This window comes from Microcystis sp. 0824 (genome assembly GCF_003112475.1).
GTDB lineage: Bacteria > Cyanobacteriota > Cyanobacteriia > Cyanobacteriales > Microcystaceae > Microcystis > Microcystis aeruginosa_C.
Genome location: NZ_BDSM01000030.1, coordinates 1 through 47,149, shown reverse-complemented (window position 1 = coordinate 47,149; position 47,149 = coordinate 1). Strand labels below are relative to the sequence as shown.

The window sequence follows — 47,149 nt, the reverse complement described above, 5'->3', positions numbered from 1 at the left end:
TTATGAATTATGAAGTGGGGAGATGGGGGGAGGAAATTATGAATTATGAATTATGAATTATGAAGTGGGGAGATGGGGGAATGGGGTGATGGGGGAATTTGACTAATACCCCAAAACCCTAACACCCTAACACCCCAAAACCCCAAAACCCAAGGGCCAAAATTAGTATTCTGGTACAGTGGAGAGGGAATTATGAATTATGAAGTGGGGAGATGGGGGGAGGAAATTATGAATTATGAATTATGAATTATGAAGTGGGGAGATGGGGGAATGGGGTGATGGGGGAATTTGACTAATACCCTAAAACCCAAAACCCCAAAACCCAAGGGCTAAAATTAGTATTCTGGTACGGTGGAATCGACTTCGCGACTCCAGGCACTGATGCCACCTTTGACGTTAATTCCTTCGATACCTGCCTCTTTGAGGATAGCGAGGGCTTTAGCGGAACGTCCCCCCATCTTACAATGGGCGATAAGACGATAACCGTTGACTAATTCCTTAATTTTGGGAATTGCCGCACCATTTTCGATATCGGGTAGGGGAATTAATACCGAGTTGGGAATCTTAGCGATTTGGTACTCGTTGGGATTACGCACATCGATGAGAATGTAATCATTGGCATTGCTGTCAAGTAGTGCTTTTAACTCTACTACGGTCATTTCTGTCATTTTTTGCTGTTCTGCCGCTTCTTGTGCTTTCGCTTGCGGGATACCGCAGAATTGTTCGTAATCAATTAGTTTTTCAATGACGGGACGGATGGGATTCGGGCGCAATTTTAACTCGCGGAATTTCATTTCCCAAGCATTGTAAAGCAGTAAACGACCACTGAGGGTATCCGGTGCGCCGAGGATAATTTTAATGGCTTCTGTGGCTTGAATTGTGCCGATTACTCCGGGTAAAACCCCTAAAACGCCGCCTTCGGCACAGGAGGGAACCATCCCCGGTGGTGGCGGTTCGGGATAGAGATCGCGGTAGTTGGGACCGCCTTGGTAGTTAAAAACGGTTGCCTGTCCTTCAAAGCGGAAAATTGAGCCATAGACGTTGGGTTTGTCGAGAAGAACACAAGCATCATTAGTCAGATAACGGGTGGGGAAATTATCGGTCCCGTCGATAACTACATCATAGGGGGCTAAAATGTCAAGGGCATTTTCGGAACTTATGCGGGTTTCGTACAAATCCACCTGACAATGGGGGTTAATTTCTAGAATTCTGTCCTTAGCGGAAACAATTTTCGGTTTGCCTACCCAAGAAGTGCCGTGAATAATTTGACGTTGCAGATTGGAACTATCGACGATATCGAAGTCAACAATACCGATTCTACCGATGCCAGCCGCCGCTAGATAGAGTAAAAGCGGGGAACCGAGTCCCCCGGTGCCGATGCAGAGAACACTGGCGGCTTTTAGTTTTTTTTGACCTTCTAAGCCCACTTCGGGCAGAATAATGTGTCGAGAGTAGCGTTGAATCTCCTCTTGGGAAAGTTCGATCGCTGCGAGATTAGGATTTAGCATAGATTGGGTAAATAGTGAAACCTCACTCGATTCGGGCAAGAATTTCGTCTCAGCACGATTTAGAGACAAAAATCAGGAAGACTCGATCGCTTCCTGGATTTTCAATTCTTTCTATGCCTATGATAGTGTGAGGGTCTGGCTCCCTGTTGTTAATATTAGTTAACTTTCCCCTGCCACTTGGGCGCGGTATTCACTAGCGGAGAGGGTATCAGCCAAGGCAGTATCGGGATTTTCTACCCGCACTTTTAATAACCAACCCTCCCCGTGGGGATCATCGGCAATTAATTCGGGGGAGTCAATCATCGCTTGATTGCGATCGACTACGGTTCCCGAGACGGGAGGATAAAGATCTTCTACCGCTTTTACCGATTCGATCGTGCCGAAACTACTACCCACTTTCAGCGCCTCTCCCAATTCGGGCAATTCTAGAAACACGATATCACCCAATTGATCGACGGCAAAAGCACTAATTCCCAAGGTAGCGATTTCACCTTCGAGTCTGACGTATTCGTGGGTTTCTAGGTATCTCAAATCCTCGGGATATTCCAGTTCCATCGTCTGTCTCTAAATATTTACAGCATCAGTTAGTTTACTAGATTTCTTGGGGAAAATGTTCATCGCCTAGGGCTGTTTTATTGCCGATCGCTGCCTAGACAAAATTAATTACACCGATCGAACCCTGATTAAACAGCTAGAATTGGTCTAGGTCGATCGGGGAACGCTGGAATACCGGAACACTGGAACAGTAAGGGTTAGCTGCTTTTTTAGCTCACTTATGTTAAATCCCATCTTAGATCCTCGTGGTGGCGAACATCAAACCATAAGAGCCTTTTTTGAGCCAAAAACCATTGCTGTGGTGGGATTTAATCGCCAAAATCCCCAACTTGATCGCACTCTTTTAAATAATCTCTATGATAATCCCGGTCAGCACCGTCTTTATCTAGTTAATCCTCAACCCGAAAACTGGCTCGATCTTCCCAGCTATACCAGTTTACCAGATATCCAGGCGGCGATCGATCTGGTAATTATCACCGCCACCGCTCCCGAAATTCCCGCTATTATCGCCCAATCTGTCGAAAAAAAGGTTAAATGCGCCCTGATTCTCTCCACGGGTTTTCGGGAAACTGGACAGATGGGGGAAAATTTACTCAGGGAAATTAAAGCGATCGCTGGTCAAAAATTACGCATTATCGGTCCCCATAGCTCAGGAATCTGCAATCTCAGTCAAAATCTTAACGCTACCTTTTCCCCAATCCTGCCGAAACCTGGTTCAATTGCCCTGATTAGTCAAAGTGGGGCGATCGCTGCTGCCGTGCTTGATTGGAGTTTAAGCGAAAATGTCGGTTTTAGTCACTTTATCTCCCTCGGAGTCCTTTTAGATGTGGATTGGGGCGAATTACTCTATTATTTGGGAGACGATCCCCAAACCAAAAGCATCGTTATCTACCTGGAATCCCTGAATAATGCCCGCTCTTTTCTGTCCTCAGCCCGAGAAGTTGCCCTAAATAAACCAATTATCGCCATTAGTCGCCACAGTACCGACTTTGACCCCACTTCTCTTTCCCATGCTGGCAAATTGACCAGCGATCAGCTAACTCTCTCCGCTGCCTTTGCTCGTTGTGGCATCGTGGAAGTACAAAGACTGGCCGATCTCTTGAATATCACGCAAGTTTTAGCGAAAATTCCCCGATTTCCCCGGGGAAAACGCTTGACAATCATCAGCAATGGTGTTGCTCCCGCTCTTTTAGCGGCCTCGGCTTTACTGGCGGAAGATGGACAACTGGCAACCCTTACCCCCGCAACGATCGAAAAATTAGCGCCTCTTGTTCCCGCAGATATTGTCCCCCAAAATCCCATCGATCTGCGTCGCGGCAGCGATCCCCATAGCTACGCTCGCGCCCTAGAGATCGCTTTAGCGGATGCACATACCGACGCGGTGTTGATGATTCTCTCGCCTCGCTTTAACACCGATCTGCGAGAAATTGCCCTTAATATCGCTTTAATTGCTCAAAATAGCACAAAACCCATTTTAGCAAGTTTGATGGGGGGAGAGGGCATTGCAGAGGCAGTAGCGTTATTAAATCAGCAGGGTATCCCCACCTATCGCTATCCCGATTCGGCAGCCCGGGTGTTTAATTTGCTCTGGAAATATGAAGAGAATCTGCGCGGTCTTTATCAAACGCCAATTTTAACCAATTCTCAGGAAAATGGCTCCGATCGAGTTTTAGTGAGCCAGATTATCGAGCAAGCAGGGGATAGAACAATTCTCAGTGAGCCAGAGTCTTTGGATATACTGAAAGCTTATAGAATCCCTGTTATTGTCACTAGAATTGCTGAAAGTGCCGCAGAAGCAGTTAATCTCGCTGAATCTCTCGGTTATCCCGTGGTGATGAAACTGCATTCCCAGACGATTATCCATAAAAGCGCGGTGGGTGGGGTACAATTGCCGCTTTTTTCCCCTAGGGCAGTCGCACAAGCATATCAGGCGATCGAAGCTAATGTTAGCGCACAAGTGGGTCGGGAGCATTTTCTCGGGGTGAGTATTCAACCGATGTTAGAGATCGATCGAGGATATGAGTTAATTATCGGCTCTAATTACGATGATCAGTGTGGACCGGTGATAATTTTCGGTACTGGTGGTCGTTTAGTCGATATTTTTCAAGATTACGCCACCGCTCTACCTCCTTTAAATACTAATCTCGCTCGCCGACTTTTAGAAAAAACCAAGATTTATCGGGCTTTTCAGGGACTAAATGGGCTTAAATCGCTTAATTTAGCGAATTTGGAGCAAATAATCGTTAGATTTAGTCACCTGGTTAGTGAACAACCTCGCATTAAAACTATCGATATTAATCCCTTTTTTGCCGATTCAGAGCAATTGATCGCTCTTTCCGCTTCTATCCTTCTTCATCCTCCAACTACTCCCCCAGAAAAGTTATCTCATCCGGCGATTCGTCCCTATCCCGAAGATTATATAGAACCTTGGAGGACGAAAAGAGGCTTAAAAGTGCTAATTCGTCCAATTCGGGCAGCGGATGAGCCTTTAGTGCGACAATTTCACCATTATCTCTCGGAAGAAACCATTTATTATCGTTATTTTCATCTTGTCAATCTCGATCGCCAAACCGCTTATGATCGTCTTACGCGCATTTGTTTTATCGACTACGATCGAGTAATGACTTTAGTGGTAGAGATTAATAACTATCAGACGGAAGAGCGAGAAATTATCGCTATAGGACGCTTAAATAAACTGCACGGCGTTAATGTGGCGGAATTTGACCTATTAGTTAGGGATGACTATCAAGGTCAGGGTATTGGTACTGAATTACTACAGCGTTTAGTCACTATTGGCAAAAAGGAAGGATTAGACGGAATTGAAGGGGAAATTTTAAGTGATAACCGCGCTATGCAGATGATAGCCGCTAAAGTGGGGTTTTCTCTTCATAAAACTGCCGATTTTGTCAAAGCGGAACTTGAATTATGAAGCCTTTTTGACGAGCTTATCACTAATTTTCTGGCTGAATTGTTTGGGCTAATCCTTGCTCTAAAGTAAAGGGAGGTTGCCAATCCAGAGTTTTTTGAATATAGCTAGAGTCAACGGCAAGAGAACCAAGCAAGCGATCGATATTATAGGTGTTAAAAGGGAGATTTTTCCCTGTTATAGATTCTCCCCTATCACCCAGATAACCTAAGAATCTAAGTAAGGTAGTGGGGACGGGTAGCAATCGACAGGGTTGTTGAATTTGTTGAGCAATGAGTCGAATTAATTGGGGAGTAGAAACAGCTTGGTTATCGCTAATTAAAAAAATCTGATTAGCGGCCTTAGGATGGTCTAAACAGGTAATAATGGCAGCAACTAAGTTACCCACAAAGACAAAACTACGACGATTTTTTACCGCACCAAAAGGTAAAGGTAATCCCCGTTTAATTAGTTTCATCAAGCGATCCATATTAGCACGATTGCCTAGTCCGTAAACTAGAGTAGGACGAAGGATCGTCCAAGTCATGTCACTATCTTTTGCTAGTTGAATTAAAGCTTGTTCTGCTTGCAGTTTACTACGACCATAGGGACTATCAGGATGACAGGGAGAATTTTCGTTCAGAATATTATCACTTTCGGCAGCCATAGCATGAATAGAACTGACAAAAATAAAGTGCTTAACTCCCGCTTTTAGCGACTGCTTCACTAGGTTAATAGTCCCCTTAGTGTTAACTTTTATAAATGCTGCTTCTGGATTGGATATAGTCTCATGAAGGATATGAGCGCGTCCTGCTAGATGAATAACGGTATCAATGCCTAGCAATGCTTCTTGCCAATCGGTCATATCATCAATTTCACCCACCTGAACGGTCTTAATTGACAGGGCTGCGGGAAACTCAAATTTCTGGCGAATTGCAGCTGTTATTTGGTAGTCATGTTGGTGCAAAGTTGGCAGTAAGTGGCTGCCAATAAAGCCGGTAGAACCTGTAACTAAAACGTTTTTCATTATTGATTATTCAATTAAGTTTAGTAAAGTTTCCAGCCATGTTTATTGAAAAAATACACAGCAGATTGAGCAAAAACTATTGCCAGTTTAGTCGAGTTGTGCGCTCCTCTTGCCCAATGATGATAAATATTCACATGGGGATAAAGTATGGTTTTGTATTTTTTAGACATTCTCATGGTCAAATCATAATCTTCAAAATACATGAACATATTTTTATCAAAGTAGCCAATATCATCTAAATATTTTCTGTTAAATAGCATAAAACAACCACTAATAATCGGTACTTCTATTATCTGGTTATAGCTAATATCTCTCATTTCATACCAGTCCAATCTCTTTTTGAAAAGAAATTGCATTTTTTTTGGTATAAAACGTCTAATAAATAAGGTCAAAACTGTGGGTTGACGCTTACAAAGGTATTGGATGTCCCCATTAGGGTAAGATATTTTTGGAGTAATCAATCCCACATCTTGATGTTTATCGAGGTAGTGAATAAGTTCAGTTATCACATTATTATCAAAATAAACATCTGGATTAACAACTAAATGATAATCATATTTTTTAGCTCTAGTAATAGCTAGGTTATGTGCTTGACCAAAACCAACGTTATTACCATTATTGAAGTAATAATCTATATCGTATTCCTGAAAATTATCGAATATTGTTTTGAGTTCATCGCTGGGAGAGTTATCTACTACGGATAAATTAATTTTTATGGGTGTGCTGAACAGAGATTTAATTGCTTGAATAACTATCTCTGGGTCATTTTTGTAAAGGACAAGGGAGGCCGTAAGTTGCATAATTCTGAAGGAATACAGTGGTTTTACCGAACTTACCATGGGAGAAATTGCTGAAAGTCTTTCTATGACTAGATCATAGCAAAAGTTGCTCAAATGATCCTTTAGATGTCTCAATCCTTTGCCCAACAAACACTTCAGGGATTTTATTGTTTACATCTTTCCCCGCAAGTTCGGAAGAGCCAATAAAGTTAAACATTAGGGATAATATATTTACTTCTTGTACCTGTGCCAAGGTTTAACAATCCCTTGAGGAAAAACCTTACGGAGCTTATTACGAATAGCTATATCAGCTTGTAGCCACAAGTCTCGAAGTTTTTGTTCGGGTCTCCCTCGAAAAGAGGTGACATGAAAATAATCTTCACTTTCGGGTGATACGGGAGAGAAATAATAGTTGGATACACAACATCTCGAACCATCATATATAACTGGATTGACAGAATGATATGAACTTTTGTCCGTCTTCATAATTACTAGCCTGTTAAATTTGCTCCAAATTGTCCTCTGAGGAGATTTTAATCCATTGTCCCACAGTTCTAAATTGCCTCCATAACCCTCTTGCCAATCTGGTGTTACATAATACAGTAAATTGAGAACTCTGTAATTCTTTCTGTCTTTATCATGGGAATTATCTATGTGAGGATTGAGGAAGCAACCTCGAGCCATCAAGCTAATTCCACCAGCATACAAATATTCATCAGGTAATAATTGAGGGATTCCAGTAATTTCACTCAACAGAGATAAAATTTTAGTATCTTGAAAAGCATAAATAATTTCTTCAAGCAGAGGATTATATAGATTCATTTGAGCCGCCACATACTTAAGCTCTCTGATACTATTTCTTTGACTCATTTCTTCTTTTTGAGGAAAGGCTTCATAAATGAATTGAACTATTTGCTCATCTAATAAATTGTCAATAACACAGCTACTTATCTGGTCAGACATTGCAAATTCTTTTGCCAAAGATTCCCGATTGTCTTCTAGCTTTTGAATAATTAGTTGGGCTAATTGTTTTCTATTCATAAACATTAGTTTGCTCCTCTGGAATAAAAAAATACTTGCTTAACAATACTCAACTCTTCAGTTGCTTAAGTATGGATTAACCAACGTTACTTTACTTCTTGAAGACTTAACATCTTGCCGTATGGTATGATCAAGAACATGCAAAATGTAAATATGATCTAGCCAAGAGGCATTTTTAAAAATCCTTTTTGTTTTCAAGAATTTATAGGGCGATATTTTTCTGGTTTCATTTTCACTATTAAACTCTTGAATTGCCAGGAGTTCTCCGCACCAATCATTATGATAGTCTTCATGTATATCATCAAAATATAAGAAGGTGATAGGAAGATAGTTGCTGGAGTCATAACTCAAGGAGATTAATGCTTCTTTGGCAGAAGAATAGTAATCAACATCAATCACGACATATCCGACTGGAGATTCGGGATTAAGCTTTTTCATAAAACTAGGTATAGTTTCACTTAATTCCCCGATGATAAGTTCTGCATTTTTTGGCAAAAGTTTAACAAGTTGATCCCTATTCATCGGAAAATCGCCTTGCTGATATAGTTCAGGATGCTCTTTATAATCTTGGGGAGGTGGCATTCCCAGTCCTGTATCGAAACCATAAATATTAAAATCGATGCCTGTAATCGATGAAACTTTTTCAGCTATTTTGCACATATTTATTAGCCCTGCACCCGCCGCTACACCAAACTCGATGAGCGTCACAGATTGTAAACCAAGTTTCCTAGCTTCATCAGCCGCTCTTAAAATTCCGTAGGCATTGTGCTGTCGCAATATTAAATCAAAATCAATTTTTGCTCTGTATGAACCAAACAGAGACACCAAGATTGAGAATAGATTCAAGTGAATCGGCTCTGTCACTCTTTCATACAGTATTCTTTTCCATACATAGGAGTGTTTTAACTTAGTCCAAAACATAATTTCTGTTCCTGTTTTTTTGCTCTGTATTACAACTTACTTTACCATGTCAAAACTTCAAATGTCAAATAGAGGGGACAGAGGTGATTAATAAATTATTTAGAATTACTATATCTGGGTTTCAGTGATTTTGGGCTTCTCGAAGTAAATCCCAAGCAGGGATTGGGATTTAGGTTTTTATCGATTTGCTCGATTTGTTTTTTGTCTAAGTCACACTATTCATCAACATTAGTTGTCTCCTGTAAATACAAGGCTCTTCTAGGTTCTGTGTGATCGGTTTAACTTACATAGGATCGATCTTTGTGTCCTCTGTGTCTCTGTGGTTCGTTCCACTCCCTCGCTAGGAGAAATGTATCTTAGAATACATTTTACCCACCAAACCTGGGAGAGCCAATACAATTAGTTAGGATACTATTAATTCAACAAAAAAAGCTCTAACTTCTGTTTAAAAAACAAGTGTAATTTCGGAAATAAAATTGACAAAACCGCTTTGAGAGAAGTATATTGAACATAAAAAATCATTGTTGATAAATCAATTTTCTTGTTTAGCCATAAATACCAATAATTTTTGATGCCTCCAATTCTCATTGCCAATTTATTACTACTAAGTCCGCTAGAATATTTTACGATATGAGTCGTACAAACATTTAGTCTATACATACTATACTCGCTCTGGTTGTCAAGGTAAATTTCCATCCACAAAAAATGATCTTCTGCATATCTTATCTGAGGTGCAAATCTGTTACTTATATTTCGTTTTAACATAACAGAGGATGTGTCAAATGGATTGAAAGTTAAAACTTCTTGCTTACCAATTAAATCAAACCTTAGTTGTGTTAATTGATCTAGGTGATTATATTGAGGTAAGACTAAGTAACTACCATGTCCAGATAAACAAACTTGAGGATTAGCAATCATCCAAGAGTATTGAATAGCAATTTTTTCAGGATGCCATGATTCATCAGCATCTAAAAAAGCAATAAAATCCTGAGATGCTAAATTCCAACCAGTATTACGTGCAATAGACGGACCAGAGTTAGACTCTAAAGCAACAACCTTAATCCACTCTTTACCATACTGCTGCTGTAGTTCTTTCAACTTCTCCAATGTACCATCACCGCTGCCATCTTCAACCAGAATAACCTCGGCGGGACGGAGGGTTTGTTTGGCTACAGAATCGACTGCTCTCTCAATTGTATTTGAGCAACGATAGCAGGGAATAATTACACTAACGGATGCTTCCATGTCTCTTAGCCTCAATTAAATACCATAGTCCTAAATATTCTAAAGCTTTATGACCTGTAATTGTTAGGCAAGAGCGTAGGAAAATAATGATAGCAACTAACTTGGGCAGGTAACGCAGACGAACTATTAATTCTTCTTTTGCGGTCATATAATAGTTACTTGAAATTCCAGGATTCATCATAATAGCAATCGTTTTATTGATATAAATGAATTCTACAGACTGAGCAAAACAACGACAGAAAAACTCGTAATCACTAGCTATTTTAAATAAAGAAGTTTCAAAAGCTCCGTATTTCCTATAGATTTCAAGAGAAACAAAAGTAGATGGATGAGGTAAAGTTTTATAGGGCAATGGCCCTAGATTACCAGCCCGAATATACCAATTAGAATTATCTCTCAACAAACATTTGCAATCCCCTATAAATAGTCCCGCAGATGTTTTTTTAAGGTATGCTTCGACTACATCAACAATAGCTTCTAAAGTATAATTATCACCAGCATGAATTATGCCTACAAGTCTTCCCATACATAAACTTATTCCTTTATTAATTGCATGGTATAAACCACCATCAGGCTCACTTACCCAATAATCAATTTGGTTTTCATACTTACGAATAATATCAACTGTCCCATCCGTAGAACCACCATCTATAACAATATACTCAACATTATCGTATGTCTGATTAATCACACTCTGAATCGTTGACTCTAAATACTTCTCGCCGTTGAAAACTACAGTAATGATGGTAACTAAAGGAAGCGGTGAATTGTCAGACAAACCACTCGCTTCATCGTAAGACCGTTTGAAATATCCCTTTGTTCTTAATCCCCCTTCTCCCTTGCGTTCTGGATTTGGGGGAGATAATATTGGATATTGTAGGGGATCAGAAGTGAGCTTGCGAGTCGTGGAAAAGTTATGATTAAGATTAATTATTTTCATGATTGTTTGGAAGCGCGTAATTTTTAAGCAATCATCCAGAAAGAACCGGGTAATCGATCTTCATGATAAGCATTGATACTCTCAAGAAACACAGAATTCTTATAATAAGATACCATAGATAAGGATGCCAAAACTTCAAACTTTTTGTTAAATTGCAGAAAGGTCTCTAAAAAGTATTGCTCGTTCCAGTATCGTGATTCTTTGAGATTCCATTCGATGGGATAATCATAGGGAAAAAATATATCGTGAATATGAACTAAGACTCCTGTTTGTAAACGGGGATAAACTTGAAGAAATTCAAACTCCACATCACTACCAGACTTAAATACATGACTGGAATCAACGAACAGAATATCATTGGTTTGCAGGGATTCAAAAACAGACAAATCTACGGCTTCTACTTTCTGGGTAAGCAAACTAAATTCTAGAAAATCTTTACTAACATTAGCAAAGTCTTTTAAAAAATCTTGAGGATAAGGCTCGATCGAGATCAGTTGTGATTTTTGGGAATTTTCTATAAAATTCATTTTTAAAGCTGCGGCGATAATTTTAGTGCTACCACCCGACCCAATTTCAATTACCTGAGAGGGGTTTTTTTCTCTGACCATAGCATAGAGGACTTCCGCATCGCCACTAATGAGACCAGAACTATCTTCGGAATAACCAAATGCTGAAAAAATTTCTTTATTGTTAAATTCTAAAGCATATTTTTCTAGTAAATACTTAACCAGTTCAGTTTGCTTGTCTAGATGCCATTCAATTGAGCTAAGAGGCCTTTCTTTGCCCGCGTATGTCATAATTTCCTGACGGTTGGGTATCGGCTGATAAAAATGGTCAGTAATTAGGGTGTAGCCAATATTTCTTAAGAGGGGATTGAATATTTGTCTGGCTAGAGCAAATTTAATATTTTTTCTACCCTGTTCGGTTTGCATACGGTTAAGTAATTTTTTCAACATTGTCAACCTTTACACTACTAATATTTACTGTCATGTTTTGTCGTCAAAGCCAACTGGGAACTGGTATCCTCGATCAAAATATTACTAGCTGGTTGCCTCCTATTAAATCTTGATAAAATACTTCTAGGGCAGGGTATCAATCATAATGGGCAATTTAATTAACCGACCAGTTCAAGACCGGATTCAATGGGCATAATTTGCTAGATTATACCTGATGATCAACTTTTTGTAAAGAAAATTTTTAATCAGCTAAACTGGAAAGCGAACAAGAGTTCTCTAAGGTTATTGGTTGTCTATGCTTGATGCTCCTATCCTATTAGCTTTCTGGAGAGTCATTGTACTTTGGCCGGTCAATATCTAGATTTATTCTGGCAAATCTCCAAAACGCTCTCGATAGCGTTGGAGCAATGCTTCTAAATCCTCAGCCCGCATTCTTTCCTGTTGGGCCCGCATTCTTTCCTGTTGGGCCCGCATTTTTTCCTGTTGGGCCCGCATTCTTTCCTGTTCAGTTAGCTCTGACTCCGTGGGCAGTAAATCGCCGGCAAAAGTCGCCCAACGCAGCCAAACTGCCTCAACTCCCTTATACTCTCCTTGCCAGCGGACCAAAGTTAACCCTAGCCTTTGACTGAAAAATCTTTCTCCCTCCTCTAGAGATAATGGCTCGTAGTTGCCGTCTCTGAGGATAAAACCCGCCCAGTCTTCGGGATTGAAGGGATCGTACCAGAAATATTCTGGCACTCGCAAACGGTCTTGATAGATGGCTTTCTTTTCAGTTTTATCCTGTTGAGCGGTACTTTCAGAAAGGAGTTCGATAACCACATCGGGAGCTTTCCCCTCTTGCCAAACCACCCAACTTTTTCTTTCCGCTTTAGGAACCCCCAGGACAGCAAAGAAATCGGGACCGCGAAATTCCTCGCTTTTTAACTGTGCGGCACTGAAATAAACGAACATATTGCCGCCTACATAGCCATCTTCCCTAGCAGCTAACCAGGGGAACAAGGCATCTATGAGTATATCCATCTGGAGTTTATGTCGTTGGGTTTCCATAGGAACGCCGTCATCGCAGGGCAATTCATCTTGGGTAGGCAGTGAAAGTCGAGAAGGAGCAATAGTTGAAGTCATCGGAGTCACGCTGGTGATCAGACTTAAGGAGCTTTTTCCTCTAGCATTGGGGAAAATATCTAGGGGCTAGAATTGAGATGGGGGCAAAATGTTATGGTAATTATAGCCTTCTTCTAGGAAATTAGTTTTTTAAGCACATATTGTAGGCTTGAGCTGCCTTGAATTTTTGGTACAGCAAAGGACTCTTTTCTCTACAAGACTGTTGTAGTTCCTGAAACTCGGCTTCACCCTTTTTCAGATAGGCATCGACAAGCTCTCGATTGGCCAGATAGAAGGCGATCGCGCCATAAACCTGTTCGAGGGAAAGGAGTGGGAAATTTTGGGCAATGCTTTCGGGCGATTCTCCGTTCAAGAAAGAATAGACAACTGAATCAAGAGAGATACGAGTTCCTTCGAGCCAATATTCTTCGTCTCGTTGCTCGATGTACTGCTTTGTTGGGATAGAGGCTAATGTCATAGGGGCAATGTTGCTGTTTAGCTAAAAGGATAAGAAATCCCATTACCAAGTAGGAATACCATTGCTAGGACTGGGGTATAGATTTTTGGAGATGTCTATTTATTATGATGATATTAGCGTCGAGAACGATGAATTTGAGTCTCACTTGTCCAAATCCTTTCTCTGATTGGCTCTATCCGCTTCACACATCTGACGAAACTCACGAACAATATCGTCCTCGGAAATTCCCTTTTGACTTAACAGGTACTCAAATTGAGCGGCCACCGCTTGTAAGGCAGCGATATCGGCGCTTTTACTCCCCTGTTTAACGGGGAAATAGAACCCAACAGTATGACCGTGACGTAGTACCTCAACGGGAGTCTGACCGTATAGGTATTTAGGGAGTTCGCTCCGAAATTCTCGCACCCCAATTTTCTCAATGTCATACTTAATCCATAGTCTCTCTCGTTGTGTACGCATTGTGTACACAGTGTAGCACTATTTGAGAAAGGACATCAACAAATAACTTTACTCATGTTTTACCAGATGAAATTTTTAATCTGGTTTAAAGAAAATGCCATCCATCTGCAACATCCTCCCAGTTTTTTCGGCAGTAAACCCTGGTTCAATACCGTACAGTTCGTAACCTAATTTTTCTACGATATCAATCATTTCTTTAAACAGGACTTGACCTTCGTAGAGAGGGACTAAAGATAATTCCAGCTTAATGCCTTTAACCAAAGGCAAAACTGCAGTTGCTCCTTCTAGCACTTGTTTTTCCAATCCTTGCACGTCTATTTTGAGAAAAATGGATTTAGTTTCGCTTTTGATATAGTCCTTGGCAATGGTATCTAGCCTGCTCAATTTTACTGTTTCTGAGCCAGAGTAAGCTGATTTAGGTGCAGATTCTAAGTGAGCATCCAGCATTGGCAAGGCTGAACTACTCTGACTATTACCAGCAATATTGATGGTAATTTCACCTTCTTGGTTGCCGATGGCAGTTTGGGGAGCAATTTCCCACAGAGGGTCTTTTTCACTAACAGCTTTTAACTGAGAGTAAGCACTTGACAGTGGTTCAAAGGAAACAATCCTCCCCGAATAGCCTAATTCTCGCAGCAATTTAGCATACTGCCCAATGTTAGCGCCAACATCGAATACTAAGTCAATATTGTGATAGGCTAACAAGCGCTGCATTTTCGCCGCTTCAGATGTTTGGATATTGTATCTTTTTAGATCAATTCCTAAACTTCTGGAGAGTTTCTTAATCGTTTTGTTGAGCATGGCTAAGACTGTTAAAGTTTACTCGGAAGATTCCAAGATATCATTATACAGCTTTAAATATTTAGATGCTTGAATCTCAAGAGTAAATTCCTGCTCTATTTTATCACGAGCGCAATCGCACAATTTCTGGTATCTCTCTTCGTCCTCCAATACCCAGGAAATTCCCTTTGCTAATTCCTCCACATCGAAAGGTTGAGCGAGATAACCATTTTGTTGATGTTCGATCATATCAGGCATTCCACCAATTTTAAAGGCAACAGAGGGAGTTGCACAAGCGAGAGCTTCCATGACTGTATTGGGAAGATTATCCTCAATTGAGGGAGCGACAAAAATATCGGCGGCGGCATAGACTAAAGCTAGGGAAATATCATCATTTAATCTGCCTAAATAATGGGTTTTCAGTCCAAAATCAGGCGGATTAACCGGTTCAGAAGCACCGAAGACCACTAACTCTAATTTATGCTGCCATATTTCCCACTGGCTGAGTTTTTTTAGGACAGGCAGCAGCAGATGAAATCCTTTCCGGCGATCGCTTGTTGCCGTCATAGCACCAAAGAGGATCAGCTGTTTATCTTGGGGTAATCCTAAGAGATGGCGAGCAATCTTTTTCTCGATTGGTTTATACCTTTGAATATCTAAGCCATTGGCAATTACTTCTATCCGTAAATCCTGAAATAGAGAACTATTTCTAGCACAATCTGCTAACCATTGACTGGGGGTAACAATAGTCAGATTTAGATTTTTCCAAGCTTGAGATTTTCGCCACCAAACCCAACGAGAAATATCCCCATCTTGCTGACTTTTTAATTGAGGACAATGACCACAGGATTGGGTATAGCGATCACATTCTCCACTATAGTGACAACCACCAGTAAAAGGCCACATATCGTGAGCCGTCCAAACAAGAGGTTGCTTAAATTTGGCTAGGGTTTCAATTTGTAAAAACCCGGCATTAATCCAGTGTAAGTTAATAATATCTGGACTAATTTGGGCTACTCTAGAAACAAGGCGATCGGGAAGCCATTGGATAGAATAAGGTGTTCTCTCTCTTTGGTTATATAATGACAAGGGCAATTTCTCAAAAGTAGGTATTAGTTTTGTCCATCCCTTCATTAATTTACTTGCTGGCGATAAAACAGTATAGTCATCAGTCGTTTTATCATTAACTAGCATAGTCGCTGCTACACTGATCCGATGTAACCCTTTATGCAGACGATGAGCGGCTATAAAAGCCCCTCCTTGACTATCAGAATTACTTAGTAAACAGACTTTCATCACTCTCAAGAATATTTGATCAATTTGCAATAGTCTTCCACGGTTAGCACCCAGATCGAAAAGTCTATATGTTGATATTCCAATAACCTTTCCATCAGAGCCACTTGGGAAGTATTAAGATTATATCTCTTGACTTAAAATCCCAGTTTTCTGAAGAGTTTTTTAATGTTTTTTTCATGATTCAACTAAGTAGACATATTTTCATCGCTTCAAAAAAGTGGTTTACTCGCTGACCAGCATAAATTAGCTGGACTTCTATAGCAATTCCCATAGTTGTGAGGTACAGAGTCTTAGGTTTTGAGGAGTCAGGAGTCAGGAGTCAGGAGTCAGGAGTCAGGATTCGGGATTCAGGATTCAGGAGTCAGGATTCGGGATTCAGGAGTTAAGATTTTGGTGTACCTCATGAGATTGGGAAACGCTATATACTTATCTTTTGCTAGAAAATCAAGGAGCAAACCGAGTATATTGATCAAGCCTACTATAGGTGAGAGAAGTAGTGCTTTTTTTGCCGAGAATCCTTGAGAAACGCCGTCTTTTCTAGGAGTCAGCATCCAATCCATTGTAATCAGCAGTGCTGTTGCTGAATAGACCGAGCCACTGCCTTCAATTTTGATGTCTGTATAACCAGCACCTCCAAGTAACTGCCTTAATCCCAGATCTGTATAGCGGCGGAAATCATTTGGCTCTAAGTGGACAGGACTGATGTGCGGGACTGAACCAATCAATTTCCCACCTGGCTTGAGAATACGGTAAATTTCAGCAACGGATTTCAAAGGATCATGGACGTGTTCAAGACACTGATTAAACAATACAATATCAGCCATAGCATTTTCAAGAGGAATTGCCTCAGCGAAGCCATAAATCTGCTCAATAGAGCGATTTTCGTTTTTAGTAAGACTTTCCTTCATATCTACAGCAACATATCTAGACGTAACTGGAGAGAAGATATCATAATATGGGCTTGCTCCTGCTCCAACATCAACTAATACACATTCGGCTTTGGAACAAATTGTCTCTCTCTCCTTCTTTAGGTATTTGATAATATGGCGAACATTGTGAAAGTTAAATGATAAAACCGTATTATAGGGATGCCTTCCTAAAATAAGTGTATATACTTTCATCAACAAAGATTTGAATTTACCTTTAGTTGCGATCGACATAAATAATAATCTAATTATCCTTCTAGATTTTTAATAAATAAACTAACTGCATTTGAAAATTTTAAAGTTTGGGGACAAACAAAATATTTTAAATCCTGTCCATCACCATTTAAAATATCACCAAACCGAGAAACTAGAAATTCAGCGGTAATTAAATCCAAACTCATATATGGTACGTTGTGTTTTTCTGCTAATGATTTGACCTTGCCTTTTCCTAGAGTGTAATCAATAGCTATAGATGGGACTCCAGCAGCCAAAGCAAACACTAGAGAATGAAATCTCATTGTCAAAGCCATAGAAGCTGATTGAAAAGCTTTTAAAGCATCCAAAGGTTTTTGTTCTGCTCCCAAGTAGCTTAAATCTAATCTGTTCTGTATATCTTGACAACCCCTAAACAATCTTCGATAAAACCACCTATCGTCGTCGCCAATATGATTGGTACACATCGGGAAAGGAATAATTGAAAGTTCAGAATATTTGTTGAGTATGTGAGTCAGTGCTGTAATCATTTCTGTTTCAAACTTGTTTTTTAGCTTTTCCGCTTCCAATACAGTTAGATGAGGTGCATATTCACGATAAGGCCAATCTCTTAATCCTAATAATAGCACTGGAGATTTTTGAGGATTTTCTATTGGTTTTAGGGATGCCAAAGAACTTTTAACCCAAGTGAGAGCAGGATCTTCAGCAACCAAATCTTCTGAAGTACAAATACCTAAAGATTCAGCCAAAGTTCGAGAGTTTTCATCTCTATAAATTCGATAGGAAGATAAGTGTAGAAGATTTTTAATTGCTTGATTATAATCAAAATTTTCCAAAGGTCCTACACCACACCCGGCAATCAATGTCGGAACCTTAGCTTCTACTGCTCTTTGAAATATAGCAATCATTTCAGCTAGGTTAGGGATAGCCATTAAAGGACCACCACCAAAAACGACTAAATCCATCGTACCAGCAACTTTAATCGCATCCGTAATAGGATGTAAATAACATCCCTCTAATTCAGGCATTTGCTGAATCGTCATCTCCGAAATATATAATTCAAGGGAAGCAAGATGAAGTTCCAAGTTTCCTAGAGCAGATTGGAGCGAATTCACTACTCCACCTAAAATTGCTTTATCTCCCAACGTCTCTGTGCCATACCAACCACAGATAAGTACCCGATATTTTTCTGAATTATGACGAGAAAAACCTTGAGCAGGTTGAGAGTTATTAATTTTAGCTAAATCTACACCATAACCAATCATTCTTTTTTGAAAGCTAATCTTCTTTTTGATTTCTTTAACTGGTTTAATAAGTGGTGATTTTTTCAGTTCTTGGGGATTTATGCCCAATTTTAATAATCCCTTATTAAGATAATTATTCAGTAAAGTACGAGTGGGGGGAAGACCAACATAATCGTGAACACAGGTATCACATTTGGTTTTAACAATTGCTGCTAAATGATCTTGATTGGCAAAGTATAAATGCTCGGAATTTTCAGAAATAGATGAACCTAATGTTTTACTTTCAACGGCGCAGTACAAAAGTTCTCCTCTGGCTGAGAGAGTAACACCCCTATGCTGCCAATCACACCCAGCAGCACGAGGTTTTCCGTACATTATTTGACCAATTAAAGATTTATAAAAAAACTTCTGCTGTTCCGATGTTTCATAAAACCTGATAATATTTTCCAGAAAAACACTTAGATGATATTTTTCTGCAAAGGTTAGGTCAAATGGTTCGGAGACATCTTGAGAATATAAACGCTGATGAGGAAGTCCCAGTCTATACTTAATGTAAATATCTTTACTCAAAGCAAATTCTAATAGATCATGCAATCCATAAACGTTTTCTTTAATAATTGTACAGCCCAATCTCCGACTAGAAACCAGATCGCAATTTTGGATAAAATCAATCACTTTAATGGCATTTTCAAAATTTCCTTTTCTCCCCCTAACTCGATCATGTACTTCTCCAACCCCGTCCAGAGATACCATTACATCTAAATGACCAGAGTGTGATTTAATTACCTGTCCAATTTCACCAATTCGCTCAATTACTTGGCTACTATTCAAAGAGTTGGTAATAAGAGCTATGGCTGATAGTTTCGGCAAGTTAGTGAATAAAACATCAACAATTTCTGCTAAATCTTTGCGAAGTGTTGGTTCTCCTCCATTAATTCCCACACCTCTTACTTCAGAAAAAAGTGGATTATTGACTGCTATGGCTAGTTCTTGCGGACTGATTTGATAGTCAAATTTCTGTTGCCAGATATTGCACATTTGACATTTAGCATTACACACATCGTTAACTGGAAACTGAATTACTCTTGGCTTTTGAGGATGCCATGGTTTAGGCTGGGTTGTGAGGTAAAGGTCTTGTATTGTATTATAAACAGATGCCAGAAATTTCATGATATAAATGTCCATTTTGTAGTTTTTTTTTGTTTGAATGAGTTTACGTTGCCTTTTTGGTAGCATAAATACATAAACCAGAGGACATTTGTAGGCGATTAAGCATTTTCCTGAAAGGAAAAATTATTAAGCAAACTACCTCTAATAACAAAGACATAATTTTGAAATCAGTTAGTTTTTCGATAAGTATATAAATAGTATTGTTAGGAATATTTGGCCAGTACACCGAGTCTCCTAAACAGTAGTGTATAGTTTTCACGGTTTCAAAGGAGTCGTTGATTAACAGTTGAGATAAATTATCAGCACGAAAACCAAACAGATGACGCAGTAGATCAACTGCTAAAGGTAGCTTTAGCAATAAATCAATCGGAGATGATCCCTCGTATTTTTTGCTATATAGTGATTGATAAAATCTCATTGTTTTGGGATGTAGTAATATTTCTGCTCCAGCATTATTATCGGTTTCTATTGTTAATACTCCGCCCTCTGACAGCAGGGAATAAACAGTGTCTAGTAGATTGTCAGGATTTTTGAAATGTTCAATGTTATGTCTAAGAAATATCCAATCAGACGATATTTCAGAAAACTCTTGAATACTTGCTTGGTAAACTTCGGGTAACTCTTGATGCTTGTTGGAAAATTCAATTGATATAGGATCAATATCGACTAAAATGGCTTTCAAACCTTTGGTTAAAGCTTCCTTCGCATAATAGCCTAGAACACCTCCTAAGTCTAAAAAGTCTTGACGAAGCCACTTTTTAAGCCTTTTTAATTCCTCTATATATCCATCTAGAGATGTATTAGCCCATTTTTGCTTTTGTAAATCAAATTCCAGAGACTCTTTTCTGCATAAACCATTGTAATATTCTTGAATAGCCTGTTCCGACGGCATGGGATTAACAAAGGTCAATCGACAATGGGGGCAACGCATAATATCCCCATTGTCATTTTTAGATCGCATTACCAGTCTGGGATTGATTTCTTGATTGCAAACAATGCAAAAATGCTGTTGTTGTTTTGACATAAATTAATTATAGCAGTTATCTTAATGGTGAGGCACGAAGTTTTCGTTCTGGGGAGTCGTTCGTCGGTTGTCAACACCGAATTAGGTTACACTTCATTTTTAGGAGAAACGCTGTAATTCCTCAAAATAGTTGTGAAAATCTAGATTGCACTTTAAGCCATAAACTCTTTTGTGGTCTATAGATATTTTCCCAAGTGAACCTGTCCGCCTCAAAATGACGAGTGATGAAGGGTGGATGTTGGAGAGGAAAAGACATTTCCCTCACTGGGTTATTGACAACAGATTGAATGGCTCTACTGGTATGGGTAGCATCCGCACCAAAACCAATATTACTAACCAAATTACAATTGGGAAGAATTGCCAAACCACTCTGAACAAGACAGGAAAAACACCAACGATAATCCCAAGTGTTAATCTTTCCTTCGTAAGTATTTTGAAAAATTTTATAACGATATTTTACTTCTTGATAATCTCTAAAAATGTACTCAAGAAACTTACTAGAGCCTATTTCTGGCCACAGTTTCATTGTCTCATCATAAAAGTGCCAAGCTCGCCGCCAAGTCGCCCAGCCCCAACAATGGGGATAAACTGAAAAGTAATAACTGTAGTCTGTGCGTTTTTTGCCAAACTGAAAATTATTTCCCGATATCACCATAATTCGCTGGTCATGTTTATAGTATTCTAATAGTTCCTCGCAAAACCGAAAAAAGGTAGGGTCGGGTACACAATCATCCTCAAGTATAATAGCTTCTTCTACTGTGTCAAAAACCCAATTTAATCCACTAGATACTCGATTCTTGCATCCCAAGTTAATATCAGAATAGTTCTTCAATACCTCACAATCCCAATCCACACCCTCGATAATAGCACGAGCCGCCTTACACTTTTCAATATCATCGGCTCTATCTGGACGGGGACCGTCGGCAACCACTAATAACTTAGGTGGTTTCGCCTGACGAATGGCTTCAAACACCCTCGCCGTCGTGTCTGGTCGATTGAAAATCAGGAAGGCGACAGGAGTGGTCAGTTGGAAATCAGCCATAGACGAATTTACTGTTAACTCGTAGAATCCTAACCCACCCTGACCAAATTGTCAACTCTAGGCTAGTGGGACTACCAAAATCCACCCAGAGAAATTCAGAGACTTTCGGGATTAATCCCCAATTCCCTGAGTTTAGCCGCCAATCGTTCGGCTTTTTCTTCGGCTTCCTCAGCTTTCTGTTGTGCTTCCTCAGCTTGCTGTTGTGCTGCCTCAGCTTTCTGTTGTGCTTCCTCAGCCAACTCTCGCGGGGTTGGCAACAACATTCCATCTAAAGTTGCCCAGCGAATCCAGACGGTTGTTACCCCTCTATATTCTCCCTGCCAACGAACTAAAGCTAATCCCAAACGACCACTGATTAGCCATCCTTTCTCGTTGGGTTGCCGTGGTTCATATAGGCCATCAACTAAGACAAATTCGGCGAAATCTTCAGGATTAAAAGGATCGTACCAGAAATATTCAGGCACTCGTAACTTATCTTGATAAATCTTTTTTTTCTCGGTTTTGTCTATTTGGGCAGTACTTTCTGAGAGTAGTTCAATCACTACATCGGGGGCTTTTCCCTCCTCCCAAGTAACCCAACTTTTTCGCTCCCCTTTTGGTACGTCTAAGACGGCAAAAAAATCAGGTCCTTTGAAGTCTTGATTTTTCAGTTGTGCTGTACTGAAATAGACAAACATATTGCCACTGGCATAACCATCTTCTCGTTGGTCTAGCCAAGGGGATATAGTGTCTATTAACAGATCCATCTGCCATTTATGCCTTTGAGTTTCCATGGGTACTCCATCATCGCAGGGAAGTTCATCTTGCGTGGGTAATGCAGTTAACTGCATCGGTTGACTAAGCGTCAGAGTTTCCATATTTCTGTCCTATATTTTGGGTTTAGTTATTTAGATTTCCTAGATTTTTTGCCCTCTTTCATGCAAATGTTACTTTAATTGACTGGCTATAGCAATTCTTAATGAGTCGTGAACAGGCAGGGGGCTTAATTCCATTGTTCAGCTACCTGTTGTCAAGGGTTTAGGGGATTACTATATGTTATATCACAATTCTAGGCTAGGACTCATTTAAGTAGAAATCATCATCCAAGAGCTGCTCAATTGAAAAAGGACAGGTGATTGGATAATCATTTTCTAATGGTATGCGAACGCCAAATTTAGCTTTTTTTCCATCTCTAATTGCCAGCTGGCGAGCGTCTGGATAGACTGAGGAAACTGCTGTGGACAGATAGGGATTGAGAGATGGAGTATCTCGTAAGCTTTTTTGAACTCGCTGCCGGTGTTCGTTGATTGAATCATACCAACTGCCTGTCATAGTCTCAGGCGCATCGCCTTGTATCTTGAGCTTGAGTAAATGAGCCAACAAAACCATTAAGTTACTTTCTAAGGCTCTTTTTTCTGACTTGCCCAAGTCTTGTAATTCCTCAATTAAGTGTTCAACGTCTAGTTGTTCAAATTGACGATCTTTTAATTGTTGAATTGTCTGCTCAATCCACAAGTCAAAATCAGAATCATATAAAATACTGGACATTTCTCGCAGTTTTATTAATGATATAACTTACCCAAGCCCTGTTATAACAAATATTGTCAGTTTTGTCAAGTAGCGATTACCTGATAATTTTTTTGTACTATTTATCTTCCTTAACCTTCCTTTTATGAACTGAATTCTACATCTCTTGTAGAACTATAAACTTCTATTCCTAAATTTTTAGCTATTTGCTGCGCTTTGAAATCTAGCATCAGTGAAATAACTATCTTGCCGTTGTATTCTTGTTGGTATCGCTGCTGATAAAATTGGACTTTTACTTATAGAGGATTGGATTTCGCCAATTATCAACAGTCCATTTTTGATTAACAAATCCAATTCTATCTGGTCTGGTCTGCCAAAGACTTCGCCTTCGTCATCATATTCAGTAATATTAATCACCTGCACTCCGAAAGACTCTTCTAACATTGCTTTCAGAGCATTGCGGAAAGATTCCTGCGAGTGTAGTCTCCATATCGATGCCAAAGCACCAACACTACTGTGGTAATCGTCCCGCATTTCCCTATATTGGAGAATTTCGGACATTTCTTGGCGGATAATCCCTTTAATATCTTCTTGTGTCATGGCTTTTAGAGCGCAGGCCACCTCTTTAATTCTATTATATCAAAGGCGATCGCGGCTGTGTCCAACTTCATTTATCTTCACTTTGTTTGATCGCAAATAATGGTAGGATTAAAATCTGGAAGCTAAAACTTTAGGATGATTGAGTAAACACTTTTTTAGGACAGCAATCAACTAATGATACAGCAGAGAAGTTATTTGTGTATGTTTAACGAAATATTTCTATTTGTACGTCGTTGGTAAAGCTTTCGTAAGCTAATTTTATGTACTCCAATATAGAATTTTCAAATGGTTGACCGTTAAGATAATATAATTCTCCCTTTCCTTGATTATAAAGAAAATAGAAAAACCTGAGAAATACAGCAATAAGGCTAATGGCAATAAAAATATTTTTTAGATATGGAATTTTCCATTTTTTATCGAGAAGTTGGTAGTAGAAAATTCCAGAAAAACCAAGCAACAATAAACCAATTCTTAAACTAAAATATCCACCAATATCACTTGTTATCAGACATAAGAAAAATAAAGATGTAAAGATTATAGACATAATCATATCTCTATTTTTATCTCTAGGAGATTGCTGATTTTTTTTTAACATGAAGCTATTGATCAAAAAAATAGTTAAAAATTCAACTATTTTTGTAAGACTAATTCCTAAGCCAGTATCTTGTTTTTCAGCAGCCCAGTAACGAGATTTTGCATATAAAGCTTCAGTTTCTTTAAGCATATCAAAAAACTTCAATAAAGTACCGTATCGAACACCGATAGCGAAAGCTGATACAAGTAAAAACAAAACTAGAATTTTAAAAACTAGACTATTCGTAAATATAGAAAATAATTTGCGTATCCAATTAGTTCCTTTTATTCCCCATATAATAATGGGCAAATACATAATACTAGTAGTATGAGTAAAAAAACTTGTCGCATAAAATCCCCAGGTAGTTATCTCACTCTCTAGATTAACTAGAGCGAGTAGTACAAAAATGCTGGCAATAAATTGCCTCATTAAAAATATTTGTAGAAAGAAAGCTGGATTTGCTATTGTATAAAATAAGATCAAAGCAAAATTTTCTCTTGATAATTTAATAGCTATATAGATGGTCGCTAAATTAATAAATAAAGACCAACAGAATAAAAAAGAGTATTTAGAACCATTCGAAATGATATAAATAGGATAGCTCAATAAAGGGAGTATAAATTCAACACCTTTGCCATACGCTAATTCAAATGGGCTATATTGCCCTAAGTCTCCATACCTTGTCACATAAGCTGCAGTATCAGAAATAATGTTCTGGGATGACGTAAAAATCGCAGTTGTTACAGCAATTAATATTAAAATTGATAAGTTTAGGACACTTATTTTATTTTTCTTGCTATTCAAGTTAAAATGGATGAAAAGAAGAAGTGGAAAAATGCCAATTATCGGTATTATAATCCATACAATTAAGCCGAGAAATAGTAATACATATTTCAAGGAGCTATTATGGTAGGATGGCTCCTTGGCAAGATTAAGCGTTGGAATATTAGTCATATAATAATCTCATATTTGTTTTGGATATTGTTTTAACGAAAAATAATTGTTAGTCTCAGTCCAGTCTATAGATTTAATCTATAGTTTTTATGTACAGCAACTATATTTTGATAGGCAAATATTTCACAAAAGATGGGACTATATGTATCTAATGGCAATAGATGACTTGGCAACATCCTAAAAATTTTATAATCTTCTAATAGGTCGTAAAAATCTTTAAAGAAAGTCCTACTAAAAATATTCATTTCATTAAACTCAAAGTGGATAATCTCAATCATACCTTTTTTAAGAGATTCCTTCAAGCCCTCAAGGACACTGTATTCATTCCCCTCAACGTCAATTTTCAGCAATTTTACTTTTTGTATATTCTGCTCAGACAAAAAGCTATCTAAATCAATAACATCCACTAAATGTGCAACTGAATCACACTGGCGAATCTCATTGATAGCACCTCTATACAGAGAAGCATGAGATGAGCCATCTTGATTTTTATAATCATATAGTTCCAATTTCGATTTACTTTTACCGCAACCTAAATTCAAAGCCTTATACTTATTTTTAATGGCATTCTCTTGAAGTATTTTAAAAGTCTTCGGATGCGGCTAAAACGCATAAATCATAACTCCTGAGTTAAGTTGTTTGATTAAGTTAGAATAATTGCCAACATTTGCTCCGATGTCAAGTACGACTGAACCTGGTTGAAAATTTTTTGTCAGTTTGGTAATAAAAGAATACTCGCCACTTATTTTATCATTCTTCCAATTCAAAATTCCTAGAAAATTTAGCACCAACAAATATAGCCTGACATTGAAGCTATAAAAAAAAGGTCTTGCTAAAATCCATACTAAAAAGTTTTTGATTGTTTGTTTCATGGCATTAGTTGTTTTAATTTCAAGACTATATTAGAGTTCGCTTTATTTTATTAAAATAATTTAGATTTTGCTCAAAACGAAATGGTATAAACAAAGCTTTAGTTAACATCAGGCTATGTTTGAACATAGGAGGATAAAGTAAACAACTAATGTAACAAGCTACCGCCTGCGATAACATAGTTGCTATCGCCGCTCCCACACCGCTGTAGGGGGGAATAAGCAAGAAATTCAACCAGACATTGACAATCGCTCCTAATGAAGTCGTCAAAAAACTAAACCGGGTGAAATTTTCAGCCATTAACCAGTTACTGCGAGCCACCCCCAAAAAGACGAAAGGACCGGCCCAGATGTGCCATGCTAGAATTTGACCAGCTTCAGCATAGTCCTTACCGAGCAAATTTGTCAACAAAGGAACTGAAGCAAAAGTCATGGGAACTGCAATGGCCAGTGCCATCCAAGCCATGAGATCGTACAATTGTTGTAGTCTAGCATAATATTCCTCTCTACTCCTCTGCTTCGCCCGCAGGATTGCCGGAAAGACAGAAGAACAAACTGCCATAGGAATAAAATACCAAATTTCTGAGAACCTGACCGCCGCCGCATAGTTTCCCACTGCTTGAGCATTTGCCATATTACCGAGCATTATTTGGTCAATCTTCATGTAAATCGTGATCATGACACCCGATAGGATCAGCGGCCATGAATCTCGCAGCATTTCTAACCCTTTCGACCAATTGACTCTCCATTGCCATATAGATTGGTGATGCTTAAAATAAACCCAGAGCATTCCGAGCACCTTCACAACCTGCTCTGCCAGAATTAACCAGACAAAAGCCATTAACGGCAACTTGAAGGCAATAAATGAAAGTTTGATCAGGGAACTCAAAATTAACTGGACGCTTCTCAGAATAGCCAAGACTCCTGAAAGTACCTGTGATTGAAACCAAAACTCGATCGCGTCAAAAGCACTGAACATTAAGCTAAAGGAAATTATTAAGGTCATCCAGCGAACCTTAGGATCGGTCTCAAACGTCCAGATGGCCATACCAATTATAATAATTGTCAATAAACTAGCTATTAACTTTAGCACAAAAGCAGTACCCAAAATCTCTGGAGCCGCTTTTTCCTCTTGGACGATATTGCGGATGACGATGGCATTCAACCCCAATTGAGCGATCGCACTAAAAAGAGTAACGAAGCTAGTAGTATAACTCAGTTTTCCAAAATTTTCCGAACCGAGATACCTAATCACCAAGATTCCGACGAAAAAGGCTAGTATCATGGTCAGGATGCGCTCGACAAACAGCCAGCCGACGTTACCGAGAATTTTACGCAATCCTGGACTCAGTTTCTGAGTGATCCCCGTCAGTTTATCGAACATTCCACCTCGACTTCATAGACATTGACACTATACCACCGATACCCTTAACTTGACCATTTTCTAGATTATTCATTCAGCCTCCAAGTCAATTCCTATGGCCTTCAGCTGTGCCGCCAATCTGTCTGCCCTAGCTTTTTCTCCCTCAGCCCGCCGTTCAGCTTGTTCGGCTCTTTCCCGCTCCTGTTCAATCCGTTCACTACCCCACAATAGTAAATTACCTGATTGATCCCACCATCGCAACCAATGAGCCGTTACTGCTGCTTTTTTCCCCTGCCATACTCCTAGAAATAAACCGATTTCTGCCAGCCAGTAACGATGATTCTCATCCGCTTTCTGTAACTCATACTTCCCTGCTACTAAGCGATAAACTTCTAATTCTCCGGTTTGTGGTTGAAAAATAATATAGAGAGGTACTTGTAAGATTCGCTCGTAGAAATACCACTTGCCATAGGGATAGTGGGGATTGATAGAATACTCCCCTCCCTCTGTTTCTGAGATGAATTCCATGACAATTGCTGGCACTTCCCCTTCTGCATGAGGCGTGTAGCTGCGGCGAATTTCTCCTTCTCGGATAGGTGCTACTGCGGGTACATAAACCCAATCGGGAGCTTTTACTACTGTCTTACCGCTAACGGTGGCGCAAATGCCAAAATTAGAAGCAATAAGACTCGCTTCCACAATTAAACTGGCTAATTCTAAAGATTCTCGCAAAGCCGCCGCGAGCAGGGGTTGTAGGGTGCTTTCCACTGGTTCATCAGGGAGGACAAAATCCGCTGGCAATTTCTCCCAGGTAATGGGGGGTAAAGTATCAGAGATGCGAGGTGCTAATGGGATTGTCATTTAGGCTCTCGTGTGATGGTGGTTATGGCGGTTTAGCTTGTGGCAGGATAGCACACAATTTGTAACCGTTCAGGGGGGGTATGTCAAGCAGCCAGTGGCATTGACTAGGTTAAACGCACCTTATTTGGTAATTACTGGAAAAACTAGGGTTATCATTGTAGCACGGTGTTATGATTAAGCGGTGATTGATCGAGCCAGATTGCTACCGCAAAATCTTTTAATAGAGTTATCCCTTGACTATTTGATTAATGATGAACAACCAACAAAACGGGGCGATGAACAACCGACAAAACGGGGCTTTGGGTTTTCAAAGCCCAGAAAATCTGCCAGTTTTTGCTCAACCGGCTTTTATCCCCTCCCTGACGCAGGAAGAAGAGGAAGTTAACCTGCGTCAAATCCTTTCCGTCATCAAGCATCGCTGGTGGTTAATCGCTGGCATCACCCTAGGGGTGACGGGTGCGATTGCTGTTTATACTTTCTTAAAAACCCCTATCTATCAAGGTAAATTCCTGCTGCTTATCGGTCAACCCATCGAGGAAAATAAAAATTCTCTCAGGTTGGCAACCCAAGATATCCTACCTCAGTTGGGGGGTGAAGACATCGATTATGATACCCAAATCGCCGTTTTAACCAGTCCTCAACTCCTTAACCCCATCCTTAGTAAAATAACTCCTAAGTATCCCGATTTTACCTACAGTGATTTAATTAATAAAACTGGCAAATCTGATCTCGAAATTAGTCAGTTAAAAGATACGAAAGTTTTAGAAATTTCCTATCAAGATGAGGAACCGGAAAAAATTAAGCTGGTTTTAGATAATTTAGCCCGTCATTACCTCAAATATAGTTCTCAGGAACGGAAGACCGAAATTAATCAAGGCTTAGACTTTGTTAACGCTCAATTGCCCGTGCTGCGGGAACGAGTTAATTCTCTACAAAAACAAATGCAGCAATTCCGGCAGCAATACAATTTCCTCGATCCTGATAAAGAAGCAACTCGTTTATCGCAACAGTTAACCAGTATCGAGCAGGAGTACAGAGTCGCCCAAGTCGCCCTTAACGAAATTAACTCTCGTTATCAAGCTTTACAGCAACAGGTGGGATTAGCCCCCGATCAAGCAATTATCGCTACTTATCTCAGTGAATCTCCCGGTTATCAAGATTTGCTCAAGCAGCTGCAGGAAGTAGAAGTGGAACTGGCCAAACAATCGGCAGTTTTTGCCAAGGATAGCCCGATAATCGCCACCCTAGAGGAAAAACGGGCTAATTTACTGCCCCTACTGCAAAACGAAGCCCAGAGAACCCTAGGAGAAAAACTGCCCCAGACAGTGGGTAATTCCCCAGCTTTGGTGTCACAGAGCGCTTTGCGGGTACAATTAACCCAACAATTGGTGGAAGCCGCTAACAGTCGCCAAACCCTAGAAATTAAGGTAAAATCCCTTGCCCGGGCCCTCGAACAACAGAAAGGCTCGGTCAAAAATCTGGCGGTTTTAGCCCGTCGTTATACGGATTTGCAGCGAGAATTGGAAATTGCCACCACCAGTCTCGGCCGTTTTCTGGAGGAACAACAAAAACTCCAACTCAAGGTGGCACAACAAGTGGTGCCTTGGCAACTAATTTCCCCTCCAGAAGTAGGGGAAGAGTTCGTTTCCCCTAAACCCACGCGAAATCTGGCTTTAGGGGTTATTGGTGGCCTGTTACTAGGTATAGGGGCGGCCTTTTTAGCCGAAAGATTAGACCCCGTTCATCATAGTGCAGATGAACTAAAAGAAGATACCAAACTACCCCTTTTAGGTGCAATTCCCTGGCAAAAAGACCTCGGTACGATCGACAAAGTGACCGCCGCCCTACCCCAGTTAACAGTCGGCGATCGCAAAGTTGCTATCTCTAATACCACTCTAAAATCGGCCGACGAAAACCCCTCCTACTATAATTTCTCCCCCTTCTCGGAAGCTTTCCGCACTCTTAATACCAATATTCGCCTCCTCGGTTCCGATTCCCCCCTCAAGTCCCTCGTGATTAGTTCTGTATCACCGGGAGATGGTAAAACCACCATGGCAATAAATATCGCTAAAGCGGCCGCTCGTATGGGACAAAGAGTCTTACTGGTGGATGCCGACCTGCGGCGTCCCCAGATTCACCTGCGACTTAATCTCGATAACGACCACGGACTCAGTAATGTCCTCGCCGAGGGTCTCGATTGGAACGAGGCAATTCAATCCCTACCCCGCTACGAGAATTTATCGATTCTTACCGCCGGTTCAATTCCCCCAGATCCAACCCGCTTGCTTTCTTCCCAGAGAATGGAGGAGATGATCTCGCAATTACAGCAAGACCACGCCTTCGATCTAATTATCTACGATGTACCACCGCTCGCCGCTTTTGCCGATGCCAAAATTCTCGCCGCCATGGCCACCGGACTGATTCTCGTCACCAAACTGGGCAAAACTGATCGCTTTGTGCTTAAAAATCTGCTCGAAGATCTGAGATTATCCCACATTTCCGTGTTAGGCTTAGTGGCTAATAATGTTAGTCGGAAAGACCACAATTATCGTTACTATGGCCATTACTACGGGAAGAGATAATTACAATAAAGATAGATTTTGGCTTCGATCCCCCCTTAATCCCCCCTTAATAAGGGGGGTGCCGATCCCCCCTTAATCCCCCCTTAATAAGGGGGGTGTCTGATGGTTTTTAACACCTAACTACTTAAATGCGGGTTTTAATCTGGTATCGTAATGATCTGCGAGTTCACGATCACGAGGCAATTTATCGAGCCATTCAAGAACAATTAGAGATAATTCCCTTCTATTGTTTTGATGAGCGTCAATTTGGTCTTACTTCCTACGGGTTTCCAAAAACTGGCAAGTTCCGAGCTAAATTTTTATTAGAAAGCGTAGCAGATTTACGACAATCTCTGGAAGGTTTAGGCGGTAATTTAATTATCCGACGGGGAAAACCAGAAGAAATTATACCGCAATTAGTTCAACAATTACAGATAGCCAAGGTTTATTATCATCAAGAGGTAACAGCAGAGGAATTAGCGGTAGAAAAAGCGGTAAATCAGGCTTTATCTGGGTTTCCCGTGCAGATAAAAACTTTTTGGACAGCCACTTTATGTCATCCTGATGATTTACCTTTTACCCTTAATCAACTGCCGGAATTATTTACTAATTTTCGTAAACAAGTAGAACGTCATTGGGAAATAAGAACAACTTATCCCAGTCCGAAAAAGTTGACAAAATTACCTAAAATAGAGTTGGGAAACCTTCCTAGTTTAAACGATTTAGGCTTAACAGAACTAATTCTAGACCGGGGAGGTGTTTTGTCGTTTCAAGGGGGTGAAATGGCAGGAAAATCACGGGTTAAGGAATATATTTGGGATAGTGATTCCTTAAAAACCTATAAAGAAACCCGCAATGAAATGTTAGGGACTAATTATTCCTCAAAATTCTCAGCTTGGTTAAGTTTTGGCTGTCTTTCCCCCCGTTATATCTATGAGGAAGTACAAAAATATGAGCAAACAAGAGTAAAAAATGACTCTACCTATTGGCTGATTTTTGAATTATTATGGCGAGATTTTTTCCGATTTATTTGCAGTAAACACGGGAATAAAATCTTCTATAAATATGGTTTGCAAGAACTTAATTTACCTTGGCTAGAAGATTGGGAAAGATTTAATCTTTGGTGTGAGGGAAAAACCGGTTATCCCCTTGTAGATGCTAATATGAGAGAGTTAGCCGCTACAGGATTTATGTCGAATCGTGGCCGGCAAAATGTCGCTAGTTTTCTGACCAAAAATCTCGGTATTGATTGGCGACTAGGAGCAGAATGGTTCGAGTCATTATTAATTGATTACGATGTTTGTAGTAATTGGGGTAATTGGAATTACACTGCTGGTGTCGGTAATGACGCGCGAGGATTTCGTTATTTTAATATCCCTAAACAGTCGAGAGATTATGATCCAAAAGGTGATTATTTACGTCACTGGTTGCCCGAATTAGCCCTAATAAAAGGCGATAAAGTTCACGAACCTTATAAATTATCTCCAGAGGAACAAAAGCGTTATGGGGTGATTTTAGGGGTTAATTATCCCCGTCCCATTGTCGATTTTTTTCAATCGATCAAACACAATGAAAAAATTTATCTTCAGCATTTCAGTGAACAGTAATCAGTAATCAGTTGACCTCGAATTAATATCATCTCAAGACTAAAATTTTGTCTAGACAAGCAACTTACCCAAATAAAAATGATTTTAATGTCCACAGATTTTTTCAGTTAAATTGAATTAGCAATAATAGATATACATTTTAGCATCGAACTAATTATTAGTACAGATTATCAAAGCAAGCTCTGATTGAGTTATAATTTTTGGATATGTCTCATGAACTGATAACTGATAACCGATAACTGATTAAGACATTTCTAACATTCTTTGAATCGGCAACAGTGCCTTAACTCTTAAATCTTCAGAAATAGTAATTTCTGGAGTTTTATCTCGCATACAGAGATACAATTTTTCGAGAGTGTTCAGTCTCATGTAGGGACACTCATTACAAGCACAGTTATTCAAAGCTGGTGCGGGGATAAATACTTTCTCTGGGGCTGATTTTTGCATCTGGTGAATAATCCCCGGTTCTGTGACGACAATAAAGGTTTTTTCAGAACTTTTTAGAGAATAATTTAATAGTGCCGTCGTAGAACCAATATAATCGGCATGGCGTAAAACCGATGGTTCACACTCAGGATGGGCGATAATTTTTGCTTGGGGATGGGCGACTTTTAATTCTATTATCTTGCGTTCGGAAAAAGTTTCATGGACAAGACAACTACCCTGCCAGAGAACTAAATCTCTACCAGTTTGCTGACTGACGTAACGGCCCAAATTGCGATCAGGAGCGAAGATAATCGGTTGATTGACAGGGATTTGATTAACTATTTTGACTGCATTGGAACTGGTGCAAATAATATCACTCATGGCTTTAATTTCTGCACTGCAATTAATATAGGAAATCACGATATGATCGGGATATTGGGCTTTAAAACGAGCAAAATCTTGAGGATGACAACTATCAGCTAAAGAACATCCTGCATCTAAATCCGGCAGCAATACCAACTTATCCGGATTTAAGATTTTAGCTGTCTCTCCCATGAAGTGAACCCCCGCAAATACGATCACGTCTGCTGGGGTTTGGGCAGCCTGCTGGGATAAACCTAGAGAATCACCAATATAATCAGCTATATCCTGTATGTCAGAATTTTGATAGTAGTGAGCCAGAATAACAGCGTTTAATTCCCGTTTAAGCTCTTTAATTGCTGTAAATAGGTCATCAGGTAAGCTCGATCGATTTGCGGGTTGAACAGTTGTGAACACGGTGGCACTTATGGTTATTTTTACCAAATACTAAAGAAGTCCCTATATCATAGCAAATTTTTCCGAGAAGAGACCACCAGTAGCAATAGACAAAAAGCTGTCAGTAGCGTCGGTTTGATCGTTTTTGATTTCCTTTTGAGTCTCTCTTTTCACTCTAGGCAATGGCTTTAATAAAAACAAATATTCTTTGTTTTTAAATCCATAAATTCCCTTTATGCAAAGCTGGGAAGCCCCCTCGCCGTTCCATCACTTTTATTTATTAAAACGACAATTAAGAATATTTGCTTTTATGCTTGTCCCCTACCTAAGATGATAGTGTCTGGCCAAAATCCTGATCAAGGAGAGTGTGGTCAGCAATCTCACCCTCGATCGCAAGCTCAAGAACTTGACCTTAAATTTATACCGACAAAAAAATAGTCAAGAATCCTAGCAGGAAATACCAAGACGCATCTACAACGTCATAAAAGTAAAAATATAATTATATGTCCCCTCAAATTCTCGATATAGCTGAAAATCTCTCTCTAACCACTTGCGGCACTATTCTCACCCTGGCAGTCTTAGAAACTATTCTATCGGCCGATAATGCCGTCGCCCTGGCCGCTTTAGTGCGAGAACTTCCCGACCCCAGACAACAACGCCAAGCTTTAAACTGGGGATTAGCGGCGGCATTTGTGTTAAGAGTTGCCATGTTAGTGAGTGCCAGTTGGACAGTTAAATTCTGGCAGGTGGAGGTACTGGGTGCTATTTATCTGCTCTGGTTAGCGGGTAAGCATTTTTGCCAGAAATTTTTAGATGTAGAAATAGAAGACCAAAATTTTGCCACTAATCTCGCAATAGAGTCTTTTGGCCGTGTTATTGTTCTGATTGCTTTTACGGATCTGGCTTTTTCCCTCGATAGTGTCACCACAGCGATCGCCCTAACCGATCGATTCTGGATTCTCCTGACTGGTGGTATTTTGGGAATGTTAGCCCTACGATTTTTGACCGGTTTATTTGTCAGGTGGTTGGCTGAGTTTGTTTACCTACAAGATGCGGCCTATCTGACGGTTTTAGCGGTAGGGGGAAGACTGTTATTAAAAGCTTGTCAACCCACCTATTTACCGCCAGAGTGGATGGTATTGATGATGGTGGCGATCTCGTTAAGTTGGGGCTTTTCTAAGCGTGTTGTGGTGGAATAGTTCTGGCAGCAAGGGATTTTCTCAATTTTTTAGGAGCGTGTCAATCGTTATACTCCGGGAGGATGGGCGACTGTGACATAATTTGGGACTAGGTACGGTAAGAGTCGCTAGTGAACCCCGTTAGCCTTGGAGACTTCCTTGCTAGACACCATTTCCACCCTATCCCCAAAACTAACAGCGATCGAAACCACGGGAAATCCTCTCCCGAAAGTTGCCAGTTGTTCCTCCACCTGTCGTTACTGTCGGTTTTATAAGTTTCAGGGGAGAGGAAACGGCTATTGTCAACGCTTGGGAGTCCCTGTCCACAGTCATTGGCGCGCCTGTCCTTTAATTTGTCCACCTTTTGCCCCTTCTTGGGAAAGGTCGGAAAATGGGTAATTCTAAGTAGTTATCTGGATTTTACCGCCTGTATCGAGCAATTTTCTCCCCATCCCGCTCCGTGCGAGGATGGGGTTTTAACCGAAACCGATGCTTTCCACTCCACCGCTATCGGGACTGGTGGCGACAAAATAGAGAATTCCCGATCCTAGACAGGCGATCGCTATACTAAAGCAAATAATCCAGACTTGAGCGGGTTCGTAGCTATTATTATCGATCGCTCGCCGGATGAGAAAATACCGGCGCGTGGCGATGACAACGGTTAATAATCCCACCATAGCGAAGACAAAACCCAACAACCAACCTAGTCCTAGAGATGACGAAGATGCTGTTCGTAAACGCAAAATCACCAGACCAAAACCCATCAAAGCGATGGAAGCGCGCATCCAAGACAGATAGGTGCGTTCGTTGGCCGAATGATCTCGCCAGTAATCAGGGTTAAATTTCTGCTTTGTCTTTCGGGATTTAAACAGCATAGAGGAGTTCCTCGCAGTCAAGTTCAATAAAATCAAGTATTCTTTCTTCTGGTTTTAATAAATTGTTTTTATCATCTAGTTTTTCGCTTATCTTTAACCAATTCAAGGGACTTGAGCAGATTATCATCCATAAATAAAGGGAGTTTGCCGTCCCATCTTTCGATCGCTTTGTTCTGTAAAACTTCTGGACTTAAGGAATCTTGGAGAATGCGATGAGCTGCCGCCTCTCCCTTAGCCAGATTGATTTTTACTTCCGATTCTTTCAGAGCTTTCAGCACCATAAAACCGGCTTTTTTGGCCTCCTGTTCGGCAATTTGTTTGGCTTCCACTGCATCGGTAAAGCGATCAGAAAAGTTGACATGAACCAAAGAAATATCATCGACACCGATATGATAATTTTTCAGTCTTTCGCTCAAACGAATATCTACTTCCCCTTTCACCTCCTCCCGTTTAGTAATTAATTCTTCGGCGGTATATTTAGCCATAACTGCCTTGAGAATTTCCTCCACTGCTGGATCGATCACTCGTTCGATGACAGCCGTTTCATCGCCAATTTGTTGAAAAATAGTATTAACTTCTGATGCTAAAATATGCCAATTCAGGGCCACATCTGTAAATACTTCCTGTAGGTCTTTGGAGGAAGCTTCGGCCGCTATCTGTTGTTTTTGGATTCTCACACTTAGTTTTTTTACCGTGTTAACAACGGGAATAATCCCATGAATGCCCTCATTAAGTATTTTCTCCTGTACTTGACCAAAGACCATTAAAACCCCTCTTTCTCCCGCATTGACAATCACGAAAGGATTAAAAATAATCGCCAAAATTAATAGCAAAAAAAAGATATTACTTGGTCTAGCTAAAAGACGATTTTTAGGCATTCTTGGTTAAGACATTAGAAATAAACGATAGGATTTACTGTCAATTAAGATATAAATACCTAGAACAATATAGATAAAAGGACTAATTTTATGTCCGTAGTTTGTCACCACTTTAGCTATCCTGGGATGGGTAATCAAAAAATAGGCTAGGACGCACCAAATTCCCATCATGAGATAAAAAATTATCATGATAATTAAGACGTGCATCGGGGAATTATTGGCAAAAAGAGAGGTATAAATACCAATATTATCACCACCATTAGCCACAGTCACGGCAGCAACGTAATAGGTTTGGGAGGGAAAACGAGGAAAAAAGGAGCGATTTTTAGAATAATTAACATCTTCTCTTACTTCTTGAATGTAATCTTCATTTTCCCTTGACAAAAGTTGTTTAATGCCGATAATCAAAGGAATAAATCCTAATAGACCAATCCATTCTTTAGAAACCAGTAACCCAAATAGTAAACCGAGGGAACTAGCTAGAAGAATCAGGGTAAAACCGAGGTATTGACCAACAATCAGGTGTCGAGGTCGAAAATTAGCATTAAGTCGCGAGAAAAACAACATTAGCACCATCAGATCATCAAGATTTGTGGCCACAAAACTCGTCACGCTAGTAATTAAAAGGGCTACTAACCAATTCATAGATTGAAAAAAGAGATAATCCTTCCCATTCTAAATCTCATAGTGCCAGATTTCCTCCTCTCGTAAAAGAAGACGATGGACGGGAAGACGTTCCACAGCCCCCTGTTGTTCAAGATGATTAAGTGCGCGGGTAATTGTGACTCTAGTAGTTCCTAATAAGTCAGCGATATCCTGATGAGTTAGACGCACATCAATTAATTGTCCGTTACCAGTTTGTTTGCCAAATTGATTGCCTAACCATGACAGTAATTTCAAGACCATAACATCAGTACGTTTGTAGCTACGAATAATACTTAGTTCTTGTGCTTGCTGAAGATGAGACAGCAGAATTTCTGCCATTTGATAACTCTCAACTGCGGAAAAGGAAACTGCTTCCACAGGACTAATGCACTCAACTTGATAGGGATTGACTCTCTCTAGGGTTTTGCCAACAAAACTGCCGGGTCCCCACAATCCCAAGACGATTAGGGTTCCATCTTCTAACCAGGTGGAGGTTTTCACGACTCCACTCTCGATTTTCCAGAAATTAGGATTTCTGAGGGGCAAAATTGCCCGATTATCAAAGTGCCAGCGATGGGGGGTTGGTGGTTGGTAGGTAAGCGTCATGATTGGTAATTAATTTTGATTAGGTACTTAGCTAGTCAAAAGCACGAGGCCGTCGAGAAAGGGGTTTTTTAGACGAGTTAAGGCTTTTGGGGAATTTTGGGGTAAAAACGATAATTACCCCAAAAAAGACCGATTTTATGCCTTTACAAGCCCTATTTATTTCGGGGTGCTAGTCTTCTCCAGTTCCGTTGTGGCCGAGGAGATCAGTTCTTGCCAAGCTCGATCGCTTTCCTGTAGAGTCTGTTTAACCGCGTCGATGGTCTTTTCTACGCGAGTTTTCAGGAAAGGGGAAGCATTGTCTTTGAGTCGTTCGGTGTCGTCGGCTAAGATATCGATCGTCTCGGAGGTATTAACGAGGCTATTTTCTAGGGTAATAAGGTTGTTTTGCAGGGTTTCACTGAGTTTAGCCCCAGATTCGGTCAATTTTTTGCCTAATTTGCTCACTTTTTCCCCTAGATTGTCAATATTATCTGCTAAGTCCTCTAGGTTGTCCTGTTGAGCTTCGATAATATTCTTGTCGAGAGAAGGGGCGGCTAGTTGAGCATTTAGGTCATCAATAGCCGATTTTGTCGCTTGGATGGCTTTTTCATAGGCAATTTGGGCATCTTCGAGAATTTTTGGCCTAGAAACCTCATTTTTTTTCTTGACTGGTTCCACCACGGTGCCACCGGTTGCCGTTGCACGGTCGATGACGGCCAACTGTTCGGGGAGTAGTGACAAGGCGATCGCATTTCCTCTTCCCCCGAGGAGCAAAGTGATAGTTAAGAGGAAAATCAGCAGCCGGAAAACTTGATTTTTGATGCTTTGAAAGCTCTTATTTCGGTTGATCATGATTTAATTTTCTCCTGTTTAGAAAAATTAGTTACTTTATCTAAATGTTATCATAAAAAATACTTGTGTATTATTTATATATAGAAAATTTTATAAAAAATTCATTATATTTTTAACCGATAAATTCTAGACAAAATATAAACTTTTTAATTCAAAAGTCATTATAAAGAAGCTTTTACTCTCTTAATAAAAAAATAATTTTTATCGCTTTTTTTATTAATGAGATGCTGAACTATCCGATGAGTCTATTTCTTGATTGATCGGAGATATTTTCTTCCGACCCTTAATATATTTGGCTAAAGGTTGTTTTTTCTTCAGTCGTTTAATGCCACTGAGGGTGCAGAGAGTGAAAAAAGTTCCCACGAGAACCATCTGCCATAAACCGCAACCAGAAGCGGCCCCTAATCCTGCCGCTAACCAGATAGTCGCCGCCGAAGTCAAGCCTTTTACTTGTATCTTATTTAGTTCCCGATGGGATTGTTGTAGGATGATTCCCGCCCCTAAAAAACCGACACCAGAAGCGACCCCTTGAATAGTACGACTGAGAGCATTAGAAGACGCATAACCCACATCTCCCTCCGCTTGTAGGGGAATCATCACGAACATGGCAGCCCCGAGACTAACGATGATAAAAGTTCTCAATCCGGCGGGACGACCGCCTCGCTGTCGGTTATAACCAATCAGACAGCCGACGGCCATAGCCATACTCAGCCGAAAAATAATCGTTTGCCAATCTTCCGAGTCAAAAAACATTGCTTAACCCATCAAATGAGATAAAAACTTCGCCTAATCTCGATCCCGATCGATAATCGTAGTAAAGCCGGTGTTATAGGTGGAAGTGGAATAAATGGGAACCGTTACCGCCCCATGGCTAGAGTCTGGTTCTTGCCCCCCATGAATTGCCCTCGTTGCAAATTCCATCGATTTATTGTCCTATTAGTCGATATCTTCGAGGTCTTTAAACAGGGCCGTGCTGAGGTAACGTTCCCCAAAACTAGGCTGAATCATGACGATTAATTTATCTTCGTTTTCGGGTCTTTTGCCCACCTGAATCGCCGCCCATAAAGCCGCCCCGGCCGAGATGCCCGATAGTAGTCCCTCCTGACGAGCTAACCGTCGCGCGTAGGTGAAAGCCTCTGTATCATCGACGATAATCACCTCATCGATTAATTCCGGTCGGAAAATGGCTGGGATAAAACCGGCCCCGATGCCTTGGATTTTGTGCGGTCCGGGTGGTCCTCCCGATAAGACGGGACTATTAGAGGGTTCAACTGCGATCGCTTGAAATTGGAGACGACGGGGTTTAATGGTTTCGGCAATACCGGTAATGGTTCCCCCGGTTCCCACACCACCGATAACGATATCTACCAGACCATCGGTATCGGTCCAGATTTCTTCGGCAGTGGTTTCTCGGTGAATTTTCGGGTTAGCCGGGTTGCGGAACTGTTGCAAACTATAGGCGTTGGGGGTGTTTTCGACTATTTCCTCGGCCCGGGCGATCGCTCCTTTCATGCCCTGGCTACCCGGGGTTAATTCTAATTGCGCTCCGTAGGCTTTTAACATTGCCCGTCGTTCTAAACTCATGGTTTCGGGCATAGTCAGGACTAAGCGATAGCCTTTGGCAGCGGCTACCATGGCCAGGGCGATGCCGGTATTGCCGGAAGTGGGTTCCACCAGAATTGTTTTATCGGGGTGAATTAGTCCGGCGGCTTCCGCGTCCTCCACCATACTGACCCCGATGCGATCTTTAACCGAGGCGGCGGGGTTCATACTTTCCAGTTTGACGACGATGCGGGCTTTTACTCCCTCTGCTACTGGGATTCGATTCAGTTGGACTAGGGGAGTCCTTCCTACCAATTGGGTGATGTCTCTTGCGATCGGCATAATCCCACTTGCTTTATACTTGTTGGCTATTTTTGATTATATATGTATTTAAGATGTTTTACAATACTTTTTAAGTCGGAGTACACTGCGAAATGCTGGTGTTGGCACCTCTGACAACGTCGGCGGGGATTATCCCTGTCGATTTTTTTGCCTTGCCACTTTTTTTGTATATCGAAGCACAATCGGCAAAGTTGTCTTGGGAAATTTCTCTTAATTTAGTGAACTATTATTAGTATATAAAAGCACATTTCTTTAAACAACTTAAACGAATTATTAGAGAGATGAAAAGAGCGATACTTTTTCTTAGTATAGGTTTACACATTTAAGAAAGTTTTCTGAGATTTATCCTAAAAAATTATTTTTTTGCTGCTTTTTTAGGAAACAATTTTTAATAAATAAAGGTGTAAATATGGTCTATAAAATAATTCATGGCAAAAACGAAGTATGTCTGGAAGCGCCTATCAACGCTAAATTCAATTAACAAGAATTGTTCCTCGATATACAAAAAAATCTGGCCAAGGGAGAGTAAAACTTTTTTCAAGGACGATAGTATAGTCCCAAGAAAAAAACTCCTAGATACTTTATCGGAAAAAATAAAGAAAAGCCAGAGAAATCAACCTCGATATTTTGCCGAAACCAATCATCATTATAGGAGATGAAAACTATGGTGTTAGATGCCTTTGCCAAAGTCGTTTCTCAGGCCGATACCCGGGGGGAATACCTGAGCGAGAATCAAGTCAATGCCCTAATTGCCTTCGTCAAAGATGGTAATAAACGGGTCGATGTGGTCAATCGTCTTTCCAGTAATTCTTCTGCGATCGTTACCGATGCCGCGCGTAGTTTGTTTTCAGAACAGCCCGTTTTAGTTGCCCCCGGTGGCAACGCCTATACAAACCGTCGTGCCGCCGCCTGCTTGCGGGATTTGGAAATTATCCTGCGCTACGTTACCTATGCCACCTTCACCGGCGATGCCAGCATCCTTGATGATCGCGCCTTGAACGGTCTCCGGGAAACCTACGTCGCCCTAGGAGTTCCGGGAGCTTCTGTTGCGGCCGGAATTCTCAAGCTCAAAGACGCTTCCCTTGCCCTAGCGGCCGATCCCAACGGGATCACTCGCGGGGATTGCAGTTCTTTACTAGCAGAAGTCGCTTCTTACTTCGATCGAGCGGCGGCGGCAGTTTCCTGATGCTGTGACTTTCTTCTCTAAATCCGATTAAACTTTTGTAGGAGCAATTCCATCGATGACCAAGACACCTTTAACCGAAGCTGTGGCTACTGCCGATTCCCAAGGCCGTTTTCTCAGCAGTGCTGAATTACAAGTGGCGTTCGGTCGTTTCCGTCAGGCCGCCATCACCCTAGAAGGGGTAAAAATCCTCGCCCAAAAGGCCCCCAGTTTAGCCCAAGAAGCAGCCAACGCTGTCTATCAAAAATTTCCCTACACCACCCAACTCCAGGGGCCGAACTATGCCTACGATGAGCGGGGGAAATCCAAGTGCGTTCGCGATATCGGCTACTATATCCGAATTATCACCTATGCCCTCGTGGTAGGCGGTACGGGCCCGATCGATGAATATCTAGTCGCCGGTTTGAGTGAAATTAATAGTGCCTTTGAACTATCTCCTAGCTGGTATATCGAAGCCTTAAAATACATCAAAACCAATCACGGATTAAGTGGGGATGCTGCTGTAGAAGCTAATTCCTACATTGATTATGTGATCAACGCCCTTAGCTAATTTACGTCAACTTCACGTCAACACAAGCTCAAATCTCCTAAATTCACCTCGGGATGAGCGCCGAGGTTTTTTTGCGTCCGTCTAACTTGGTCGTCCTCGGGAACCTACCCTAACAAAAAAACCATCTTGGGCAAGATGGTTAAACACAACGAGCTTGACACTCCCCGCCGTAAAATATACAATTTTTAGAAATGCAGTCTAAAAAGGTTGGTTATCAATCATGAGTTTAAGGCTACTGACCAGTACATTTGCGACTTTTTTAGGGATTTTGGCAGTAGTTCCATTTTCTCTTCAGTCGTCCACACTAACAGATAACTTATTCCCTGTTTATTCTCAAGCCAAAAAAATTAGCGAAACGATTAACTGGGAGAAAAGTAATTTTGAAACGGAACAACAATATAGAAATCGCTTGATTTCAATAAACCACAATCTTGGTGAATATCAAATAGTTGTTAAGCCAAGCAAGAAATATGAATACGATATAAACTCCAAAACAATAAAAGTTAATTTAGATTACAGTTACGGATTTAGGAACGAAAAATTCTTGTTTGACAAGCATATAGTTTACAAGGAAGTTGTTAAAAGTAAAAATCGAGGTAATATAGTTTGTCAGAATGGATTTGGTGCGACATTCAACTATACTGTTCAGTATGCTAATAGTGATCGATATATTTTAATGCTTTCCGAAGATCAAAGTTACGCTTTAACCTATCAATTTGCTCTCTCTCCAGAAGAAGCCAAAAAATATGTTGAAGCGGATGAAAAATCACTTAATGATAAGTTAAGGTTTATTGTTAAATTTAAACCTGTCGTTCCGTATTATAAAAAAGAGAGGGAAATTTTCGGCCGTCCATGCCCTCAAGATGAATTGTCTAGAATATTAGCACAAGCAACAGGTTCTACTTTTGTAAGTGATATCATGGCTCATCAATTATTTATAAGAATCAGTTCCGTTCAACTTGTAGATACATCTACAGGACAAGTGATTTTACAAAAGCAGTATTAACTATTGAAAATAAAAAAAAAATTGAAAAATCTTTTACCTGTATTTCTTTTATTTTATGTTATGTAGGCGAAAGATTTTTCCTTACAAGAGAATAAAAACTAAAAAGCTTTTTATTGACAGAATGTCCAATCTCGGCATAACGCAGCTACATTGTCAAAGACAGAATAGCCTTGATCGGCTATATTCACCGCTTTCGGTAAATGACCAGTGATATATTCCAAAGGATTAATCCGCACATCGAGAATTTTTAACTTCGGATCGTTGAGATTTTGTGCTACCCAAACCGGCGATACAAAGTCTATCTTAGTCTCAGATTTAGACGTGGCCATCAGGGGCGATGACGGGGCTAAGGTAAAGGTTAAAATGCAGAGGAGAACTAAAGTGAAAAAAGCAAGGGGACGGCTGTGAAACCGTCCCAGGGATAGACCCTTCCCTTGACGCAGTTTTGGTTTCATGATTCAGTGTCAGCGACGAATATCAAACGATAATTAATATAGGGCTTTGATTAGCTTTCTCCAAAAATTTAGGTATAACGTGATATTTTTTTTGCAGCAAGTAGGCCGATTAATTAGGGTTTGCTAAAAAAGTTTGTTGGTGGGGTGAGGAGCCAGTAGTCAGTAGTCAGTAGTCAGGAGGGGAAGTCAGAATAACAGAATAACCTCGCACACTGAGAAGCGTAACCCTTTGCAATCGCCTCCGGAAAGTGCAAGGGTTTTGAGTCCCTCGGATCGATTGATCAACGTTTGTCTTTGGCACTTTTCTTGAAAACAAAAGTCCCTAAACCATTTTCTAGCAAAGCTTTCACTGATATTCAGCCAACCCTAATTATTAATTTCTTCTTGGGTGTTGATCGCCTTGGGTGTCTCTAATAACTGTTGCCACCAGATATGAACTAGGAAAGACCAAGCGAGCGCTAAAAGCCAAGAGGCAAGGATATCACTAGGAAAGTGAACACCTAAATAAAGACGAGTCCAAGCAATAACTAAGAGGAAGGGAATCCCCAGTAAAACTACCCCGAAAAACCAGCGCGTTCTCCAAGATAGGATCAGTAAAGAAACCACTAACAGGGAACTAAATAAAGCATGACCGCTAGGGAAGGCAAAATCATCGGGTAACGGATAAAATAACTGCCAAAATTGCGGGCGGTTTCGATGAAAAAAAATCTTGAGATTATAACTAATTGCCCAACCTCCCGCCATGGTCACAAGGAGATAAGCGAACCCATACCAGTATTTTTTTATAGCAAAAATCAGCAGTAAAATTGTTAGTATCGGAGCCACTCCCCAATAAGTACCTAATCCCGTTAGTTTTATGGCCAAAAAATTTAGGTTTAAATTAGTGGTTTGATGAATAGATAGCATTAGGGATTTTTCCCAGGCAAATCCTTGGGGATGCCGGTCAATAGCGATCGCTAAATCCGTAAAACTTAGCGATGTTAACAAGATGGCTAAGAAAATTAAGCTATTGTTTAAGTAGGTTTTGGGAATCACGGGGAAAAAGTAGCGATCGAGGATAACAGGGGCATTTCTAATATCTGAAAATGAATTAAGACCAGAATAACTAATGTATAGGCAGTCGAGGAAAGTAATCCATTTCTTAATTCTTTTGGCCAATTGCGTTCTTGTTTCTCTCCACCGATTAATTCTTTCGTCCCGAATTGCATTAGCAGAATTCCCACAAGATTAGATAACCAATAACCAACCATGGCCGCCGGTAGAAAAAAATCGGCGTGTAAGCAAGCAATTAAACGACCGAAACCGTAGGCGATCGGCAGATTAAAAATTAGATCGTTCCACCAACATAGGGGCGATAATAAGTAACCGATCAATACCAAGGTTCCGTTTTTGATTTTGTCCAGTAGATACATCTTTTTTTAGTTACTAACTATCAGCTTTGTTTTTTTTGCTCTCTTGGACATTGGGTGAAAAATGTTCACTATGTCACATTATGGGCGCAAGCGTTGCGCCCCTACCGCCGCGCGTGGTGTGATTGGTAGGGGCGTATAGCGTACGCCCTTTCTTCGAGTATGGCGTACGTCCTTTCTTCGATAAGAGTTGCTTATCACCATAACTCCAAGAGAGCCTGTTTTTTTGCCGTCAGCGATCAACTATCTCTGCTATCTAGCTGACGGCTGACGGCCTACTACTAATTAACGCTGAATTTGGTCAAAAATCGCCCCATCAGCGAAGAATTTTTTCTGGATCGCATCCCAACTACCGACCGCCGTATAGGGGAACAGATTCGACACTTTTGGATATTGTTTACTAAACTCTTTAGCCACAGTAGCATTAACCGGACGGAAACCCACCTTAGCGAATTCCCTCTGTGCTTCGGGAGTAAAGAGAAATTGGGCAAAAGCTGTCGCTACTTCCCGGGTTTTGCGTTTATCGACTATTTTATCCACTACGGCCACAGGCGGATCGATCGAAACATTGACCGAAGGAATAGTATAGGAAAACCCGGTTTCTCCTTTTTGACGGGCCAAAATTACCTCGTTTTCGTAGTTAAGCAGCACATCCCCCTGATCCTGTTTAAAGAAGACATCGCTGGCTTCCCGGGCATCTTTGGGTAGTACAGGCACGTTTTTATAGACATTGCGGACGAAATTGGTCGCTTGTGCTTCATTGCCGCCGGTCCGAGTTACCGATCCCCACAGGGCCAGAAAATTCCACCGGGCCACCCCAGAGGTTTTCGGGTTGGCAGTAATGACTTTAATCCCCGATTTGGCTAGATCTGGCCAGTTGCGGATTCCTTTGGGATTGCCCTGACGAGTAACTAAGGCTACCACGGAACGAGTGGCGATGGCGTTATTGGGGAGTTCTTTCTGCCAACCGGGGTTAACTAAACCCGCTTTTTGCAAGCGTTCCACATCGGAACCGATGGCCAAATTTACCACATCTGCATCTAATCCGTCGATAACAGCGCGGGTTTGGGAACCAGAGCCGCCATAACTCTGTTTAATCACTACATCCTGTTTTTTCTCTCTTTTCCATTTGTTGACGAATAGAGGAATAATTTTTGAGTAGGCCGATTGAGTCACCGCGTAGGAAACCAGGGTGATTTCCACGGTTTGTTGTTTAGCTTGCTCTTTATCCGCAGCTGCCAGCAGCTTACTCGATGCTGATAGGGGACTAAAAGTTAGTCCGATTCCCGTTGTGACGACGGCAGCCGTAGCTAGAGAAATAAAAGGTAAGAGGGTTTTCGGTTTTGGGGATCTAGGATCAGGGATCACGATGTCATCGGCTCCTTTGTTTATTTATGGGAGATTGCTAGGTATTTTCTCTGAGATTGTATTTTATATGAAATAAAAAACAATTTCAATACATCGAAGAAAAAATTATACTGTTTGGGTTAGATGCAAAGAAATCAAGCCATTAATGGCTTGATTAGCTGAAAAAACTGGAAATATTCGATTTATACGGCTTAAATGTGCCTTTAAATTTGCCTGAAGCCTCTTTATGCTTGCAGAATAGAGATTTTATCGTTTTTATGGAGAGGAAAGAATTTTTTAGCGATCAAAAACCTCTCCCTAGGTGGGTTCACTGGTGAAGTTAGCGGACTTTAGCAACTATTACCCTAAAATTGAAGCGGTGTGCGAAACGTTTAGGCATGAAATAGGGCTGAAATGCCTGAAATAACCGCCTAGTAAGGTCTTCAGTCCCCCGACTGAATCTAAGAGGTCAACCCTGACCAACCTTATAACTGTTTATATGTCCCAACGTTTAGTATCACCCGATACCAAATCAGGCAAGGGGACTCAAGGTCAATACACTTGTAATAAATCTTTACAAGGTGAGAGTAACGGCGATAGCCACCCCCAGATTCA

45 protein-coding genes and 2 pseudogenes are annotated in these 47,149 nt (G+C 40.5%); 8 read left to right on the top strand and 39 right to left on the bottom strand.

The features are described from left to right. Positions 1-335 precede the first annotated feature (335 nt). Both moeB and gcvH read right to left on the bottom strand, forming a co-directional pair. Entirely contained in the window at positions 336-1,508 is a 1,173-nt protein-coding gene (moeB, locus tag N0824_RS12735; protein WP_108937030.1) for a molybdopterin-synthase adenylyltransferase MoeB, read from the bottom strand. Positions 1,509-1,667: 159 nt separating this feature from the next. Continuing rightward, the gene (gene gcvH, locus N0824_RS12730) at positions 1,668-2,063 is read right to left on the bottom strand and encodes a glycine cleavage system protein GcvH (protein ID WP_008201043.1); all 396 of its coding nucleotides are present in this window, start codon (positions 2,061-2,063) and stop codon (positions 1,668-1,670) included. A 220-nt stretch (positions 2,064-2,283) separates the two neighbouring features. On the opposite strand from gcvH, the gene N0824_RS12725 reads away from it, so the two are divergent. Beyond that, complete coding sequence (locus N0824_RS12725) at positions 2,284-4,992, top strand: bifunctional acetate--CoA ligase family protein/GNAT family N-acetyltransferase (RefSeq protein WP_108937029.1); 2,709 nt, start codon at positions 2,284-2,286, stop codon at positions 4,990-4,992. Positions 4,993-5,014: 22 nt separating this feature from the next. Here the strand turns inward: N0824_RS12725 and N0824_RS12720 are convergent, their stop codons facing one another. From N0824_RS12720 to N0824_RS12605, 24 genes and pseudogenes are all read right to left on the bottom strand, one after another. Then, positions 5,015-5,995, bottom strand: coding sequence for an NAD-dependent epimerase/dehydratase family protein (locus N0824_RS12720; RefSeq protein WP_108937028.1), 981 nt, complete (start codon positions 5,993-5,995; stop codon positions 5,015-5,017). A gap of 20 nt (positions 5,996-6,015) precedes the next feature. Next, a complete protein-coding gene (locus N0824_RS12715; RefSeq protein ID WP_108937027.1) occupies positions 6,016-6,795 on the bottom strand; it encodes a glycosyltransferase in 780 nt (259 codons plus the stop codon). A 210-nt stretch (positions 6,796-7,005) separates the two neighbouring features. Further along, a complete protein-coding gene (locus N0824_RS12710; protein WP_233256429.1) occupies positions 7,006-7,815 on the bottom strand; it encodes a 2OG-Fe(II) oxygenase in 810 nt (269 codons plus the stop codon). Between the two features lie 57 nt (positions 7,816-7,872). Continuing rightward, on the bottom strand, positions 7,873-8,736 hold the full coding sequence (locus N0824_RS12705) for a hypothetical protein (RefSeq protein ID WP_108937025.1): 864 nt from the start codon (positions 8,734-8,736) through the stop codon (positions 7,873-7,875). A 414-nt stretch (positions 8,737-9,150) separates the two neighbouring features. After that, positions 9,151-9,981: a glycosyltransferase family 2 protein gene (locus N0824_RS12700; protein WP_108937024.1), complete on the bottom strand. Its 831-nt coding sequence runs from the start codon at positions 9,979-9,981 to the stop codon at positions 9,151-9,153. Then, the gene (locus N0824_RS12695; protein ID WP_108937023.1) at positions 9,965-10,921 is read right to left on the bottom strand and encodes a glycosyltransferase family 2 protein; all 957 of its coding nucleotides are present in this window, start codon (positions 10,919-10,921) and stop codon (positions 9,965-9,967) included. The genes N0824_RS12700 and N0824_RS12695 overlap by 17 nt, the downstream gene beginning before the upstream one ends. Positions 10,922-10,944: 23 nt before the next feature. Then, the gene (locus N0824_RS12690) at positions 10,945-11,877 is read right to left on the bottom strand and encodes a class I SAM-dependent methyltransferase (RefSeq protein ID WP_108937022.1); all 933 of its coding nucleotides are present in this window, start codon (positions 11,875-11,877) and stop codon (positions 10,945-10,947) included. Between the two features lie 363 nt (positions 11,878-12,240). Continuing rightward, a complete protein-coding gene (locus N0824_RS12685) occupies positions 12,241-12,999 on the bottom strand; it encodes a Uma2 family endonuclease (RefSeq protein ID WP_108937021.1) in 759 nt (252 codons plus the stop codon). Between the two features lie 121 nt (positions 13,000-13,120). Continuing rightward, the gene (locus N0824_RS12680; protein ID WP_108937020.1) at positions 13,121-13,456 is read right to left on the bottom strand and encodes a DUF433 domain-containing protein; all 336 of its coding nucleotides are present in this window, start codon (positions 13,454-13,456) and stop codon (positions 13,121-13,123) included. Between the two features lie 141 nt (positions 13,457-13,597). Next, entirely contained in the window at positions 13,598-13,915 is a 318-nt protein-coding gene (locus N0824_RS12675; RefSeq protein WP_108937019.1) for a hypothetical protein, read from the bottom strand. A gap of 75 nt (positions 13,916-13,990) precedes the next feature. Then, the gene (locus N0824_RS12670) at positions 13,991-14,716 is read right to left on the bottom strand and encodes an FkbM family methyltransferase (protein ID WP_108937018.1); all 726 of its coding nucleotides are present in this window, start codon (positions 14,714-14,716) and stop codon (positions 13,991-13,993) included. An 18-nt stretch (positions 14,717-14,734) separates the two neighbouring features. Then, positions 14,735-15,991 (bottom strand): glycosyltransferase family 4 protein, encoded by a 1,257-nt coding sequence (locus N0824_RS12665; protein WP_108937033.1) that lies wholly within the window; start codon positions 15,989-15,991, stop codon positions 14,735-14,737. Positions 15,992-16,338: 347 nt separating this feature from the next. Beyond that, the gene (locus tag N0824_RS12655) at positions 16,339-17,151 is read right to left on the bottom strand and encodes a class I SAM-dependent methyltransferase (protein ID WP_199224912.1); all 813 of its coding nucleotides are present in this window, start codon (positions 17,149-17,151) and stop codon (positions 16,339-16,341) included. Positions 17,152-17,165: 14 nt separating this feature from the next. Next, entirely contained in the window at positions 17,166-19,544 is a 2,379-nt protein-coding gene (locus N0824_RS12650) for a polysaccharide pyruvyl transferase family protein (RefSeq protein ID WP_158269552.1), read from the bottom strand. A gap of 43 nt (positions 19,545-19,587) precedes the next feature. Then, entirely contained in the window at positions 19,588-20,568 is a 981-nt protein-coding gene (locus N0824_RS12645; protein WP_108937016.1) for a bifunctional 2-polyprenyl-6-hydroxyphenol methylase/3-demethylubiquinol 3-O-methyltransferase UbiG, read from the bottom strand. A gap of 121 nt (positions 20,569-20,689) precedes the next feature. Continuing rightward, positions 20,690-21,610, bottom strand: coding sequence for a glycosyltransferase family 2 protein (locus N0824_RS12640; RefSeq protein WP_108937015.1), 921 nt, complete (start codon positions 21,608-21,610; stop codon positions 20,690-20,692). Between the two features lie 95 nt (positions 21,611-21,705). Beyond that, positions 21,706-22,467: a Uma2 family endonuclease gene (locus tag N0824_RS12635; protein ID WP_108937014.1), complete on the bottom strand. Its 762-nt coding sequence runs from the start codon at positions 22,465-22,467 to the stop codon at positions 21,706-21,708. A 196-nt stretch (positions 22,468-22,663) separates the two neighbouring features. Further along, entirely contained in the window at positions 22,664-23,137 is a 474-nt protein-coding gene (locus tag N0824_RS12630) for a DUF29 domain-containing protein (protein ID WP_108937013.1), read from the bottom strand. 177 nt (positions 23,138-23,314) lie between these two features. Continuing rightward, positions 23,315-23,737, bottom strand: coding sequence for a DUF3782 domain-containing protein (locus tag N0824_RS12625; protein WP_199224911.1), 423 nt, complete (start codon positions 23,735-23,737; stop codon positions 23,315-23,317). Between the two features lie 184 nt (positions 23,738-23,921). Continuing rightward, positions 23,922-25,244: an EpsG family protein gene (locus N0824_RS12620; RefSeq protein ID WP_108937012.1), complete on the bottom strand. Its 1,323-nt coding sequence runs from the start codon at positions 25,242-25,244 to the stop codon at positions 23,922-23,924. Positions 25,245-25,309: 65 nt separating this feature from the next. After that, positions 25,310-25,834 (bottom strand): annotated as a pseudogene (locus N0824_RS21020) (FkbM family methyltransferase); the annotation flags it as partial. 12 nt (positions 25,835-25,846) lie between these two features. After that, positions 25,847-26,116: a hypothetical protein gene (locus N0824_RS21015; RefSeq protein ID WP_199224910.1), complete on the bottom strand. Its 270-nt coding sequence runs from the start codon at positions 26,114-26,116 to the stop codon at positions 25,847-25,849. A gap of 25 nt (positions 26,117-26,141) precedes the next feature. Then, positions 26,142-27,497: a flippase gene (locus tag N0824_RS12610; RefSeq protein ID WP_108937011.1), complete on the bottom strand. Its 1,356-nt coding sequence runs from the start codon at positions 27,495-27,497 to the stop codon at positions 26,142-26,144. 69 nt (positions 27,498-27,566) lie between these two features. Continuing rightward, positions 27,567-28,337, bottom strand: a complete 771-nt coding sequence (locus N0824_RS12605; RefSeq protein ID WP_108937010.1) for a Uma2 family endonuclease — start codon at positions 28,335-28,337, stop codon at positions 27,567-27,569. 248 nt (positions 28,338-28,585) lie between these two features. Here N0824_RS12605 and N0824_RS12600 point away from each other — a divergent pair, with 248 nt between their 5' ends. Both N0824_RS12600 and N0824_RS12595 read left to right on the top strand, forming a co-directional pair. After that, a complete protein-coding gene (locus N0824_RS12600) occupies positions 28,586-30,919 on the top strand; it encodes a polysaccharide biosynthesis tyrosine autokinase (RefSeq protein ID WP_233256427.1) in 2,334 nt (777 codons plus the stop codon). 128 nt (positions 30,920-31,047) lie between these two features. After that, positions 31,048-32,505, top strand: a complete 1,458-nt coding sequence (locus N0824_RS12595; RefSeq protein ID WP_108937009.1) for a DASH family cryptochrome — start codon at positions 31,048-31,050, stop codon at positions 32,503-32,505. 243 nt (positions 32,506-32,748) lie between these two features. On the opposite strand, the gene nadA is transcribed toward N0824_RS12595, so the two are convergent. After that, positions 32,749-33,708, bottom strand: coding sequence for a quinolinate synthase NadA (gene nadA, locus N0824_RS12590; protein ID WP_108937008.1), 960 nt, complete (start codon positions 33,706-33,708; stop codon positions 32,749-32,751). A gap of 482 nt (positions 33,709-34,190) precedes the next feature. Here nadA and N0824_RS12585 point away from each other — a divergent pair, with 482 nt between their 5' ends. Both N0824_RS12585 and N0824_RS12580 read left to right on the top strand, forming a co-directional pair. Next, positions 34,191-34,886 carry a TerC family protein gene (locus N0824_RS12585; RefSeq protein ID WP_108937007.1) on the top strand — a complete coding sequence of 232 codons (696 nt, stop codon included), beginning with the start codon at positions 34,191-34,193 and terminating at the stop codon, positions 34,884-34,886. 138 nt (positions 34,887-35,024) lie between these two features. Continuing rightward, on the top strand, positions 35,025-35,264 hold the full coding sequence (locus tag N0824_RS12580; protein ID WP_233256426.1) for a hypothetical protein: 240 nt from the start codon (positions 35,025-35,027) through the stop codon (positions 35,262-35,264). A 77-nt stretch (positions 35,265-35,341) separates the two neighbouring features. Here N0824_RS12580 and N0824_RS12570 read toward each other — a convergent pair whose 3' ends face one another. The 8 genes from N0824_RS12570 to cysK all read right to left on the bottom strand — a co-directional run bounded on the left by N0824_RS12570 (position 35,342) and on the right by cysK (position 40,584). Continuing rightward, on the bottom strand, positions 35,342-35,740 hold the full coding sequence (locus N0824_RS12570) for a YidH family protein (protein ID WP_108937004.1): 399 nt from the start codon (positions 35,738-35,740) through the stop codon (positions 35,342-35,344). Between the two features lie 71 nt (positions 35,741-35,811). Beyond that, entirely contained in the window at positions 35,812-36,618 is an 807-nt protein-coding gene (locus N0824_RS12565) for a prohibitin family protein (RefSeq protein WP_108937003.1), read from the bottom strand. Between the two features lie 6 nt (positions 36,619-36,624). After that, the gene (locus N0824_RS12560) at positions 36,625-37,263 is read right to left on the bottom strand and encodes a cadmium resistance transporter (RefSeq protein WP_108937002.1); all 639 of its coding nucleotides are present in this window, start codon (positions 37,261-37,263) and stop codon (positions 36,625-36,627) included. Between the two features lie 30 nt (positions 37,264-37,293). Further along, positions 37,294-37,869 carry a Crp/Fnr family transcriptional regulator gene (locus N0824_RS12555; RefSeq protein WP_002782481.1) on the bottom strand — a complete coding sequence of 192 codons (576 nt, stop codon included), beginning with the start codon at positions 37,867-37,869 and terminating at the stop codon, positions 37,294-37,296. Positions 37,870-38,025: 156 nt separating this feature from the next. Further along, a complete protein-coding gene (locus N0824_RS12550; RefSeq protein ID WP_108937001.1) occupies positions 38,026-38,700 on the bottom strand; it encodes a hypothetical protein in 675 nt (224 codons plus the stop codon). 216 nt (positions 38,701-38,916) lie between these two features. After that, positions 38,917-39,453 carry an MgtC/SapB family protein gene (locus tag N0824_RS12545; protein ID WP_108937000.1) on the bottom strand — a complete coding sequence of 179 codons (537 nt, stop codon included), beginning with the start codon at positions 39,451-39,453 and terminating at the stop codon, positions 38,917-38,919. Between the two features lie 33 nt (positions 39,454-39,486). Next, positions 39,487-39,621 (bottom strand): PLP-dependent transferase, encoded by a 135-nt coding sequence (locus N0824_RS12540; RefSeq protein ID WP_108936999.1) that lies wholly within the window; start codon positions 39,619-39,621, stop codon positions 39,487-39,489. Between the two features lie 15 nt (positions 39,622-39,636). Then, the gene (cysK, locus tag N0824_RS12535) at positions 39,637-40,584 is read right to left on the bottom strand and encodes a cysteine synthase A (protein WP_108936998.1); all 948 of its coding nucleotides are present in this window, start codon (positions 40,582-40,584) and stop codon (positions 39,637-39,639) included. Positions 40,585-41,251: 667 nt separating this feature from the next. On the opposite strand from cysK, the gene N0824_RS12530 reads away from it, so the two are divergent. From N0824_RS12530 to N0824_RS12520, 3 genes are all read left to right on the top strand, one after another. Then, the gene (locus N0824_RS12530; protein ID WP_002733930.1) at positions 41,252-41,770 is read left to right on the top strand and encodes a phycocyanin subunit beta; all 519 of its coding nucleotides are present in this window, start codon (positions 41,252-41,254) and stop codon (positions 41,768-41,770) included. Positions 41,771-41,825: 55 nt separating this feature from the next. Then, positions 41,826-42,317: a phycocyanin subunit alpha gene (gene cpcA, locus N0824_RS12525; RefSeq protein WP_002803130.1), complete on the top strand. Its 492-nt coding sequence runs from the start codon at positions 41,826-41,828 to the stop codon at positions 42,315-42,317. A 220-nt stretch (positions 42,318-42,537) separates the two neighbouring features. After that, positions 42,538-43,323 carry a hypothetical protein gene (locus N0824_RS12520; protein WP_103113271.1) on the top strand — a complete coding sequence of 262 codons (786 nt, stop codon included), beginning with the start codon at positions 42,538-42,540 and terminating at the stop codon, positions 43,321-43,323. Positions 43,324-43,487: 164 nt separating this feature from the next. On the opposite strand, the pseudogene N0824_RS12515 reads toward N0824_RS12520, so the two are convergent. The 4 genes and pseudogenes from N0824_RS12515 to N0824_RS12500 form a co-directional block, all read right to left on the bottom strand. After that, positions 43,488-43,778, bottom strand: a pseudogene (locus tag N0824_RS12515) (rhodanese-like domain-containing protein); the annotation flags it as partial. A 366-nt stretch (positions 43,779-44,144) separates the two neighbouring features. Further along, entirely contained in the window at positions 44,145-44,813 is a 669-nt protein-coding gene (locus tag N0824_RS12510; RefSeq protein ID WP_108936997.1) for a phosphatase PAP2 family protein, read from the bottom strand. Then, positions 44,810-45,190, bottom strand: coding sequence for a hypothetical protein (locus N0824_RS12505; protein ID WP_108936996.1), 381 nt, complete (start codon positions 45,188-45,190; stop codon positions 44,810-44,812). The genes N0824_RS12510 and N0824_RS12505 overlap by 4 nt, the downstream gene beginning before the upstream one ends. Positions 45,191-45,472: 282 nt before the next feature. Further along, positions 45,473-46,555, bottom strand: a complete 1,083-nt coding sequence (locus N0824_RS12500; RefSeq protein WP_108936995.1) for a sulfate ABC transporter substrate-binding protein — start codon at positions 46,553-46,555, stop codon at positions 45,473-45,475. Positions 46,556-47,149: the final 594 nt, after the last annotated feature.

Coding starts and splice junctions, on each gene's coding strand:
- N0824_RS12505 (WP_108936996.1), bottom strand. CDS start 45,190: ATGTATCTACTGGACAAAATCAAAAACGGAACCTTGGTATTGATCGGT.
- N0824_RS12715 (WP_108937027.1), bottom strand. CDS start 6,795: ATGCAACTTACGGCCTCCCTTGTCCTTTACAAAAATGACCCAGAGATA.
- N0824_RS12720 (WP_108937028.1), bottom strand. CDS start 5,995: ATGAAAAACGTTTTAGTTACAGGTTCTACCGGCTTTATTGGCAGCCAC.
- N0824_RS12545 (WP_108937000.1), bottom strand. CDS start 39,453: ATGTTTTTTGACTCGGAAGATTGGCAAACGATTATTTTTCGGCTGAGT.
- N0824_RS12710 (WP_233256429.1), bottom strand. CDS start 7,815: ATGAATAGAAAACAATTAGCCCAACTAATTATTCAAAAGCTAGAAGAC.
- N0824_RS12585 (WP_108937007.1), top strand. CDS start 34,191: ATGTCCCCTCAAATTCTCGATATAGCTGAAAATCTCTCTCTAACCACT.
- N0824_RS12520 (WP_103113271.1), top strand. CDS start 42,538: ATGAGTTTAAGGCTACTGACCAGTACATTTGCGACTTTTTTAGGGATT.
- N0824_RS12675 (WP_108937019.1), bottom strand. CDS start 13,915: ATGCGTACACAACGAGAGAGACTATGGATTAAGTATGACATTGAGAAA.
- N0824_RS12645 (WP_108937016.1), bottom strand. CDS start 20,568: ATGTCAAAACAACAACAGCATTTTTGCATTGTTTGCAATCAAGAAATC.
- cysK (WP_108936998.1), bottom strand. CDS start 40,584: ATGCCGATCGCAAGAGACATCACCCAATTGGTAGGAAGGACTCCCCTA.
- N0824_RS12640 (WP_108937015.1), bottom strand. CDS start 21,610: ATGGCTGATTTCCAACTGACCACTCCTGTCGCCTTCCTGATTTTCAAT.
- N0824_RS12670 (WP_108937018.1), bottom strand. CDS start 14,716: ATGCTCAACAAAACGATTAAGAAACTCTCCAGAAGTTTAGGAATTGAT.
- N0824_RS12600 (WP_233256427.1), top strand. CDS start 28,586: ATGATGAACAACCAACAAAACGGGGCGATGAACAACCGACAAAACGGG.
- N0824_RS12725 (WP_108937029.1), top strand. CDS start 2,284: ATGTTAAATCCCATCTTAGATCCTCGTGGTGGCGAACATCAAACCATA.
- N0824_RS12595 (WP_108937009.1), top strand. CDS start 31,048: ATGCGGGTTTTAATCTGGTATCGTAATGATCTGCGAGTTCACGATCAC.
- N0824_RS12550 (WP_108937001.1), bottom strand. CDS start 38,700: ATGATCAACCGAAATAAGAGCTTTCAAAGCATCAAAAATCAAGTTTTC.
- cpcA (WP_002803130.1), top strand. CDS start 41,826: ATGACCAAGACACCTTTAACCGAAGCTGTGGCTACTGCCGATTCCCAA.
- N0824_RS12570 (WP_108937004.1), bottom strand. CDS start 35,740: ATGCTGTTTAAATCCCGAAAGACAAAGCAGAAATTTAACCCTGATTAC.
- gcvH (WP_008201043.1), bottom strand. CDS start 2,063: ATGGAACTGGAATATCCCGAGGATTTGAGATACCTAGAAACCCACGAA.
- N0824_RS12665 (WP_108937033.1), bottom strand. CDS start 15,991: ATGAAAGTCTGTTTACTAAGTAATTCTGATAGTCAAGGAGGGGCTTTT.
- N0824_RS12695 (WP_108937023.1), bottom strand. CDS start 10,921: ATGAAAATAATTAATCTTAATCATAACTTTTCCACGACTCGCAAGCTC.
- N0824_RS12690 (WP_108937022.1), bottom strand. CDS start 11,877: ATGTTGAAAAAATTACTTAACCGTATGCAAACCGAACAGGGTAGAAAA.
- N0824_RS12555 (WP_002782481.1), bottom strand. CDS start 37,869: ATGACGCTTACCTACCAACCACCAACCCCCCATCGCTGGCACTTTGAT.
- N0824_RS12680 (WP_108937020.1), bottom strand. CDS start 13,456: ATGACATTAGCCTCTATCCCAACAAAGCAGTACATCGAGCAACGAGAC.
- N0824_RS12630 (WP_108937013.1), bottom strand. CDS start 23,137: ATGTCCAGTATTTTATATGATTCTGATTTTGACTTGTGGATTGAGCAG.
- N0824_RS12700 (WP_108937024.1), bottom strand. CDS start 9,981: ATGGAAGCATCCGTTAGTGTAATTATTCCCTGCTATCGTTGCTCAAAT.
- N0824_RS21015 (WP_199224910.1), bottom strand. CDS start 26,116: ATGAAACAAACAATCAAAAACTTTTTAGTATGGATTTTAGCAAGACCT.
- N0824_RS12605 (WP_108937010.1), bottom strand. CDS start 28,337: ATGACAATCCCATTAGCACCTCGCATCTCTGATACTTTACCCCCCATT.
- N0824_RS12705 (WP_108937025.1), bottom strand. CDS start 8,736: ATGTTTTGGACTAAGTTAAAACACTCCTATGTATGGAAAAGAATACTG.
- N0824_RS12565 (WP_108937003.1), bottom strand. CDS start 36,618: ATGCCTAAAAATCGTCTTTTAGCTAGACCAAGTAATATCTTTTTTTTG.
- N0824_RS12620 (WP_108937012.1), bottom strand. CDS start 25,244: ATGACTAATATTCCAACGCTTAATCTTGCCAAGGAGCCATCCTACCAT.
- N0824_RS12685 (WP_108937021.1), bottom strand. CDS start 12,999: ATGACTTCAACTATTGCTCCTTCTCGACTTTCACTGCCTACCCAAGAT.
- N0824_RS12655 (WP_199224912.1), bottom strand. CDS start 17,151: ATGTCGATCGCAACTAAAGGTAAATTCAAATCTTTGTTGATGAAAGTA.
- N0824_RS12610 (WP_108937011.1), bottom strand. CDS start 27,497: ATGTTCGATAAACTGACGGGGATCACTCAGAAACTGAGTCCAGGATTG.
- N0824_RS12635 (WP_108937014.1), bottom strand. CDS start 22,467: ATGGAAACTCTGACGCTTAGTCAACCGATGCAGTTAACTGCATTACCC.
- N0824_RS12650 (WP_158269552.1), bottom strand. CDS start 19,544: ATGAAATTTCTGGCATCTGTTTATAATACAATACAAGACCTTTACCTC.
- moeB (WP_108937030.1), bottom strand. CDS start 1,508: ATGCTAAATCCTAATCTCGCAGCGATCGAACTTTCCCAAGAGGAGATT.
- N0824_RS12540 (WP_108936999.1), bottom strand. CDS start 39,621: ATGGAATTTGCAACGAGGGCAATTCATGGGGGGCAAGAACCAGACTCT.
- N0824_RS12560 (WP_108937002.1), bottom strand. CDS start 37,263: ATGAATTGGTTAGTAGCCCTTTTAATTACTAGCGTGACGAGTTTTGTG.